This window comes from Methanobrevibacter sp. (assembly GCF_017410345.1).
Lineage (GTDB): Archaea > Methanobacteriota > Methanobacteria > Methanobacteriales > Methanobacteriaceae > Methanobrevibacter.
Genome location: NZ_JAFQQZ010000048.1, coordinates 1 through 53,135 on the forward strand (window position 1 = coordinate 1; position 53,135 = coordinate 53,135).

Genomic DNA, 53,135 nt, shown 5'->3' on the forward strand with positions numbered 1-53,135 from the left:
AAAAATAATTAAAAAAAATTAGTTAAGAGTGAAATCACTCCCCACTAGTGAAAAAGATTTTGGTCCAGGTTTTGCGAGCCGAAGGCGAGCAAAAGCTGGGTTAGTCAACAATACCATCGGTAGTGACTTTAAATACAGCTTCCCCTTCTGGCAAGTGAGGGCTGTCCACCAATCTGGCGATTCTTTTTCCAGCCAATCCTTTTTTCAGCCAGATTCTGTAAGTTGAAGCATGTCCTAAAACGTGTCCACCGATAGCCTTTGTCGGACTTCCGAAGAATGCGTCAGGTCTTGCCTGAACTTGGTTGGTAAGGAAAACAGCCACATTATAAGTGTTAGCCACTTGCTGCAATGCATGCAAGTGTTGGTTTAATTTCTGTTGCCTTGTTGCTAAGGATTCCCTTCCGACATATTCTGCTCTGAAGTGTGCCATAAGTGAGTCGACAATGACCAATCTTACATTAACACCGCTTTGAATCAATTCATTAATCTTTTCAGCCATTAATATTTGGTGAGAGGAGTTGAATGCCCTTGCAATGTGAATCTTTCTTAAAACTTCCTCACGGTCAAGGCCAAATGCGTCTGCAATCTGTTCAACCCTTTCAGGTCTGAAAGTGTTCTCTGTATCAATGAATACGCATTCACCATCTAAACCGCCTTTTTCCTTTGGCAATTGAACGGTGACAGCCAATTCATGGGAAATCTGACTTTTACCTGATCCGAATTCCCCGAACACTTCAGTGATTGCCTGAGTTTCGATTCCTCCTCCAATCAATTCATCGACGCCTTTGCTTCCAGTGGTTATGCGGCCAACATCACGTCTTCTTTCCATCACATCAAATGCTGTTTCAAAATCAATTTTTTCAGCTTTACGTGCTGCTTCAATAACCTTTTCTGCTACCCCTTCACCGATTTCAGCCTTTACAGCCAATTCCTTAGCGGTGGCGGTAGCCAATCTCATCATATCAGCAAACCCTGCTTCCCTTAATTTTTCAGCAGTTTTTTCTCCAACATTAGGTAAGTCTTCAAGTTCTACCATAATTATCAACCCATTAAATAAATTTATTAAAGTTCATCATGCAATAAAATAAAACTTATAGCTCTTTCTTAACGATCTTTTTAGGCCTAAGTCTTATCTCTTCATCATAATTATTGTAAGTCACATCAGCAATCAATTCCAAGGATTGTCCTTCAATATCCATTGCTTTGGTCTCTAGGAATCCGAAGTCACCTTCGTTTTCCTCATACATTTCGACTATTTCATCATGCTTCATGCCAAGCAATTCCTCTACCAATTCATTGAAGAATGTTACTTGGATTTCACCGGTTTCATCAGTGATCTTTGCAGGAAGCATTAAAAGATATTTCGGTTTGTCTATATAGTTTCCACAATGTGGGCACTCCTCTTCATCCTCATCTTCAAGAGTACGATTGCAGATCGGACATTTAGGAATTAGGATCCTTTCAATATAAGGTTCAGAGAATGTACCTGTAATTCTCACATTTCTATCTTCCAATTCAAGGTTTGCAATATCCTTTGAAGTGTATAGGATATTCTGCAATTCTTCAATATCCGGAAGACTGTTCAGTTCATTATAGGAAGGCTGCAATATGTTTGTTGAATTGCCTACAGACAATTCTTCACGATTGGACCTGTCATTATACCTTATGCGTGGATTTTGAATCTTGATTGCCTCATTGAGATCAAAAGGCAAATTGGTCTTGTCATCCCATAATGTAACGGCTATGAAACCTGAATCGTCACCGATGGTCATGTTTCTAACCAAACCTTTGGAACCGTCCGGTCTTTCAAATTCACGGGTATCTTCAATTTCCATGATTCTTCCTACAACCTTGACGTTCATGTCGTCCTCTTCCAAATCATAGATTTTCTTGGTTTGATAGATTTGCTCTTCCAAATCTTCAAATGAAGGCAAGTCAGCAGCTTCAGCATCTGTAAGTTCAATCACTCTGGTTGTCTTTCCAACATTGAGCTCAACTTCATACATGCCTAATCTGGTTCTGGCATTTTCAATTTGATATGCCTTGCCTATTCCATATGAAGCCTCTGCCTTCTCATCCCAGAATGAGATCCTGACTTTTCCGGTTGAATCTGCAATATCTCCGGAACGAACGAATCCGGTTGAACCGTCATCCCTTTGGAAAGAATGTGAATCGTAAATTGTAACCAATCTTCCGATGACATCCACTTCTTCACCATCTTCTTCATGATCCTGAACTTCACCAATGCTTATTGGACCTAATTTGCTTGAGATGTCATTCAATCCTTCAAGCAAGTCATCGTTGACATCAGGGTTTACCTTTAATTCAGTGTTCCAATTGGTGTTTACCCTATATCCGCTGGTAGCATAGTCATCATATTCAATGTTTCCGCCGATGACCTTAAGGATGTCCCCTTTGGAAACTTGCAATTTGGTATCGTCACCCCAAAGGGTAACTCTTATGGAACCGGTATCATCAGTGATTTCAATTGACTTCACAAATCCTTTGGTTCCATCCTGCCTATCAAATTCGATTGTATCCTGGATTTTAGTTACAATGCCTATCAAGCTAACATCCTTGACTTCCTGAGCATTGCCGATTTTAATGATGTTCTCTTCATATTCAGGAATGTCGAAATCCCCTTCAACCTTAAGGATTCTTCCATCCCAATGGGACAATGAGATTTCCCCGTTTCTTTCTCTGGATTGCTCATTAAGGAGCTTGACAATGTCCCCTTCTTTTAAGCCTAACCTATTAATCAGGTCTACATCCTTGTTCCATAAGGTGTAGGAAATTTTCCCGGTACTGTCTTGAATTTCAAGAGAAGTTACTTTTCCTTTCTTTCCATTGCTTTCATAAGTGTGAGGAGCAGGAACTCTGATCAATCTTCCTATGATGCTAACCTTTTCATCAGGAACAATGTCTGCAATTGAAATGAGGTTCTCTTCATAAACCGGAAATTCATCAATGTTTTTAGGGTAGTTCTCATTTGTCTCGTCGATTGCCCTTAGCAATGATCTAGGACGTAAGGAAAATTCCTTGCCTCCTCTAAATCCATCCTTGCAGTCAATTTCTGAAATTTCAACAATGTCTCCTTCAGAGATGTGCTTAAGATGCTTGATGTTTTCGCTCCAAAGAACAAGTCTTACTTCGCCGGTATTGTCTGCAATTTGCATATTTGCAAGACTTCCCTCTTCTCCTTTCCTTGAAATGAATGATTTTGGATTGGAAATAGACATTACCCTTGCAATGACACTGAAACCTTGGCGGCCAGGTTCAACCTCGGCGATTGTCTTCGGATTCTCAAGATCAAAATCAGTTTCAGTTTCTGTTGCGGTTTCCTTTCCGGTAAACGGATTTACAACCATGTCTATGAAATCCTTGTCACTGAAAAAAGAAGCGTCTTTGTATTCATCTTTAACTTTATTAAACTTATCTATGAATTCATCCTTTGATAATGTGTCTTGAACCTTTTCCCAACCATCCACAATGTATTGGAAATCTTCCTCACTAATATCTTCAGCTAAATTCATTCCATTGAAAAATTCTTTATCCATACCAAACCCTCGTTTTTTTTAAATTATAAATTTAGTAAAAATAATCAATAAAACAACAATCACTTAATTTGAATCGTCATATGATTTTCATGCTAAAGATCGATTGAAATTAAGTCTGACCATTTGTTTTATCACAATTTTTTCAAGTTAAATTATAATTTAATTTTCTCCATATATAATAATTAAGACAGAGCATTTGAAAACTAATAGTGGAGTTTCAAGTGAAAAAACATATTGGCCCCAAATGCCTAATTAAAAATGTAACCATACAAGATATTTAATAATGAAATAAGAGCAAATATCAAATAAAAATAAACGATAATAAAAAATAAATCATAAAATAAAAAATCTTATTTTCAATATCATCAATTCTATTTTTCATCATAAATTCATTATAATAATATATTTATAATCTATATTATTTTAATATTTTTAATATCCGAATTTTCATATGAATCCATATCAAAAAAATCATCAAATCATTTAGGTTTCTTGAAATCTCAAGGATTCGAGTATAAATATTAAAACATTGCAGCTTATAAAAGTTTAGGTTTTCATCTCATTTAATATTCAGTCAAATTTCAAAACTTAAATATCATAGGCTAATTTTTAAAAATTAAGTCTGTAATAATCAATTATATGACCAAATATATAAAATTATGCTTTTTTTCATTATAATAATTCATAATAACATCAATTTAGCAATTTTAAGGAAATTTAATAATCTATATGAAAAATAACGAATTTAAAATCATTTTAAAATTAGGATGAAAAAATAAGATAAGACTATAAATTTCAATTGAATTTGAAAATTGACTTGAAAATGAAAAAGTTTAAAAAAAGTGAAAAATCGAGAGTTCAAGCCAATCAGTAGGCATTCTCATCCCTTTTGAAGATGGTCTTCAACATGATTTGAATGTCCAGTACCAGACTCCAGTTCTCTACATAGCGGATGTCATATTCAATACGCTTTTCAATTGAAGTGTTTCCTCTATATCCGTTTACTTGAGCAAGCCCTGTAAGGCCTGGCCTTACCTGGTGCTTGACCATATATTTTGGAATTTCCTTCTTGAATTGCTCTACGAAATATGGCCTTTCCGGACGAGGCCCGACAACGCTCATCTCCCTTTTCAGGACATTGAAGAACTGAGGCAACTCATCAATGCTCATCTTTCTGATGAATGTTCCGACCCTTGTCTTTCTTGGATCGTCTTCTGTTGTCCATTGGGATTTCTCTTCCTCCTCATCCTGAACCTTCATGCTTCTGAACTTATACATCATGAATGGCTTTCCGCCATAGCCTATCCTTTCCTGCTTGAAGATGATAGGGCCAGGGGATTCCAATTTAATTGCAATGGCTGTCAAAATCATGATTGGAGAGGTGATGATAATAGCTACAATGGCTACAAAATAATCTTCAATGATCTTCTTGAACTTATTGAATGCATCATCCAAAGGAACATATCGTATATTGATGATTGGCAGGTCGTCCAGCATGTCAACGGAAGGCCTTGCAGGCAAATACTTATAATAGTCTGGAATGATTTCCGCCTTGATTCCTTCCTCTTCACATGCATCCACAATCTCATTCAAGTGATAATAGTACTGCAATGGAATGGCTATGACAACCCTGTCAAACTTATGGGTCTTCAGGACATCAGGCAAATCCTTGAAAGTGCCTATGAACTTGATTCCCTCAAATGTTTTTCCTAAATGCTCCTTCCTTCCCAAAAATCCGCCAATGTTATATCCCAAATAGGTTTTGGACTTGATCTTATGTGCAAAGGTAAAGGCCAACTCGTTATCCCCGATGATGAGCATATGCTTTAAGTTGCGGTTGTTCACCCTCATGAATCTCAATACCAAGATTACAAGAGCCCTTTCAATAATTGCAAATACCATACCGAACAAGCTTAACAGGAATAGCATGATTCTTGAGAAATCCGGCTGGTTGATGACGAAGAGAATTGCCACTAGAATAATGAAAGCCATTATGTCCGCTTTTATTATATCCTCTGCACCGGACAATATTGAAGACTTGTTCCTGAATGGCTTATACAGGCCAAAAAAGTAGTATAAAAGAAGATAGGTTGGGATAATGCATAAGACAGTGAATACCAAGTAATCAATAAAAGGCAATGATCCTCCCAAAGGACCGAATAGAGTGGTCTTGAATCTGACGTAATAGGCCAGAACCAATGAAAACAGAATTACAAGAACATCTATTACAACAAGCAATGAGTTCAATATTCTTTGATTTTCCTTAATCATCTTACCACTCTTAGTTTATTGATTTGATATTTGTTTAAAGTTGATTGATAATTGATAAAAAATTAAGCACTTATACATTTAATACTATATTCATATCAATATTAGATTTAAAATATATTATTTATAAAATTACCTATTATTTTATGACCTTAAAGCATTCCTAATCAGATTAAAGACCAATAGAACCCCTATTCCAATATAAACGGCAATGTTTACAAGAACATTGTACTTTTCGGTGTAATGCTTTCTATAGAAGACATACATTGCCCTGTAGAATTCATAAATAAGCTTTGGATTTCTCTTTTTGGTCTTCTTATCCTCACTGCTTGCTCCCTTATAATGGATGATTTCAGCCTCGCCGAAGTAGACGATTCTCCATCCTGCCTGCTTTATCCTATAGCACCAGTCAATGTCCTCGCCATACATGAAGAAGGCGTCATCCAGAAGGCCAACATCATCGATTGTGGTTCTTCGAACAAGCATGAATGCTCCGACCAGACAGTCTATCTCATAGACTCCGTCATCATCCAAGTCATCCAGATTGTAATCGTCCCTGTCGCTTGATGTCTTGATGTTGAACAGCTTATAGAATGCATTTACAGGATTTGGAAAGCTGCGCTTGCATGCCTTGTCAAGGGTGCCGTCTGCAAGGGAAACCTTACATCCCAAAGCGCCGACGTCGGCATTTGTAGCTTTGGTCATATAATCCATGCATTTATCAATTGTAGCTTCCTTTATAAGTGTATCTGAGTTTAAAAGAAGAATGTATTCCCCAAGGGCCTCTTCAATGGCTAAGTTGTTTGCCTTTGCAAACCCATCATTGCCGGAGTTGGCTATGACCTTGATGGTCCCTCTTGATATTTCATCCTTAAAGTAGTCTTCAAGCTTTTCCAAGCTGTCATCGGTTGACTTGTTGTCCACTAAAAAGATTTCATATGTATAATGGGTAGGTTCAGCCAAACAGGAATCGATTGTCTCCTTTGTTAATTTGAAGGTATTGTAATTGACAATGATAATGGACAAATCTAATTTTCTCATCTTTACACCTATAATAATGAATAAAAAACATCTATTTCAATTTTGTACAATCTCTATATTATATTAATTTAATCATTTCCTTAAATAAGCGAAAGTATTTTTTATAAGCTTCCATTCTATCTTAAAGTAGTTTTTCCAGTTTTTCCTTAAAAATGGAGTCTTATCTAATTTTTTTCTATCGTTCAGTCCTTCCTTGATTCCATCCAAATAAATGGATCCGTATCCCTTCCTAACAAAGAAAAGATATTTTATCAGGAATCCAAAGAAGAGGAATATGAAATTAATGACCTTTTGAATGATTGGGAAGTTCTTGTAAATCAGGAATACATTGTTTCTGGCTGCCAATCTGATCTTGAATTCGTTGTATCTGCTTCCGCTTGTTCCGCTTCCATAATGGTAGACTATTGAATTCGGGCAGAAATAATTCCTGTAGCCATATATCTGAGACCTGTAGGCAAGGTCTATGTCCTCAACATAGGCAAAGAAATTATCGTCAAACAATCCTATTTCCTCAAGAACTGATTTCCTATACAATGCCGCACCTGCACAAGAGGAGAATATCTCTCTCTTTTCATTGTATCTTTCCACAGGCTGGCCATCCCCTATCTTTTTGGTCCAGGCAAGTATGGTATACTCATCTCCCGCATCATCCATCAGTTCTCTATTGTAATGCTGAATCATCTTTGACTGGATTGAAAATGGATTTTCACCCAATTCAATGGATTCATCCATGGCCTTGATGATCTCCTCCAAGGCATTCCATTCCAATTCGACATCATTGTTCACTGAATAGACATATTCGCACTTTGCCTTTCTGATTCCCTGGTTGACTGCAGGGGCAAATCCTAAATTTTCTTGATTTTTAATTAGAACTATGTCAATCGGATAGTTGGAGCTATTGATGAACTCCTCAATGAATCCTATGCTTCCATCAGTAGATGCATTGTCAATTATAATGATTTCCTCAATGAATCTGCTTTGAATCAGCAAGGTTTCAAAATAGCTGTTCAGGAACTTCAATCCATTATAATTTGGAGTCACTACTGATACTTTCATAAAATCACTTTTTTGAATAATAAAAAAATTAAAAAACTAATAAAACATTAAAAATCATATAATTAATCTATTTTTTTGAATACATTTTCTCATAATATTCCTGGTACTCGCCGGATTTTACCTTTTCCATCCAATCCGGATTGTCCAAATACCAGTTAATGGTTTCTACAATGCCTGTTTCAAATGTGTATTTTGGCTTCCAACCCAATTCTTCTGTAATTTTAGTTGAATCAATTGCATAGCGCCTATCATGGCCCAATCTATCTTTAACAAACTTGATCAGGGATTCAGGTTTGTTTAACTCTTTTAATATGAGCTTTACGATTTCAATGTTTTCCTTTTCATTATGGCCCCCGATATTATAGACCTCTCCCAATTTACCCTTATGAAGGACTAGGTCGATTGCTGTGCAGTGGTCGTATACATGGAGCCAGTCCCTGATGTTCTTTCCATCACCGTAGACAGGCAATTCCTTATCTTCCAAGGCATTTGAAATCATGAGAGGGATTAGCTTTTCGGGAAATTGATAAGGGCCATAATTGTTTGAGCATCTTGTAATGTTGATAGGCAAACCGAATGTTTCACCATAAGCCCTGACCATCAAATCCGCACCGGCCTTTGAAGCGGAATATGGGCTGTTTGCTTGAAGGGGACTTTCTTCTGTAAAGTAACCTTCACTTCCAAGGCTTCCATAAACCTCATCAGTGGAGACCTGAAGAAACTTCCTGATATCATGTTTCTTAGCTGCATCCAAGAGCACTTGAGTTCCTATGATATTGGACTTTATGAATATCTGAGGGTCTTCGATGCTACGGTCCACATGGCTTTCAGCAGCAAAATGAACTATGTAATCCACATCCTTGACGATGAAATCGACCAATTCCGCATCTTGAATGTCTCCCTTTACAAAGGTGTAATTTGGATTGTCTTCAATATCCTCCAAGTTTTCAAGATTCCCGCAGTATGTTAGGGCATCCAGATTCACAATCTCATAATCCGGATACTTTTCAAGCATGTATTTTACAAAGTTGCTTCCTATGAATCCTGCTCCACCGGTTATTAAAACTTTAGTCATATAAATCACTTAAATCAATAAAACTTTTATCCTATCCTGAAATCATATAAATATTGTTAAAAGTCAGTTTCTGTCTCACTTAAGGGTTTCCATAATTTATCCTTATCAGATAAAAGAATGTTCTCTTCACCAATCTCATCCAATGGCCAGTCAATGGCTATCTCAGGATCATTCCAAATGATTCCTCCCTCATCATCGCCATTATAGAAATCTGTGCATTTGTAGACGAATTCAGCCTCATCGGATAAAACCAAAAATCCATGAGCAAATCCCTTTGGTACAAAAAGCTGCTTTTTATTCTCTTCTGAAAGAATCTCGCCAACCCATTTTCCATAGGTCTCTGATTTTTTTCTGAGGTCAACAGCCACATCAAAAACCTCACCCTTTATTACGCGAACCAATTTGCCTTGAGGCTGGGTGTATTGGAAATGAAGTCCTCTTAAAACTCCTTTTGATGATTTAGACTGATTATCCTGAACAAAGGTCAGGTCAATTCCTTCCTCCTTGAAGTCATTTTCATTATAGGTTTCCATGAAGTATCCTCTCTCATCACCAAAAACTGTTGGCTCCACAGTGAAGACACCTTCAATTTCGCTTCTTGTAATTTTGAATTTACCCATTAAAACACCTGATTGTAAAAATTCTTAATAATAATTTTAAATCATTGCTTAAATTAAAATTTTTAATTATAATTTTCTCTCTGCCAATTCAAGCAAATAATCACCATACTCTGTTTTTCTAAGAGGCTTGGCCAATCTCAACAGGTCTTCTTTAGTGATATAACCTTTCAAATAAGCTATCTCTTCCAGACAGGCAATGTATAGGCTTTGCCTTCTTTGCACGGTTTCAATGAAGTTACTTGCTTCAAGGAGACCGTCATGGGTTCCGGTATCCAGCCAAGCCATACCTCTACCAAGCAATTCTACCTTAAGCTTACCCATTTTGAGATACTCTTCATTTACAGAGGTGATTTCAAGCTCTCCTCTTTCAGATGGCTTTACCTTTTTAGCTATCTCAATGACATCATTGTCATAGAAATAAAGCCCCGGAACAATATAATTGGATTTCGGATGCTCTGGCTTCTCTTCAATGGAGAGTACATTCCACTCCTTGTCGAACTCCACAACGCCAAAGTCCTCAGGCCTGTTAGTATAGTATCCAAAGACAACTGCCCCTTCCTCAAGGTCACATGCCCTTTCCAATATCTCTGTGAATCTGTGTCCATGGAACACATTGTCTCCTAGAATGAGGGCAACATTGTCATCTCCGATGAAATCCTCCCCAATGATGAACGCTTCAGCCAATCCATTTGGATTTTCCTGTTCTGCATAGGAGAAGGATATTCCCAAATCAGACCCATCTCCCAAGAGCTCCTCATACAACGGCAAGTCTCTTGGTGTTGAAATGATCAGGATTTCCTTGATGTTTGCCAACATTAAAACAGATATCGGATAATAGATCATCGGTTTGTCATATAAAGGCAATAGCTGTTTAGATATAGCTTTTGTAATCGGATACAATCTTGTTCCAGCACCGCCAGCCAATACAATTCCTTTCATGTAATCACTTCTTTTATAAAAATTATTGTTGAATTAATTGTTTTTTAAACTAAATAGATTGTTAAATTAAATTATTATGATTTTTAATTGCTTTAAATATTGAATCAAATATTTTTTTATTAAATTTTCCTAAGTCTCTTGAAAAAATTATACAATGATAAGAATGCTCCTAAAGCCTCTTTATAATCTCTCATTGGAACAAATCCTGCTGCATTCCACTTCTTATTGTCTAGAACGGAATAATGAGGTCTTGGAGCAGGTCTTGGAAACTCTTCAGTTGTGACTGGAATGACATTTACATCAATGCCAGAGAGTTCAAATATGTCACAAGCAAAGTCATACCAGGAGCATTCCCCTTCATTTGTCACATGATAGATTCCATATTTGTCACTATGCAAAAGGTTGGTGATTGCCACAGCCAAATCCAGAGAATATGTGGGAGATCCTATCTGATCATTGACTACGGTTATCTCATCATGGCTTTCAGCCAAATCAAGCATAGTCTTTACAAAATTATTGCCATGAAGGCCATAGAGCCATGCGGTACGAAGGATGAAATACTTGTCAGTGTACTCTTGAATGAATTTCTCACCTTCAAGCTTTGTCTTTCCATAGGCACTTTGAGGACCTAATTTGTCAGCTTCCATAAGAGGGCTTATCTTGCTGCCGTCAAAGACATAATCTGTGCTGATATGGACTAAAGGAACATCAATCTTTTTGCAGGCAATGGCCAAATTTTTAGGGCCTATTGCATTTACTGCATATGCCTCATCATAATGGGTTTCACAATCATCTACGGCAGTATATGCTGCTGCATTAATGACCAAATCAGGCATATTTTCACTGATGAAATCGATTACCTTTTCCTCATCGGTGATATCCAAATCCTTTGAACCGGTGCATATCAATTCAAAGTTCTTAAGGACTTCCCTCAAATCTGAACCCAACATTCCATAAGCGCCAGTGATTAATATTTTCATTATTTCTCCTCAAAGTCAATTTCAAAAATTTTTATCATGATATAAGTTTATCCAACAAACATCATAATATAATTTTTTAGTTTTATAAAATATAAATATATTCTATTAGATTTTAAATTTAATATGTATAAAATATTTATATTAAATGACAATCATATATAAAATCGTATAAACTATTATCAGGGCGATATTTATGAAGATTTGTATTGTAGGACAAGGATATATTGGATTGCCGACAGCGGCACTCTTCGCTAAAAATGGCTGTGAAGTCCTTGGAGTGGATGTTAATGAGGAGATTGTTGAAAAATTGAACCAAGGAATAGCTCATATTGAAGAGCCTGGAATAACTGAAGCGATTAGTAATGCTGTGGAAAAAGGCCATTACAGAGCTTCCCTAAAGCCTGAAGAAGCTGATACCTTCATCATTACCGTTCCTACACCTTATGTAAGGGAAGACTTGAGCTGCGACTTAAGCTATGTAATATCCGCATGCCAATCAATTTTGCCTGTCTTGAAAAAAGGAAATGTGGTCATCATTGAATCCACAATAGCTCCTATGTCCACCGATGAAACTATCAAGCCAATATTTGAAAATGAAGGATTTGTGATTGGAGAAGATCTGTTCCTTGCTCATTGCCCTGAAAGAGTTCTCCCTGGACAGATTATGGAAGAATTGGTAAACAACAACAGAATCGTAGGTGGAATCACAGAAGAGTGCAGCCACAAAGCTGCAGATGTTTACAGAACCTTTGTGAAAGGGGAAATAATCGAAACAGAGGCAAAAACTGCAGAATTGTCAAAATGCATGGAAAACACCTTTAGGGATGTGAACATCGCACTTGCCAATGAACTTGCCAAAATATGTGCGGAAATTGGAGTCAATGCCCTTGACGTCATTGAAATGGCAAACAAGCACCCAAGAGTAAATATCCATAGCCCAGGTCCTGGAGTGGGAGGACACTGCCTGGCCATCGACCCTTATTTCATATATGCAAAGGCTCCTGACGTTGCAAAGATAATCAAGTTGGCAAGGGATACAAACAACAGCATGCCTGGATTCGTAATAGAGAATACAGGCAAGATATTGAGCAATCTCGACAAGGATGCTGAAAAGATCAGCGTATTTGGAGTTGCATATAAGGGAAATACCGATGATGCAAGGGAAAGCCCGGCATTTGAAATAATCACAGGATTGAAGGCAGCGGGATATGAAATAGCTATCCATGACCCTCACTTTGACAATCCTGATTATCTTGATTTCGATGAGGCGACTAAGGATTCCTCAATGGTCCTGATTCTAACTGACCACAATCAATTCAAGGACTTGGATTATGACGCTTTAAGAAAGAATATGAAATCAAAAATCATCTTCGATACAAAAAACATCATTAAAGATGTGCCTGAAGACATTACTTTAATAAATTATGGCAATTTGTATAAATACAATAAATAATCAATAAAAGAAATATTGTAAAAATCAAAATATTGAAAATAATCAAATAAATTATATTTAATCAAAAAATCATGCTAACTAACTATCATTAACTCTTTTTGATTGAGGTGAAAATATGTCAACAATTGCTGAAAAGATATTTGCAAGAGCTTCCGGAAAAGGAGAAGCGGAAGCTGGTGACATTGTCATGGCAGATATCGATATAGCCATGATGCATGATTTGACTGGACCTCTTGCAGTTGAATCATTCGAAAAAATAGGAACTGAAAAGGTATGGGATTCCTCTAAAATAGTGATTCCATTTGACCATCAGGTTCCGGCAGATTCACTTGACTCTGCAAACAACCATATCCTGATGAGAAAATTCGTAAAGGAACAAGAGATTGAGAACTTCTACGATGTTAAGGAAGGGGTCTGTCATCAGGTCCTTCCTGAAAAGGGCCATGTGATACCTGGAACAGTCATTGTAGGGGCAGACTCACATACATGTACCTATGGTGCCCTTGGAGCATTTGCAACTGGAATCGGCTCTACAGACATGGCGATGGTATTGTCCACCGGACAGTTATGGTTTAAGGTTCCTGAAACAATAAGATTCAATGTAAACGGTCAACTGAAAGAGAATACATCTGCAAAGGATGTGATCTTAAGCATCATAGGCCAGGTTGGAGCGGATGGCGCTACCTACAAATCCTGTGAATTTGCAGGAGAAACCATTTCAAGCATGAACGTTTCAGAGAGAATGGTGCTCTCAAATATGGCCATTGAAATGGGAGGAAAAACAGGACTTATAGAGCCTGACAGCAAGACATATGAATACCTCAAGGATAGAGTTAGTGGAGAGAATAAAAATAGATTGAAAGCTTTTATGGAAAAATCCAATCTTAAGACTGACTTGGATTCCAATAGCTTGGAGATTATTGACATTGATGTAAGCGAGCTTGAACCTCAAATAGCTTGCCCTCATAATGTTGACAATGTAAGGCCTGCAAGCGAGCTTGGTGACGTTGAACTTGACCAGGTCTTTATCGGTTCATGTACTAACGGCAGAATTGAAGATTTAAGGGATGCCGCAAGAATACTTAAAGGAAAGGAAATAGCTAATGGCCTAAGAATGCTGGTCATTCCAGCCTCTAAAGAGACTTATCTTAAGGCATTGGATGAAGGATTGATCAAGATATTCGTAGAAGCGGGAGCCCTTGTATCTGCACCATGCTGCGGACCATGCCTTGGAGGCCATACCGGTCTCATTGGCCCTGATGAAGTAAGTCTTTCAACCTCTAACAGAAACTTCAAGGGAAGACAGGGAAGTCCGGAAGGGAAGGTTTACCTATCTTCAGCGAAAGTGGCTGCCCAGTCAGCCATTGAAGGAAGAATTGCTGTGCCAGGGGAGGAATAATATGAAAGGAAAGGTTTGGAAATTTGGAAATGACATTGATACAGACATTATTCTTCCAGGAAGATACTTGATCTACACTGATGAGGAAAAGCTGTCAGAGCATTGCATGGAAGGATTGGTGGAAGATTTCAAATCAAAAGTTGATGCTGGAGACTTCATTCTTGGAGGAAGCAATTTCGGATGCGGGTCAAGCAGGGAACATGCCCCAATAGCCATCAAGGGATGTGGAATATCTGCAGTGATAGCCGAATCCTTTGCAAGAATCTTCTATAGAAATGCGACAAATGTGGGAGTTCCGCTTTTGGAGGCCCCAGGTATAAGTGAAATCATTGAAGATGGCGAGGAAATAGAAGTTGATATGGAGAATGGATTGATCATATCTGAAAGGGGAAAGGAAATCGAATTCAAAAAACTTCCTCCATTCATGATGGAAATTCTTGAATCCGGCGGACTGATCAATTATTTGAGAAATCAAAATGAATAAGTAAATTTTTAACGAATATATTATTATCTAATATTATCTTAATAAAAGAGGTTAAATGATGTATGATATTGCAGTGATTCCAGGAGATGGAATCGGTAGGGAAGTTATGGATGCGTGCATAAAGGTATTGGATTCATTGGACATTGACTTTAATTTTACATACGGTGAAGCTGGAGATGAATGCCTTGAGAAAAATGGTCAGGCTTTGCCTGATGAGACAATAGCGCTTGCAAAAAATGCAGATGCATGCCTCTTTGGAGCTGCCGGTGAAACCGCAGCGGATGTTATAGTAAGGCTTAGGCAGGAACTGAACTTATTTGCCAACCTAAGGCCCGTCAAGTCCTATCCGAACACAAATGCCCTTTTTGACAATCTTGACTTCATGATTGTAAGGGAAAACACCGAAGGAATGTATATTGCAAAGGAAGAGGAATATACAGAGGAAGGTGCAATAGCTAGAAGAATCATCACCAGGGAAGCGGAAAGAAGAATCATTGACTATGCATTCCAATACGCCAAAAGCAACAATAAAGGCAAAGTCACCGGTGTTCACAAAGCAAACGTATTGAAGGTGACTGATGGCCTGTTCAAGGAAATCTTTTATGAAGTGGCCAAGGAATATGAAGGTGAAATCGAAGCAGAGGATTTCTATGTGGATGCAACTGCAATGTATCTCATCACAAGGCCTGAAAGCTTTGAAGTGATCGTAACAACCAATCTCTTTGGAGACATACTATCTGACGAAGGAGCAGGTCTCGTAGGAGGTCTTGGAATGATTCCATCCGGTAACATAGGAGAGAATGGAGCATTGTTTGAGCCTGTCCATGGTTCCGCACCGGACATTGCAGGTCAGGGAATAGCAAATCCAATGGCCATGCTTCTTTCAGCCTGCATGATGTTGAACTATTTGGAAGAGTACGAAGCTGAGGATAAGTTGAATGATGCAATACTTGCAGTCTTGAATGAAGGAAAAGTCTTGACTCCAGACCTTGGCGGAAATGCAAGCACTACAGAAGTGGCTGAAGCCATCATTGATGCTTTGAATTAATAATTATAAATTTAATAATCATTTTAATAATTAATCTAAAAAAATTAAATAAAATTAATAAGGAATCGAAATGACCAATCCGAAAATATCCGTTATCCTATCTGCCTATAATGAAGAGAAATTCATTGAAAATGCCATTGAAAGCGTAGTTAATCAGACCCTTGAAGACATTGAAATCATCATAGTCAACGATGGGTCAACCGACAATACATTGAATATCATCAATGGCTATGCAAAGGAAGACTCTAGAATCATAGTGATTGACCAGGAGAACATTGGCCTTGGAGCAAGCAGAAACAAGGGAATGAAAATAGCCAGTGGGGAGTATGTAACTTTCCTTGACGGCGATGACTGGTTCACTGAAGATGCCTTTGAAATTGCTTATGGCGAAGCAAAGGCAAAGGATACAGACATTACCATGTATCAGATGATCAATTACGATGACGAAACAGGAAGAATATATGAAAACGATTGGTTTAACCTGAACAATCTTGATGAAATCTTTGATGATATAGTCTTCTCACCTGAAAAGACAAAGGATTTTCTCTTTGACCTGTCAGTGAGCAGCTGCCAGAAGATCTATAGAAACAGCTTTTTAAAATCAATTGACGCAAGCTTTCCGGAAGGAATATACTTCGAGGACATGCCTTTCTTCTTTTATGTCTATCTTAAGGCGGAAAGGATATCAATCATCCGAAAACATTTCTATTACAGACGAAAGCACAATGCCTCAATAACCCATGTGGTCGATGCAAACTACCTGGATACAGTTGAGGCCGGCTGCGAGCTCATGAGAAGGATGATAGACAATGGCTTCTATGAAGACTACAAGTTCGACCTTTTGGCCTACAAGGTCAACGGTCCGAGAATGGCGCTTATGGACATTACTGAAGATGCGAAGGAGCCATTATTCAATCTTATCAAGGAAGATTATGAAAAGATAAAAGAGACCGAATATTTCCAGGACTACTTGGATAATCTAGGCCCAAAAAAGAAGAAATTCTTCCTGGATGTTTTGAAATATGATAGTTACAGTGAATTCAAAAAGGAAAATCCTGAATACTGATTCATAATTCATTGAAAATGAAAATCCGGAATATTGATATGATTTTTTAAATTAAAAAAATTTTAAAAAATATTTAAATAATATAAAACATTTATAAGTAATTACAATAATATATAAAAATATTAAAAATAAAATTTATAAATTTCAATCTATAATAAAAGGAGATTTAAAATGGACGCAGTAAAAATTGCAGCATTGTTTATTATTTTCATTATGGTTTTCAGTGCAGTAGCTACTTTCATTACATACGTGATGTAAACAATTGAATCATCAAAATAATAAATGGTAAATGATAATAAAAAGTTTAAATCTAATTGAATTACAAAAGAAATTTTATGTGGAGAGATAAAAAATGGTAAAATATAATATTGGTGCAGTAGTTGCAGAATTTAATTATGACATTACTCATATGATGTTGGAACTTGCAAAAGCTGAAGCTAAAGTTCGTGACTGTGAAATTACAAAAATTGTAATGGTTCCTGGCGTATTCGATATGCCACTTGCAATCAAGAAATTAACTGAAGCAGACCAAGAAGGCAAAATTGACCTTGACTGCATAATCACTTTAGGTACTGTAATTGAAGGTGCAACCGATCACGACCAAATCGTAGCTCAACATGCATCCCGTAAAATTGCTGACTTGTCCTTGGAATGGGGCAAACCTATTTCCCTTGGAATCAGCGGTCCTGGAATGACCAGATTAGATGCACACAGAAGAGTTAGCTATGGTAAAAACGCTGTTGAAGCAGCTGTTAAAATGTGTGACAGATTACAAGACATTTAATTTTAAAAATTTATTTATTAAAAGAATTTGATTCAATCAATTCTTTTAAACTATTTTTAACTATTTTAAAAAAATTTAATTGATTTAATCATTATTGAAAAAATTTTGATTAAACTTTTTCTAAAAGTTTAGAGGATAATATGGCAATTTTAAAACCTGATGAGTTAAAGGAAAAATTTGATGACCCATGGATTGCTCCATATGAGAAAGTCATTACAATGGCTGATGGAGATATTGTAGAACTTATTGAATACCACCCATGCCCAAGCGGTTCCAACTGGTTGCTTTATCAATACCAACACAGCAGTGAACTTATCATTGATGCTAAAAGAGATGGAAACAAGCACACCTACCTTTGTAAAGTAGGTAAAAAGCCAATAGACCTTAAGGCAAGTATCAATGCTGCTGGAATTGAAGAAGTTGCAATTGATGAAGAGGCAAAAGAAGTTAAAGTCACTCACGGAGGTCTTGCTGGCGCTGGTGTAGGTGCTGGAATGTGCAGAGGAATGGGTGAAGGTGTCAAATATGTGGATGTCCTTGAAGTTGGTGGAGGCAGTAAGGAAGGAAAAGCTACTGTTGTAACTCCTAAATACGAGAAATTAGTCATTGGAATAGATGACACAGACGTTAAGGATGCAGGAGCAACTTGGACTATGGCTCATAACATTGGCCTTCAATTGAAAGAGGAAGGATTCGAATATCTTGACCATATTATCGTTCAGTTATTCCCACATAATCCTCACAAAACTCAAAACTGCGTTTCAATTGCACTTACCTTTGCTGTAATGGCTGAAGATAAGGAAAGATTGATCAACAGACTTATTGAAATCTTAGAGCATGACACATTATCCGATAAGACTGCAATAGCTATTCTCGAAGGAATAGGAATCCCACCTAAACTTAGAGAATATGCAATGGCTACAAAAACCGGCATGATGGATGTTGAAACTGCTGAAAAGCTTGCAGAAGAATTAGACATTCCACTCATTGCAGTTACTGGAGACCAAGGAAAAGTAGGTGCACTTGCAGCATTAGGTCTTCATGATGATGTTGATGAGGCAGTTAAAGTTTATTACTAGTTCAAACTTTTAAAAAGTTTGAACAAATTTTTTCTTTTTTTTTATTTCATTACTCTTTTTCCATAGAATTTACATAATCATCCAATAGATTAAACAGATCTTCTTTTGTATTCATTTTAAATATTTGCTGCTTTAATTCAATTGTTCTTGGCAATTTCTTAACGTAATAGGCAGCTTGAGTTCTCATTTTTGGAATTGCAAATTCCTCTCCCTTGACTTCAATGAGCATATCTATATGTTTTTTGAGTGTTTCCATTCTCTCTTCCATTGTAACTTCATATGGAAGTGTGCCGTCTTCAAGATAGTTTACGCAATCTCGGATAAGCCATGGATTTCCAAGTGATGCCCTTCCTATCATGACTGCATCACAATTTGTTTCATCAAGCATTCCTTTTGCATCAAAACAGGACTTGATGTCACCATTTCCAATAACTGGAATATTCACATTTTCCTTGACTTTACTTATAATGGACCAATCTGCCTTTCCGGAGTAGCCTTGATCTTTTGTTCTTGGGTGAACTGTAATCGCTGATGCCCCTGCATCATCAACGATTTGGGCAATTTCAACTGCATTTATGCTGTTTTTATCCCAACCACTTCTAATCTTTACAGTAACTGGAATCGGCACAATGTCTACAATAGATTCTAGAATAGATTTTACCTTATCCGGTTCTTTCATCAATGCACATCCTGCCTTTGACCTATTTGTCACTTTTGTTACAGGACATCCCATGTTAATGTCAATGATATCGACATCTGTATTTTCCCAGATGTACTTTGATGCAAATGTGAGAGATTCCAAATCAGAGCCGACAATCTGCTGTGAAATTGGATGTTCATAGTCAGTCATGTACAGCATTTCCTTGGTCTTCCAATTGCCATACATAATAGCCTTGTCTGAAACCATTTCTGTTTCAATGAGCCCACATCCCATTGACTTTACAATGGTTCTAAAGCTGAAGTCACATACTCCCGCCATAGGGGCCAAAGCTATCTGATTGTCTATTTCAACATTTCCAATTTTCCACTTCATATGAATCAGTTAAATCATTAATTTTTCTTAAAAAATTATATTTTCATAAAAAATATTATTTGATATCTTATATTTTATTATTTTCCTAAAAATATATAATCATTCCACAAACTCAAAATTTATTAGATTAAAAAAATAAATGAATTAGTGTAAAGTAAATTTCGGTGATATGATGGATACTAAACTATTTTTTCAAGCTTTAAGCAAATTCCTAATTGGTTTTATAATCATATGCATGCTTCTTTTCATTCCTGCTGGAACCTTAGATTATCCTAATGGATGGCTGTTTATGGCATTGCTATTTATTCCTATGTTTTTTGCAGGAATAATCATGCTTTTCAAGTCTCCAGATCTTTTAAGAAGGAGATTGAATGCAAAGGAAGAGGAAGATGAACAGAAAACAGTTATATTAGTTAGTGGAATAATATTTCTCGTTGCTTTCATTTTAGCTGGCCTTAACTTTAGATTCGGATGGTTCCATCTTCCAACTGTGGTTATTATAATCTCTTCAGTCATATTTTTGATAGCTTATATCATGTATGCTGAAGTGTTGAGAGAAAACGAATACCTTTCACGTACTGTTGAAGTGAGTGAAAATCAAAAAGTGGTTGATAGTGGCTTATATGGCCTTGTAAGGCATCCAATGTACACTTCCACAATATTCCTGTTCCTGTCAATGCCATTGGTATTGGATTCAATATTCTCATTTATTGTAATGCTAGTTTATCCAATAATCATAATATTTAGAATAAGAAATGAAGAAAAGGTATTGGAAAATGAGTTGATTGGATATAAGGAGTATAAGGAAAAGGTAAAATATAAACTAATTCCTTATTTATGGTAATAGCTATTAGATTTCAAAGCTTCCAGCGTAGAATAATCCTTTAAGCTCTTTAGGATTGTCTTTCATGTAGAATCTAAAGCTATCCTCATTCGCCACATAAAGATGTGCTAAAGCTATTCCTGTATCAATCTGATTCCACTTTTTATAGAATCTGTTTCTAAGTCTTCCAAGTTTCACTCTGTATATGTCATAGCTGCCATCATCCCTGTGAGTGAAATACCATGGTTGGGTATTGGAAGCGGAAGGTGCAAATTGTGCAGGAACTAGTTTTTCATCTGCCTTATCTGATATATCATCAAGACTTTTTCTTCTAAACTGGTCAATTTCCCTGTATAAATTACCATTTGGCTTTCCAATTGATATGATTATAATGAATTTTTGGTCCTTATCGGGATTTTCATAATTCTTAGGACTTCCCATTCCTATCCAGCATGTCCCAATTCCCTTGCTTTGCAAAAATAGGTCTACCTGCTGGAAGATGAATCCAATATTTTGATAGTAATTCTCCTTTTCCTCACTGAAAATAGCTATGTAATGAGGTGCTTTCCATCTCATCATTGTAGAGATATTCTCTGTTGGAAGGATTTCATAACTCCATTTTATGTTTGGATTCAATTCCTTTGCATTGTCAATGAAATCCCTTATCTCATCAAGTGTCTGATTGTCAAGGGGTGCATCATCGTAAGATCTAATAGATTGTCTTTTGTATATTGTATCCTCAAGGTTCATTTTATCACAATATCATTCGTTTTTGAAAATTATTTATTTGACAAATATAATTTTTGAATGAATATGATTTAAATCTATTGAATGCCGAAAAAACATAACATAGTTATAAAGAGTATTGATTAAAAAAGATTATAAAAATGATTTATATTAAAAAATATATAATAATATACATCCAAAAAAATTTAATAGGTAAAACGATGAGTAGAAAAGATCCTAAGATGATTGCAGAAATCATGAAGAAGAACTTCAAGGGAGCATTCTCTAATCCTATTGTAGTGATTGTTCTCATTGGAGTTATTATACTTCCTTCACTTTATGCGCTTTTGAACATACAGGCATGTTGGGATCCTTATGGAAACACTGGTGATGTTCCATTTGCAATAGCTAACCTCGATGAGGGAGCATCATTCAATGATAAGGACATAAATATTGGAAAGGAACTTGTAAAAGACTTAAAGAAAAATGATAAATTCAAATGGACATTCGTTTCAGAAGATGACTTGCGAAAGGGCGTGTATAACGGGACCTATTATGCGGGAATTGTCATACCCAAAAACCTGAGTGAAAACATTGTTTCAATCACTGGCGACAATCCCCAACAGGCAAAGCTTGAATACATTGTAAATATGAAAACAAACCCTGTAGCAACAAAATTGACTGATTCAGGTGCCAATGCGGTTTACACTTCACTTAATGCAAAAATAGTTGAAATCATAGATATTGCAGCTTACCAAAAGCTTGGTGAATTGCAGGAAGGTCTTGCTGAAGGAGCAAAAAAACTTGCAAACGGTGGAAAACAGCTTCAAGCAGGTAATGCAAAAGTTCAAGCAGGAGCAAGCCAAGTGAAAAACGGTGAAAGCCAAGTGAAAGATGGTGCGAATCAAGTTAAATCTGGAGCTTCTGCACTGAATGATGGTGCATCACAATTAAAGCAAGGCTCAGACCAATTAAGTGATGGTGCATCACAAGTGGAAAAAGGTTCAGAGGAATTGTCAGCAGCAGTTGACCCTTCATTAATACCTGATGGCCCAATAAAAGACTATGCCGAAGGAAACTCTAAGCTTGCTGATGGAAGCAGCCAAGTTGCTGAAGGTGGAAAGCAATTGGCAAACGGTGCAAATCAGTTAGCTGACGGAGGAAGCCAACTGGCAAACGGTACAGTTCAAGTGGCTGAAGGAAGCAGTAAATTGGCAGAAGGTTCAGTGAGTCTTGCATCTGGAGCATCCCTACTTTCCAATGGTGCAACAAATGCATTGTTTGCAGCATCCAGTTCATTAGGATCCACTGCAAACACTCTCGGTGGAATCACAGGCATAGATGAAGACACACTTGGGGATTATTTCCTTTCTCCTGTACAATTGGAAAGAAACGAGCTGTTCCCAGTGAATTCATACGGTTCTGATGTATCTCCATTTTACCTTGTATTATCCATGTGGGTAGGTGCTGTAATTACCTGTGTGATGTTAAAGCCAGGAACCAGCCAAGGAACAAAATATTCCCCATTTGAAATGTACTTCGGTAAATTGTTAACCTACATTATAATGAGCATACTTCAAGCATGCGTTACAATCGGGGGATGCTATCTTCTCGGCATTCAAATTGTAAATCCAATACTCTTTATAGCATCTTGCATACTGGTATCGATGATATTCATGATCTTAATCTACTCAATAATTTCTGCAATCGGTACAGTAGGAAAGGCTATTGGAGTTATCCTTTTGGTTCTTCAAATATCTGCAACTGGAGGAATCTATCCAATTCAAATCATGCACCCATTCTTCAGGGCATTGTATCCATACATGCCTATGACTTATGGAATCACATTGGTCCGTGAAGCGCAGCTTGGTGTTGTTTGGTCAAACTATATCCCAGCATTGATTATACTTTTAGCCATTGGATGTTTAACAATAACCGTCGCAGTGATCATTAAGGAAAAATTAGACAAGCCTTCCCATTACTTTGAAGAGAAACTAGAGGAAAGCGGATTGTTTTAGGGAAATATGAAAATTATATTTGCAAATAAAAGAAATGAGGAAAATTTATGAAATTCAAAAAAAGCCTTCTGATTATATGCATTTTCATTTGCCTATTCTCTATTGCAAGCGTTTCGGCAAATGAGATTGATGATGTAGCAATCACAATGGAGGACAGTGAAATTATTGCTGTTGATGACAGCAATTCAATTGAAAATCTAGAGGAAAGCCTAGCTGAATCTTCAAATGAAAACCTTATTGGAGACTCATCAGAGGATGATGGAACTTTTTCTGCATTGCAAAAGAAGATAGATGACGCAGAAGAGGGAGCTGTAATAACATTGGAAAAGGATTACGCTTATGATGAGGATTTTAGCAAAAGAGGTATCCGAATAAACAAGAACTTGACAATAAACGGTAATGGCCATACATTAGATGGTTTATCCCAGTCAAGAATATTATTAGTGAGATACGGCCTTATTGATAACAATTATGTTGTATTGAACAACATTAAATTCGCCAACGGAAACACCGACCTTTACGGTGGAGCAATATTCAATTATGGCAATTTGACCGTTAACAATTGCGTCTTTACAAATAACTACGCTAAATATTGTGGTGGAGCTATAAACTCTGTAGGGCACTTGAACTTAAAGAATTCAAATTTCACCAAGAACACTGCAGGAGGGGATGGTGGAGCTGTCTTGACATTTTCCATAGACAAAGCCGTTGACTTCTTCAAGAAGATTTATGTGGATAGAACTCCTGAAGGGGAAATGGAATTCGTTTTCAATGCTACATTGACCATTGATTTAAGCTATGGAACAAACTATGTATCCAAATGCATTTTCACCAACAATATTGCAAAAGGCCGTGGTGGAGGAGCAATTTACGGATTCACTCATCTAAACATCAATTCATGCACATTTAACTCAAACCAAGCTAATGAACATGGAGGAGCAGTGTTTGCAAATAAGAATCTAGTACTCAAGAACTCAAAATTCACAAATAATAAGGCGCCTAAAAATGGTGGAGCAGTTTACTTCAGATGCCATGAGCAAAGCGGCAGCTACGTAAACAAGACTTGGGTTCCAAAGATCAAATACTACTCTGGAAATATCACAAATTGCGCCTTCAGCAAAAACACTGCGAAAAAAGGAGGGGCAATATACGGATTCTTAAATGTTGCATCTGACAAGAAGCGTTTGAAAGTGAATAAATGCAATTTCACTGCCAATAAGGCAAGTTCATCTGGCAGGGATGTATTAGGTGGAACCTGTTCAAACTGCATTTACAATTACATTAAATTGACTTCAAAAAACAAAACAGTGGAAAAATCTGCTAAAAAACTCACTTTAACTGTAAAGCTTACTAAAGGAAAAGCATTGCTTAAAAACAAAAATATCAAATTCAGATTTAGAGGCAAAAATTATTATGCTAAAACCAACTCAAAAGGAATTGCAAAAGTCATAATCAAAAAAAGCGTGCTTAAAAAGCTTAAAGTAGGTAAAAAATACACTGTAAAAATGTCTTATCTTAAATACAGCATTAAAAGAACTGTAAAAGTCAAAAGATAATTTAAAATTAATTTTAAAATTAAAACAAGAGATGCCTTATTGAATTAAGGCATTTTAATTTCTTTTTTTCAAAATTTAATTTACATATTAAAAATAGCTATTTTTAAAAGATCAAAACTTATGAAAGGGCTTTGAAAATTAATTAAAAAAAGATTTAAAAATAAAAAATTAGTGAAAAAATTAATTGAAAAATATTAAAAAAATAATTAAAAAATAAAAAAAGAAAAAATAGAAGAAAAATAATTTAAAAATAAATTATTCTTCTGCTTCTGCTTCTTTTTCAGCTTCAATGATTTCAATTTGGTTTTCAAACCATGGAAGAATGTCTTCATCTTCAGCATGGTATTCAGCTTTAGCCTGTTCAAATTCTGCTTTAGCATCTTCAACATTGCCCTCTTGAGCCTTTACCAAAATTGAAGCCAAAATAGCAGTCTTGTCTTCTGGAGCTTCTGCTTTCCATTCTTCAATGATTTCTTTCAATTTAGCAATATCTGCTTCTAATGGCTCTTTATTAGCCTTTATCTCTTCAAAGAGTTTCATGAAGATTATTGCTTTTCCAACTTTTTTTGCTGCACTTTTAATGCCCATATTAAATCCTCCTTTAAAAAATTTTTTAATCAATTCTGAATAAATCTCTAAAATCTTTTTAAAAATCTATTTATCAAGTAAAATATATTTGAAAACTATATAAAATCCTAAAACTGCACTTAATAGGAATCCGAATAGACCTATTGCAGAAGTGTCCCACATTTTTGGTCCGCTGTTTGATAGGATAGCCAATGATGAACCTATGATAAGTGCAGATATTATGAGTGATGCTGAAAGCTGATTCTTAAGTTCAGTCAATCCTTTAAGTTCCAAATTGACTTTTATTTCTCCTTTTTCCACTTTTGTAAGGGTGGAATTTATCCTATCAGGCAAATCCTTCATTAAATGTTCAACATCCAATAGATAGTCATAGCTTCCTTTTGCTACCTTAACTGGATTGAACCTATCAACCGCTAATTTTTTAGAGAATCTTTGAAGCGCCTCTCCAATATTGAAGTCCTTATCCAGATTATATCCTATATCCTCAATAAGTGCAACTCCTCTTCCAATCATGACGAACTCTCTTGGAAGTGTTACTCCATGCTTGATCATTGTGTTGATTAATTTTTCCAAAACACCATCCATTTGGTCCAAATCAGCGCCAATATAACGATTTACCAAATCCTCGATATCCATTCTCAACTCTTCGGTATCCTGTTCAGGAGTGATGATTTTCATATAAATCAATTGCTTAACAAGGCTGTTTGCATTTCCGCCTAAAAGAAGCAATATCAATTGAGCCAAGTCACTACGGAAAGTTTCATTCAATATTCCCATCATACCTAAATCAAGGTAGCAGAGCTTTTTCTCTTCCGCATCTATAATCATGTTACCTGGGTGAGGGTCTGCATGGAAAAATCCATCAAGCATCAATTGCTTGAAATAGGATTCGACAATGTCATTTGCAATTTGTTTTCCAGATATTCCGTCAATCTCATTGTCATACAACTCAGTGACATTATACCCTTGAACAAGTTCCATATTGATAAGCCTATTGGTACATAACTTAGGATATACCTTAGGATATTTTACATAATCATGGCCTTCAAAGTTTTTGGTAATCTTTTGAATGTTCATGACCTCTTCCATATAGTCAAGTTCCTTGAAGATAGACCTTTCAAATTCCCTTACGATTGCAGGCAAATTGAATGTTCTTGTTTTTGTAATGTACTTGTCTGCCTTTTCAGCCAAGTTGACCATTATCCTTACATCAGCTGCGACAATCTCATATGAACCTGGCTTTTGAACCTTTACAGCTACCTTTTCACCACTTTCCTTCAATGTGGCTTTGTAAACCTGTCCGATTGATGCAGAACCGAGTGGTTCCTCTTCAAATTCAGAGTACACTTCATCCAATGGCTGGCCAAGTTCAGTTTCAATCACTTCCTTGATTTCCTCAAATGGGGTGACAGGAGTGTTGTCCCTAAGCTTTGTAAGTTCCTCTGCAATATCATTTCCGACAAGGTCCGGTCTTGTACATAAAAGCTGACCTAACTTGACATAAGCAGGACCTAACTCTTCCAAAGCAAGTCTGATACCAGAAGCATCCAATTCATCATCATATTCCCCTTGAGAAGGGTCTTTAGGTTTTCTTGATTCTGAAATCAGCTCGGACACATTATATTTCTTAGCAACCTCATAGATTTCCTTAATCCTTTGACGGTTTTCTTTTCTTTCTTCTCTTGATGCCATATTATCTTGACCTTATATTATTAAACAATTGTTATTAATTATATAATATTTTAATTGAATTAATAAAAATATTTTTTGTTTACTTGATTTTGTATTAAGTATATTAAGTAAATTATTATAATAGATTGTCTAATCAATACAGTAACTTGATTTTGTATTAAGTATATTAAGTAAATTATTATAATAGATTGTCTAATCAATACATTGCTTATTAATTATTAAATTATATATAAAAAAGTATTTTAATTACTTACAATATATTTTAATATACAATTCTCAGGGCGGAGTGAAATTCTCCACCGGTGGTGATTCATTAGTGCAAAAATTTATTTTAAGAATGATAAGTCCACGAGCACAATTGTGTTGATTTGGTGAAAGTCCAAAACCGACGGTGACAGTCCGGATGGAAGAGAATATGAGTTTAAAGTAAATAGGTCTAGATAACTCTATGTTTGATTAATAGAGAATAGCTAAAAATATAAAAAAAATCACCTTTACTTAAAAATAAATATCCTTTTTTTGCCCTGATTCTAGTAACTAGAATTAGAAAACTTTTAATTTAAACAACTAAGGAGCTTTACTATGAATCATGAAGAAAGTTTAAAAGGAAGTCCTCAAGAAAGAGTGGAAATAGCATTGGATGCAATAAGATCAGGAAATGGAGTCATTGTAACTGATGATGAGACACGTGAGAATGAAGGAGACATGATTTTCTCATCAGAACACTTGACTGAAGAGCAAATGGCACTTCTCATAAGAGAAGGAAGTGGAATCGTATGCTTATGCTTAACCCCTGACAAGGCCGATGAATTGGAACTTCCTTTAATGGTAGAAAACAATACAAGTACCTATGGTACTGGATTTACAATAACAATTGAAGCAGCAGAAGGAGTAACCACTGGTGTATCTGCAGCAGACAGAGTAAAAACCGTTAAGGCTGCATCAAATCCAGATGCAAAGCCAAGTGATTTAAACCACCCAGGTCACGTATTCCCACTTAGAGCTAAAGAGGGAGGAGTACTTGAAAGAGATGGGCACACTGAAGCAACCATCGACTTGATGAGACTTGCTGGCCTTAATCCTGCTGGCGTATTATGTGAAATCACATTGCCAAACGGAACTATGGCAAGAATGCCAGATGTTATTGAGTTCTCAAAAGAGCATGACATGCCTGTTGTAACAATTGAAGATATTATAACATATCGTAAAGAGAATAATGTTTAAGTATATTTAAAATTGATATAATAAAAAAACTAAAGAAGGGAAATTATGGAAATTAAAACTATCACAACTGATGTATTGATTATAGGTTCTGGTGGTGCTGGCTGTAGAGCAGCAATTGAAGTGTCCAATCAAGGAAAGGAAGCATTGATTGTTTCAAAAGGATTGTCATTCAGATCTGGTTGTACTGGAATGGCTGAAGGGGGATACAATGCTGCACTTGGACTTGTAGATCCAGAAGATAGTGTAGAAGCGCATATTAAAGACACCTTAAAGGGTGGAAGCTACCTTAATGACCCTAAATTAGTTGACATTCTAATCAATGAATCACCTGACAGGCTCCATGACTTGGAAGAGTATGGCGCTCTCTTTGACAGACAGGAATCAGGTGAATTGAATCAAAGACCATTTGGTGGTCAAACCTATAGAAGAACCTGTTTCCAAGGAGACAGAACTGGCCATGAAATCATGACTGCACTTAAGGAAGAAATACTCAAGCGTGACATCAAGACCATTGATGAAGTGATGATTACAGCACTTATCAAGGATGACTCAAACAACATCCTCTCAAAAGTGATTGGTGCAGTTGGACTTGACCTCAAGAACAATGACATCATCTATTTCCAAGCTAAGGCTGTTGTTCTTGCAACTGGAGGATCCGGCCAATTATTCCCTGTAACCTCAAACACTACCCAAAAGAATGGGGATGGATTTGCACTTGCATGGAATGTAGGGGCAGACCTGATTGATATGGAAGAGATACAGTTCCACCCAACAGGTATGGTCTATCCTGATTCAAGGAAGGGAGTTCTTGTAACTGAAGCTGTAAGGGCTGAAGGCGGAAGACTCATCAACAGCGAAGGTGAAAGGTTCATGGGCAGATACGATGACCGTATGGAACTTGCTACCCGTGACGTTGTTGCAAGGTCAATCTATAATGAAATCATGGAAGGAAGAGGAACCGAACATGGCGGCGTATATCTTGATGTAAGCCACCTCGACCCCGACTTGATTGATGAAAAGCTTGAAACCATGGTGCTTCAGTTTGAAGACATTGGCGTAGACATAAAGAAAGAGCCAATGGAAGTTGCACCTACCGCACACCATCATATGGGTGGTGTGAGAATCAATGAGGATGGCCAATCCACTGTTGAAAACCTATTCGCTTGCGGTGAAGTATGTGGAGGAGTTCACGGTGCTAACCGTCTTGGAGGTAACGCACTTGCGGACACTCAGGTATTCGGAAAAAGAGCAGGATTTGCTGCTGCCCTTGCATGTGACTTGACTGTCATGCAATACAATTTCACAGCTGTTGAAGAGGAAAAGGATAGAATCGAGTCATTGATGAAGGAAGGTTCCATAGATCCAATAGCTATGAAGAAGGAAATCCAGCAATTGATGTGGGAAAAAGTGTCAATTGTAAGAAATGAGCAAAACCTAAAGTCCGCTCTTGAAAGACTTCTTGAAATGAAAGAGGAATTGAATGACCTCAATGTAGATGACAGGACTCAATTCAATGAATCATTACTCACTGCTCTTGAAGTAATCAATATGGTTGAAATCTGTATCCTTATCGTAAAATCTGCAATACTCAGAAGAGAAAGTAGAGGAGCACACTTCAGAGAAGACTTCCCAGAAACAAATGATGAGCTTTGGAAAAAGAGCATTGTCATGGGACCAAATAAGATTAGATTTGCTAAACGTTAGTAAAATTGACTAATTTTTATCAATATATTTTATTCTAATTCTTGTGGAGTTTGACTCCACTTTTTTTATCTTGGAAAAAAGATAAAAATATTTAAATATTTAAAAAAACTATATTCAATTAAGTGTTTGTGTATCAATCTCATTATGAGATTGTTTTTTCCTGCTAGTGGAGATTTATCTCCACTTTTTTTATTTTTAAAAAAATAGTTCGTATAATCTAAAATTATTTATGAAAACTTGTTTTAAAAAAATAGAAAAGGAATTTTAAAGCTTTTGAGTGTTTAGAACCAACTTCAATAAGGATTTTTTCAAGACTTTTCTCTCATCCTCAACGATTCCATCCATTACTGTATCTTCCCAATAATCGATGTATTTCAATATCTTATCGGTTCTTTTAATGCCCTTATCAGTTAATTTCACTAATTTTCTACGTCTATTAGATGGATCTTCAATTCTTTGGATAAGACCGGCTACTTCAAAGCGCCTTAAAAGCTTTGCAGTATATCCATCACTTACCTTAAACAGATTTACCAATTCCTTTTGAGTTCCTTCAGTAGAAAACCTTATTCTAAGTAAAAAAGGAAGTTCAACTAAACTTATGTCTTCATCTACAAATTCCTCATCAATGTAATTTTTAAAGCTTCCTACCAATTCCTCTACAAAGTGATAAATTCTAATGTCCTCAGGATTTTCATTAATAAACTGATTAGGCAATTCCATATTTACACCAATTCTAAAACAATAAAGCTTATTCTCTTTATATAAACTATATTTTTCAATCTATTTAAATATTTTCATTAGATAACTGTTTCCTTAGGAAAGATTTATATATTATATCAAATATAATATTTTTAAAAATATATGAAAATTCAAGAGAATATTATAATCTAAATAAATAGGTGACAATTATGAGCGATGATGTTATGTTTGGATTTGGAGCTATGAGATTGGATTTGGAAGATGAAAACAATCCAAGTTCCATAAATTACGATGATGTTACAGAAATGATTGACTATTATATGGATCAAGGTTTCAACTACTTTGACACCTCTTATGCATACCACAATGGTGCTTCTGAAGCTGCCTTAAAGATTGGGCTTGTGGAAAGATATCCAAGAGAATCATTTAAGATAGCTGACAAGATACCTACATGGGCTTTAACTAGCGAAGAGGATAACCAAAAATTTGTAGATATCATGCTTGAAAGATTGGGAACAGATTTCTTTGATGTATTGCTAATCCACAATATCAATGAATCATTCCTCCAAATAGCCGAAAACTGCAACACCTTTGATTACATCAAAAGAATGAAAGAGGAAGGAACAGCAAAGAAAATAGGTATCAGTTACCATGACAGATCAGATCTACTTGAAGAGATCCTGGAAAAATATGGTGATGCAATAGATGTTGTACAGCTTCAATTGAACTACCTTGACTGGGAAAGCAAACTTACCGAATCCAGAAAGAATTATGAAATCTGTGAAAAATACGGCAAGGAAGTAATTGTAATGGAACCTATAAAAGGTGGAACATTATACAACCTTCCAGATACCATAAAAGAAAAGTTCCAAACTGAAGGAATGACCTTAGTTGAGGCTGCCTTAAGATTTGCAGGAAGCCATGAAAACGTAAAAGTGGTTTTAAGTGGTGTAGGAAACCTCGAGCAGATGAAAGAGAACTGTGAAGTATTCAAGCCATTTGAACCTATGAGCGAAGAGGAAAATGAATTCGTGCTTGAAATGGCAAACGAAATCAAGGAACTCATTGCAATAGACTGCAGTTACTGCGGATATTGCCTAAAGGAATGTCCAGCTGGAATCCCTATACCTGATTTCTTTGAATTGTACAACAGTGAAAAGATGTATTCACTTCCTTCATTGCATGCAATCTATGGAACAACTGCAGCTGCAAATGCGCCAGCATCCGCATGTACTGAATGTGAATCCTGCATGGCAATCTGTACTCAAAAACTAGACATTCCAACACTTCTAAAAGATGTTGTAAATACATTTGAATAATTCTAAATAAATAATAAATCAATATTTTGATGCGATTAAAAAAAAAAACTAAATGGTGATAAAATGAAAACTTTAGTAACTTATTTCTCAGCAAGCGGAGTAACCAAAAGAGTGGCAGAAAAAGTGGCAAATGCACTTGATGCAGACATCTTTGAGATTGCTCCTGAAACTCCATATACCGCAGCAGACTTGGATTATATGGACAAGGCAAGCAGATCAACTATTGAAATGAACGACAAATCTTTCAGACCTCCAATCAAGGAAACAATTGATGTCTCTGAATATGATACTATTCTCATCGGTTTTCCAGTATGGTGGTATACCGCTCCTACAATAATCAACACTTTCATTGAAAGCATTGACATTGCTGGAAAAACTGCAATAGCTTTCTGTACCTCTGGTGGAACTGGAATCAGCGGCTGTGAAAATGACTTGAAAAACGCTTATCCAGAAGCTAATTGGAAACCAGGAAAAAGATTATACGGTAGAGAAAGTGATGATGAAATCATCAATTGGGTAAATGAATAAATATTCTAAATGAAAATGAATAAAAAATTATTCATTTTCTTTTTTTATAAACCCAAAAATAGTTCGTAAAATATAAAATAAATTTAGGAATTAAAAAAATAATAGGAATAGAAAAATTGCCTATTCCTCAGCTTCAGCTTCCCTTAACTCTTTCATTTCAGCAATAGCTCTTTTTGCCTCACTTAAGATATGGCCTTCATCCACAGTGAGAAGCTTTCTGTTTTCCATCAATATTTTACCATTACAGATAGTGGTGTCAACATTGGATCCATTTGCTGAATATACAAGATTGGATGAAAGTGCATTGCTCATTGGAGTCATGTTAGGATGATTTGTGTCAACGAGAATAAGATCTGCCTTTTTGCCAACTTCAATTGAACCTGCATCAATGCCTAATGCATTTGCACCATTATAAGTTGCCATGTTGATGACTTCATCAGCAGTAGCAAGTTTAGGATTGAGTGTTGAAACCTTTTGAAGAAGTGCTGCAAACTTCATCTCATCGAACATGTCAAGATTGTTGTTGCTTGATGCACCATCGGTACCTAATCCAACACATACACCTTGACTCAATAGTTCACCTATAGGTGCTGCACCTGATGCAAGTTTCATGTTACTGCATGGGTTGTGTGAAACCTTGACATCATACTTTTTAATCAAATCTATCTCATTTTGGTCTAACCATACACAGTGAGCAGCTACAATATCACTATCCAACATACCAATACTATCTAATAGCTCGAAGGGTCTTTTATTTTGATGGTTCTCCTTACAGTCATTAATTTCCTTCATTGTCTCATTCATATGAATGTGGATGCCAACATCATACTTATTTGCCTCCTTTCTGACCCTCTCGAGAAGGTCAACTGAAGCTGTATAAATTGAGTGTGGACCGAACATTGTGGTGATTCTTCCATCAGCAGTATTGTTGTGATTCTTGATAAGTGAAATGTTTTCCTTGAACTCATTTTCACGTTTCTCTTCGATTCCGAAATCGATCATCCCATATGACAGTACTGCCCTCATACCGATTTCCTCAACTGCCTGTGCAACTCCATCCATATAGAAGTACATGTCTGAAAATGTTGTGGTTCCTGACTTGATCATTTCAGCTGCACCGAGAAGTGCACCTATGTAGCAATACTCTCTGTTAAGGTGAGCTTCCATAGGCCAGATGTGGTCATTGAGCCAAGTGTCCAATTCCATATCATCAGCTATTCCCCTTAGAAGGGACATTGAAATGTGAGTGTGAGTGTTGACAAGTCCTGGCATCAATATCTTATCGGTAGCATCAATTACCTTTTCGGCACTTGCCTCTTCTATTGTCTTGTTTATTTCTGCAATCCTATCTTCAACGATAAGCACATCTGCAGTTTTCTCTTCTGTTTTACCATTTCCCAACGGATTCAATATGGTAGCGTTCTTGATTAATATGTTTTGACTTTCCATTGAAACACCTGAAGTCTTTTATGATTATTTGTAATTTAAAGTTTTATTTAATCTGTATTAATCTGAATTAATCTGTTTAATATATTATATTATTGACTAAATTAAATTTAAATATTGTCATGAAAAAAGAGAATGAATTGAAAAAAGGCTTTAGCCAAGAAAGATGATAGAAAATATATGAATAAAAAATTAGATTATTTAGACATATATTTTGGAAAAATAATACTCTCTAAATAGTTAGTTTGATAGTTTTAATAAATTTTTAATTATATAGTTTTAGGGTAATTTTTAATTTTCATTCCTGGCTAAAGACCTATATAAAGTATAATTGAAAAAATATCCATTATACTTTATTTATATTATGTAACTAATATCATATAAATTTTTTTAATTGTTTTTTGATAAAAAAATCAAAATCATTATAAATATTGCAAAATTCTTTAAAAATTGAAAAAAATGATGAAGGAATCTGTAAATCCCAATTAAAAAAAAGCTGCTAGAGCAATATGGCAAAATGCCATACCGCCCTTAACATGATTTGATAACTAAAGTGATATGTATTCTAACTCAGATATTAGAAAACATCACAAAATATGATATATTGAAAGTGATTAAAATATTTTTTGATAATCTTTTGCAAATGAAAGATATTATTCACAGATATTGAAAATTAAAAAGATTAAAACTGTGAAAATCAAAAAAATTATAGAAAAGAATAAAAAGAGAATGAATGATAATATTAATTAACTAATCTATTCGGGGGGATAATATGAATTCAAGAGACACAATAATCATATGCGCTACAGTCATCATCCTTATTGCACTTGGAATATTCCTTATGGCAAATCCATTTGAGAGCGCTCAAACTTCAATACTGACCATGGAAAACAGTCCAGCCTTAAATGAGGGAGACAGCCTGGTATTGAAGCTCAATGATGAGAACGGTTCAGCAATCAAGGGACAAAGAATAGAAATCAACCTTACCCATGCAAGCAATGGAATCACTGAAAACTTCACATTGAAGACAAACGAGAATGGCCAGTGCAGGCTTGAGGATCTGATAGCGGACAACTTCACAGTAAGCGCAAAGTATTATGGAAACAAGGAGTACAAGCCAGCCACCTTAAGCGGAAACATATATGTGAAAAAGACATCTAAAAGCAATAGCGTTCTAAACAGCGACAAGTACAAGACAGACAATAAGGTGGATGATGTCATTGACGGCTGGGACCCATCAGAACATGAGGTTTCCCGTGAGGACCTTGGTGATGGAACATATAGAATAACCTACGATGATGGATACTTTAGAATCGTGGATGAAGATGGAAACATATTGACTTACGGGTACTGATGATATTATCAGTACTTGACTTTTTTTCTTTTTTTTCAATAGTGAAATAAAAACTAATAAAAATAGAATTAATCCTAATTTAGATTAATTTAATAAAAGATAACCAACCCCTACAATATCAGCATGGCTGACATTTTCTAATCAAAGAAAATTATCCTTATTTTAAATTCACCGATTCAAACCCCTTATATGATGATTTCTGCATCAATAAGTCATTGAAGAGGAACCTATGATCAAACCCCTTTAAGATAATCAATGTTCCAATCCAAGGTTATTGATAAATCGTCATATGTTCCTATAGAATCAGTCAAATTCAGTTCAAGGACAACTGTAACCAACCCTTTTATTAATACAATAGTATACTATTATATACAATAGTTATTTTGTAAAATTTAGTATATTAAGTTTTTTATTTCAGCTTAAAATGCTGATGGAGTTAAGAATTGATTTTAATGGCTTTTATTTAATTTCAGTAAATAATCACCTAAAATATAAAAAACCTGTAATCATTTCTGCGTGGAATGATATCGAGTATTTCGATTTGCCTTTTGCTATCATTGATGTAGAATATTATTCTATAATTGCCAACCCTGGCACGATGGCATTTTGGACACTTGATGGATTTCAGCTGTTTAAAATCAGCTGCATGGGGATTTATTGAAATTTCCCTATATTTTCTATTGATTCTCAATAACAATTCCCTGTCATTTTTATGCTTTTTAAAGAATCTTTTAACATTATCATGCTCAAAAAGTTCATAGCTCATTTTTTAATCTCATTTTCCAGTTTTCTTATTCTCTCTTCCAAGTCTTCCAAAGTCAGCTTGGTAAGATTTTCGAAATCACCATTTTCAAATTTTTCTATCTCATTGTTATAGAATTCGGCTTCCTCATCAGTAAATTCCTCATTGGATTTGTAATAGTTTATCAAGAACATGATCACATCATTGAATGTATCGTTTTTAGAGGCCAATTCAGATAAGGACTCATGGGTGCTTTCGGAAATTTTTATGGTTTTGGTCATCATAATATCACTAATTATAGTATACTCAGTATACTATAAATATTTTTCCAATATCTAAAATTAAATTAGTAAAAACTGGAATATAAGTTTTTTCTCAAAAATAACATCAATATTGACTTAAAATTGAAAAATAATGATAATTTATAAACTATTTATTATAAATAGTAAAATTAACAGTTTAATTATAATTTTACAGAATTAAATCAATTTTACAATTCATCAATATTGGATTTAAAATATCTAAAAATAATAAATGTGTTGATTGATTGAAAAAAACGTGTTTGTATACAGGAAAAACAATTGGGGATTTGTCTTTCCTGCATATATAAAATGAGGACAACTATGAAATAAAAAGAAATAGTACAATTGGATTTCAATCGTACCTACTATTATGTTTGTTATAATCGTTTATAAAGATTTCCGAGTGTAAGCGCTTGCTTGCATGCTCAAATAAGGATTTTAAGGATGGAGAGAGAGTTTTAGTTTTGTTTGTGATGTATAGAATAATTTTGATAGATATATGATAGATATTAGATAGATATTTAATAGCTATTTGATGGATAAGTGATAGATAAGTGATAGTTAGTTAATAGATATATTATTGATATTTAATATCTACTTGATAGATAAGTGATAGATATATGATTACTATTAGATAGATAACTTAATCTTCAAAGTGGTCATCAAGCAGATTGTTTATCTCTCTAAAATACTTGATTTTAATTTCAGCTGCAGTATTTCCGAATCTTTCAAAACCTACATCTGCATCTTTCAATTCATCTTTGGAAATAGGAGTGGTTAAAAGATTGATTGAACTTTTTTTAAATAGATAATATCCATTATACCCTTTTTCCATTGTATCTATTCTATCTTCCATTATTCCGCTTGCAACTATAGCATTATTGTACTGGAACAATATTAAAGTACCTTCAGGATCTGCTACATTGTTTTTATAGAAATGAAATTTGGCATCTGAAGGTAGCTTTTGTGTGAAAAAGTTTTTCATGGCTTCTTCATCTTCAAAATCATAATCAGACGAAGAAGTTGGTAATATTCTGATTTGTCTTACTCTTTTTTTAGGGTACATTTTAATCCCCATATAAATTTACTATCCATTTAATCCAAGATCTAACTGACATTGCTCTTCTTTTTAAAGTAACATCTGAAGAAACATTATAAATTTTATTCTTTTTTAAAATATCAAAAATTTCATCTGAAGTAGGTATTCTCTGGTAATCTAAATAAAATCGAAATACATCATGGAAAGGTTTATGTTGCAAAATCAATTTTACAATAGCTAAATTCCTTTCTTTAATATCTAATGAAAAGACCCCCAATCCAATTTGATTTAAACTTCTTTGCTTAGATTTTTCATGATTTATTAATCCCAAATACATTCCAGCAGAAATATAAAAACTATATTGTCGAGGATTAATATCAAACATTTTCATTATTTGTTCTCTACTTAAAGATTTATGTTGATACAATTTTTCACAAATTTCAATAAAAATTTCAAAAATATCTGCTTGTGGGAAAGGGATTTTTGGTTCTCTTATAATGGGAACTGATTTAAAAATAGCTAAAACTTCTTCAAAACTAAATAAAACTTTTTGATTTCTTTTTATAGAATAATATTCGCTTTTATTTAAAAAGATAGGAGTGCGATCAAAATAAATTATATTTCCTTCTGAATCAATTAATGACCCATTAAAAAAATATTCTTCTATATCTGCTGTTTTATCAGCATCTTTAATTTCTATTAAAGAATAAGATTTTTTATCCATTTTTACTCCAAAAAATAAAGAATAATAGTTTATAAAAAACTATTATACTTATAAATCCATTTCTTCAATTTTTTTAATGATTTTATCATCTTTATTCAACTTTAGAATATGTATCCTTAAAGTTTCGATAAAATCATCTTCACTACCTACATATGCTGAATTTAAAAAGTCTAATCCTCCATTAGCATACTGTTCGGCAACATCAAATATTTCAGAACTATCTTCTGCCAACACGTGTATCCCTTTCTCAGATTTAGTAATAGCTAATGCATTAATCAAAGAAGGTAAATTTTTCCCAAAGTTCTCTGCATTTAGGAAATTATCTTTAGTTTCAATCGGAAGCTTAATGTTCTTCATATATCCATAAGCTAAAGCTAAAGTAAAAATATCCCTAGCAAAATATTTATTTTTTTTATTTAAAGGACCAGAACGTTCTAATAAATTTTTATATGTGGTATTAGTACCTTTTTCACGGTTTAACCTATTTGAAACACTTAATTCAGATTTGGCCATGTTTAACAATCTCCGTTTTATCCTCTGAAGGTTTTAATTCGTATTCATCTACAATATTCTTTAACATATTAGCTCTCACATCATCAGTATATTGACTATCTGTAAATAAGAAAACAATTTGTTTATCTTTAGTGAAATTATGTAAATCTTTAATAAAATCAATTCTTTTACCTTTATCCAATTTTTCTAAAGGTGCATCAATAATTAAAGGAATTTCAAATCCGCTTAAACTATGTAATGCCATCATGAAAGATAAAGCTAACAAACTCTCTTCACCATCAGACAAATCTCCAGGATTAATATCCCTACCAGATGATTTGGTAATTTTAATTTTATAATTTTCTTCAATAGTTACATCAGTATACTTTCCATATTGCCAATCAATACCGATAAATTGGTCTCGAATCTTATCATTAACTTTTCCACGAATATGTGATTGAACATTATTTTTCAAGTCAGTGATAGTTCCCATAGCTTGCTCACAAAATTTGATTTTATTGCTTAAAACTTTTAATTCACCATCAAGAACTTCAGATCTATCACGTTCATCTTTTAATTTTTTGATTTCATTATCCAAACTAGAAACTTTAGAACTTAACTGAATATTCTCTTGTCTAAGCCTATCTCTCTCTTGTTTATTTTTTTGAAGATGTTTTTCATATTGTTCTACTTCTTCTAAATCAAAAGAAGCTAATTCTTTTGATATTGACTCTATTTGGGTATCTAAAGTAACTTTTCTGGCTTTAGCAGTTATAATATTCTCTCTAAGAGTTTCGATTTTTGGAAGGTCTTTTAATCTTTTAATAACATCTTTTATATCATAATAATCCTTATAGAATGTTTCTACCTTGACTCCGCTAGTGCCTCTTAACCTTTTTTTAAGTTCTTCAACACATTCAGGATGATCTGCAAGTTTAGTACCACAAATACAATATCCATCTTCTAAAATATCATTCAATAAGTCTCTTTCAATTTCAGGAGGGGCTGTTTTCTTCTCTCTAGCTTCATCAGCAATTTCTATAGATTTAGTTAATTCATCAAATAAAACAGTTAAAGGGAATAATTCTAAAATAAGAGATTCATACTCTTTTGTATCATTTTTAATATTGTTTTTAACTGTTTCTAATTCATTTTCTAAAGAATTTCTATTAGCATTTAATTCCTTTGCATAATCTGAATCTACTTTTTCGAGTAGATCACTATAATGTGTAATATTATTAACTGCAATATCAACTAAATCGTGATTATCAGAAATCTTTTTCTCTTTTTGAGCTTTTTCCTTAATTTTTTCCTCAATAAGTTTATTATAATTTTTTTGTCCTTTAGGTTTTTTATCTTTATATCGGTTATTAAGTGTAGTGTATGTTCCACTTAAATGATTAGAAACATCATTTATTAAATCTATTTGGGAAATTTCTTCAATGGAATTTTTTAAGCTTAAATCTGAATCATCTTCAAAATAATTAGCCAATGTTGCTCCATTAAAGAAGAAATATTGGAACATATCACGAGGGATCTTAGTTTCAATTTCATAAATAGCCAAATCATCTTCTTTAATTTCTTTATCAGTTTCTTCTACAATTAGATAACTTTCATAAGGTGATTGCCAATCCGCAGTACCCCATTTTTGGAAAGGTAATTCCCTACTTACAACAAAATATTTTTTAATTAAATCCCCATATTCATCTTCTTCAAAATAGTAAAATCGTATTTTAACACTAACTAAAACTTCAGCTACAGAACTATTTTCCTCTTCAACTTCACTAGCTGCTCTTAAATTATATAATGGTTCAGATTTATCTCTTACATCATGAAGTTCTTCACCATATAAACACCAAGTAAAAGCATTTACAAGAGAAGTTTTACCACTACCATTATTAGCCAAAATAATAGTCAAATTCTCTTCATCATTGTAGCCAAAATTTACCTTCTGAGTACCATAAAAAGGCCTAAAATTAGTTATTTCAATAAAATCTAAAAACATATTAGTCCTCCATAGAAGATTCTATCATATTTTCATATTGGGCCTTATAACGATAATTATCAGGATTTCTTAACTCATATATAATAGCTTTAATGAAAAAATTTTTCATCTTCTCATCATAATCCGAATTTTCAATATATTCAATTATTTCTAAACTATCATTTTTCATCTATTTTCCTCCCATTTCTTCATAAATAATTTACTACATTCTACATAATTATCAGCTAAATCTGCATATTCATCATATCGTTTTTGTTCATTTTTAATAATTCTCTTGATATAATCTGGCTCATTTTTAATATTTGGAAATACAACTAAATCAAAAATATTTGCCTTTTCTTTTCCAGGGCTCTTTCTTAAAACACGGCCTCTTCTTTGAACATGTTGACGTGAATTTAATGTGCTTGCCATTAAAATAGCTGTTTGAGTTGAAGGTACATCAACACCTTCATCTAAACATTTAATACCAACCAAAACCTGGAAATATCCGCTTGAAAACAATCTTAATATACGATCTCTCTCTGACTCTCCATGAACTTTCTTTGTGCTTTCTTCACCAGTAAACTGATGATTAGAAATACCTAATTCATTTAAATATTCTAAAATTTCCCTTTTTTGTTCACCAGTGCAGTAAATAATTAAATCTTTAATATCTTTATTATTTCTTAAGAAATCTCTTAAGAAAGCCATTTTTGCTTCAGCATTATTTATAATATTCCTACGTTTTCTTTGAAAACTTCTAAGAGCTTTTTCTTCTTTTTGAGTTAATTTTTCTTTACCTATAAATCGAGACATTTTATGAGTATAATACATATAATCTTCTAATTCGTTTTTATCCAGATCAATAAATTGAGGATAATAATTATAATGAGTTAAAAAACCATTTTGAATAGCTTTCTCTAAGTCATAAGTATATACTATTCCCCCAAAATAATCATAAACTAAATCAGTTCTTTCAAAATCATCTTCAATTTCAGGAGTTGCACTTAAACCTAAACGATAATCATATTTATCAGGAATGAGACCTTTTCTAAACTCAGTTGCACCAATACCATGAACTTCATCAACTATGAGTAATATTTCACCATCATATAAATTGATTTTATCCATAAATTTCTTTCTTGCAAATGTATTAAAAGTGGTAAAAATAACTAATTTTCTATTTAGTCCAGATTCTAAATCTCCAATTGAAGCTAATAACTCTGAAGTCCAATTAGGATTGTCTCCATCAACATTTAAAAAATCACCTTTATAATCAAATAATTCTAAATTTCTTTCCCATTGACTTATTAAGTGTTTTTGAGGACAAACAATTACCGTCATTAATTGACTTTTTTTACTAGATAACTCATCAAAACAAGATAATGCAGTAAATGTTTTACCAGTCCCAGTTGCCATGGCAAAAATACCCTTCATATCATTATCTAACCAAGATTTTAATGCATCATTCTGATATTCTCTTAGTTTAGGTTTATGATTCAATGGTAATTCTTCTAATTCTTTTCTGGATTTTGGTGCTATTTCAACTAATTTTTTCTTAGTGGCTTCAGGAACTTCAAAAATAGCTAATGAAGGATCTAATCCTTTCCAAAAATTTTCAAAATCTTTTTTATCATCTTCCATATATTCTGGATTTTTCCAACTGAAAAATACTTTTAAAGATTCTATATTATTTTTCCAACCATATGCAGTTTCATTAACAGATCCATTAAATAGCAACGAATCTCCCAATTCATCATACATAATACCTATTTTAGAATGTAACATTCCATTAGAATAAGATCCATCACTTTTTTTATTTATTCCTATTTTAACTTCTAAATACCCATTAGCAACCATCCATCCAAGGACTTTGACATGATTTCTAACTAATTCATCTTCAATAGAATTATAATCTCTTAAAAATTTCTCATCGATAATATTCTTTAAATCTTCAGAATTATTTATAGATTTTAAATCTTCTTCATCTAATTGAGCGCCACAAATTAATCTCATATGTCCATTATTTTTTATAAATTTATCAATACCACGAGCAGCCACTGCAAGACTTGTAGAACTGAAAAAACCAGAAATACGATCATATCTAATAGATTCTGATAAAACTTTATTATAAAAATCGTTAACGATATCTGAATTAGCGGAGTTATAACTAGGCTTGATTTCAGATTGAATTTCTTTAAATGACATAATTTAACCTTTTTATTCGTTAATTAAAAAATTACGAAACAATTACAATTTCCCCATTTGACATCAATATTAATATTATGTTGTAAAATAATATAAATCTTACTAAAAAGTTCTTAAATTGGATATTTAGAACATAAATCAAATATTTTCAAAAATATAGAAAAATTAGAAAAAATTAAATGATTTAAAAAGATTTAAATCGTTTTTAATAAAATATAAATTCTTTTTTAGATCTAAAACAAAAAGATCATAAAGATCAAATCGATTAAGTAATATATTGTAAACTATTTATGAATTAAAGATTAGATCTTTTAGAAAAATATTGATATGTTCAATATTAAAATTAATATACTAAAAATTATTTGAAAAAGATAGGAATTTTAAACAAAATATTAATAATTTAATAATTTATTTAAAATATGTTCAATTATAAAGTTTGATCCAAAAATCAACTGTTTTAAAATTCGATCGAAACTATTAAATAAGATCAAAACCTATATATTTTTGTAAAGTATAGGAGGTGATATTAATGTTCGAAGATTGGATAACAGATGATGTTAAATGTGTCTTACTAGTGGAACCTAATTTTCCAATTCCTGGAAAAAGTAGAAACCACTCTAATTTTTTACCTATTGGACTTTTAAAAATCGCTTCCTATTTAAGAGAAAAGGATATTAAAATCAAATTAATCCGTTTTGAAGAACCTAAATTGGATTATGCCCAAACCACTTTGGATTTTGGAGATACAAATGAAGTAGAAGATGGATTTAAACCCGATTTAATCTGTGTAACTTCTATTTTTACTTACTGGTCCAAATATGTTAAAAATGCTGTACAATACTACAAACATAAATTTAAGAATACTCCAATTATTGTAGGAGGTATTTATGCATCTTTAATGCCAGATCACTGTAAGGAATATACCGGCTGCGATGATGTAATTCTTGGAACAATACCAGAAGCTGAAAAACTAATCCCTGCATATGATTTAGTTGATGTGGATTATCAGATTCTACACACTACTAGAGGTTGTATACGTAAGTGTGGGTTCTGTGGAACTTACATTATAGAACCAGAATGGCTATGTAAAAAAAGCATTAAAGATGAAATTGTTAAGAAAAAGCTAATCTTTTATGATAACAATCTTTTAGCAAATTATTATATTGAAGATATTTTAGATGAGTTAATTGAACTTAAAAAAGAGAAAAAAATAACTTATGTAGAATCACAATCCGGATTTGATGGCCGTATAATGTTAAAAAATCCTCATTTAGCTAAAAAACTAAAAGACGCTGGATTTAAAAATCCAAAAATAGCTTGGGATCACAGTGCAAAACAAGCAAAATACATCAAAAAACAAGTTGATTTATTAGTAGACGCAGGATTTAAGGAAAAGGAAATCAGCATTTTCATGATTTACAATTACGACCTAGACTACAATGAAATGGAAGAAAAAAGAGTAAATTGTGCAAATTGGGGAGTGCAAATAACCGATTGTCGTTATAGGCCTTTGGATCAAACATTTGATGAATACAGTCCAAGTAAACACAAAGGCCAGACTGAAGAAGATTATCATATCAACGAAAATTGGACAGATCAAGAAATAAGAAAATTCAGGAGAAACATTAGAAGACATAATATTTGTATGAGACACGAGGTAGATTTCCACTCTACATTACTTGAAAGAAAAAAAGTTCCTCAAGAGGATGCTAAAAAGTACAGAGAAATGAATTATGAGGAAGTAAAAGATGATTTACCAGATGCATGGACTCCTTTTAAGTTCCATGAAGCAAATGAACAAGATTATTTTGAATTAAAAAATTAGAGGTTAATATGTGTTTTGAAATGTTTAATAACCCTATGGTTTTTGCTACAATAATTGCTGCAATCTTAGGTGCATTTATTGCATGGGTATTGGCTCTTTTTACAGAAAACTATAGATTTAATAAAAAAAAGAGAGGGGCATATGCTCTCTTAAAATCAGAAATATTTCTATATATCGACTCATTAAAAGACTATGAAGAAAACTACTTAAGAAATGATATAAACAATGCTAATGATGAAAAATATAAAAAAGAATTAGAAAATTTTTATAAAAATCTAAAATTTTTTCCAAAGTATGAAAATAAAAAATGGGATAAGTTAACTTCATTTATACCAAGTATCATGAATCAAAACCAAATAATACAAATTAGTAAATTTTATCAAAAATATGATAAAATATACATGGTTTCAATAAATCTTTCGAATAAAATTGCAAAACCTAAAATATATTTAGAATACCCTGATGAAACAAAAAAAGTTATGGGGTATGAAAAAGTTAAGTACAATGAAATAAATAATGAGAGAATATATTTCAAAAATGAAGTAAGACAATTAATTGAAGATGGAGAATCAATATTATCTTTTCTTGATAAAAATATTGAAAAAAATTTAAATAAAAAATTAACAGTTAAAAAGCTTCAATGATAATTTGGATTCAATTGAAACAAGCTACAATATGATAAAAGAAACTATTAAAAAAGAAGATATGACTTAATACCTTATCCTAATTCATTTGAAGACAAAATATTGGAAATAGGGCCTAAAGGACAGAAAAAGTGATGATGCTTATAATACATTCTTTAAAAGGATGTGCTAAAACATGTTTCTTTTTGAATAAGGGGATTGTTGGGATAGAAGAAAAAAGATAAAAAATTATAAAAATATTTATAATTTAAAATATTCATCGATGCTAGAAATAAAATTTAAAGTGTTAACAATATTTTTAAAAATTAATAAACTCTCTTCTTGATTTAAAACTGGATTATCATGTGCATAAGACATATTATTACGAACATGATTAAATTCTGAAAACAAAGATATGCTCTGTTTTAAAATAGATTTTGACATAGCAGAATCAAAATGATAAAATTCCTCAATGAAATTTAAATATTTTTTTAATAATTGATCAATATTATCCTTTTTTTCAAATTCAATACCATGAAAAGTACAAATCTCTCTAAGTTTATTTTGAACTAAAGTATGTAATCTATCCAAAGCAAAAATAGGTTTGCCTTCAGAAGAACTTTTATTAATTTCTCTTATTAAATCAATTATTCTATCTTCGGAAGAATCTTCGTCAATTAAAGTATTTGAATTATACTTTTTTAAAATATCTTTTGCTCTAAGTAATAAATGTTCATCACATCCATAAAAATAACTAAATTCATAATATTCTACTAAATCATTAATTAATTTTAAAACTAATTTTTCATCTTCATTCCTAAGAATATACCTTAAAATATTTGCTTTCGAAGAACTACCAAATTTATTCTCAACTTTATATTTATATTCATCAGAATAAATATCAATCCCAATAGAATCGGCTACAAAAGTACTGAATGTGCCGTTTGAAAAATCTAAAACAAAACCTTCACTCATTTCCATAAGTTTTTCAAAAAATCCTAATTCAGCTAATGAAAACATAATCTTCCTCCAATATACTTATATTCAAGAGATATTTTATACATTATTCTATCTATATTTAAGATAAAAATAAATCATTAATATGTATGTTCATAATATTTTTAAAAATTACTCTAATAACATGTTAAAATAGTAAAAATTAATTTTTTTAAATTTTATAATTAATTACAGGTTCAAACAATATATTAAGAAATTTTTATATATTAACAAAATATAATATATATTGTTCAAAACAACAAAAGATAAAACCAATTTTTACCAGATCATTTGTTTTTGGTGTTATTATGAGTAAAACAAAATATCCTAAAAATTTTCTAAATGAAGTAATTTTTAAAATAGAATTCCCTCCAATCTTAGAACTGTACAATACAAAAAAAGAATCCGCGGCTAAATTTCAAGAAATAATTTTTAAAGAATTTGGTGATGCTAAATTTAATACAAACAAACATATTAATGTAAAATTAGATAATGAGGGTATTCCTATTGGTAGTGATAGTGAAGAGAATTTGATTTGGAGTTTTTTTAATAAAGATGACAAGAGAGTTGAACTAAGTGCCACATCTCTCGCATTGATTTATAAAGGTTCTTATTATACTACTTTTGAAGATTTTTCAGAAGATGTTGATCTGATTTTAAAAGGATTGAAAAGTTATCCTATTACACAAATAAAATATATTGGACTTAGATATATTAATCAAATTGACATAAGAAATTATGAAAATTTAGACGATTATATTAATCCTAACTTACATCTGATTAACAAAGAATTTGATGAAAAATTACTTATTCAATCTTTAAGTAGAGTTGAATTAAGTATTGAAGATTATATCTTAGCTTTCCAATTTGGTCATTTTAACCCAGAATACCCAAATATTTCATCTAATAAAGATTTTATTTTAGATTATGACTGTTACCTTAAAGGTAATGAATCCTTTGAAAATATTAAAAGTGACTTGTTAGAAATGAATGAGATTATTTACAACCAATTTGAAAAAAGTTTAGAACAGGAATTAAGAAAAATTATGGGGAATTCTGATGACTACTAAATATTTTGCTAAAAATGTTGTGGATAAACCTATCAAAGAAAAAAATCCTAAAATTATTAAACAAAAATCCATTAAAGATATAAAATTTGATACTGGAAGATATAGGACTAATACTACTAGAATAAAAAAAAGCATTCCACTAGATATATAAGCGTTTGATATATATGAAATCAAATATTGTTTCTCAGTTTCGAATAAACGACACAAATCGTGTTTTGCAAGGAGATTTATTAAAAAATGTTGATATGCAAATATATAATATTAACTTAAAAAAATTAGAAATTATAGAATTTCCTTATATTGTAGTATTATCTCAAGATTGTGATTTAGAACAAGATTTCAATAAACATGAAAAATTAAAAGAGAGTGAAAACATATCTAAAGACCAGTTAAAACCTATCCATGATAAATTTTTACCATCGATTCTTGTTTCAGAATGTTTCCCCGCAGAACAAGTTAGATTAGGCGAACATCTAGAAAATAATGGATTTTTTATGAATAATTATGGTAAAAAAAGTAGTACTTCTTGGAAAAAGATTATGCAAAATGAAATTCCTCGTTACCATTTTTTAAAGGATTCTGAAGAATTTTCTCATGGAGATTTGGTTATTGATTTCAAAAGATATTATACTATCCCTAGAGATAATTTTTATAATATTCATAAAGAAAAATATTATTGCTCTTTGAATGAGTTACATAGAGAGAATTTATCTATTAGATTTTCACAATATATTTCTAGAATAGGTCTACCTTAGTTTGCTATTCTTGTTTAGTCCCAATTTTTTTTATTATTAAAGGTTATAATCAAATCATGAATAATACTAGGACTAACAAACTCCTTAAAAGTTCCAATAGCTATTTTCTTCCCATTAAATTTAGCAACAAAACAACTTCTAGGTAACAAACCATCCTCATTATTTCTAAACATTTCACTTTTTCTATATTGAACTTTACTGGTTTCCCAAAACTTATATTTTTGTTTTTTAGGTTTTTGTTTCTGTTTTTTATTAAATTCTAAAGTCTTTTTAGCCTTTTCCTCATCCACTACTAACCATAACAATCCTTTATCTTTAACTAATTTTTCAAGTTTTTCAATATCTACAGAGGAAATTTGTTTTTTATTATCTTCATCATCATAAAAAGTGTATCTGTAAATAAACCCTTGGTCAACTCCTTTTGCATTTTGTTTTGAAACATGGAAGAAACCTGTACTTGAACTTATTTTACTCATTTCTATAACTTTTTCAATACTTTCTTTCCTACCTTTTTGAGCATCCCCTATTTTCCTTTTATGCTCTTCTGAAAGATGTTTACCTAACCAATATCTAGCATTATTTTCACTCATCTTTTTAAGTGACTCCTCTGTATGTTTTTTACCATAAAAAGGATTGTTCTCTCCACTATTTTTAATCGAAACCTTTTTTCTGACTTCTGGCCTGCTCATTGGATTATTTTTTCCTTTTGAAAGTCCTTTTTCAATTCTAGTTTTACTAATTTTGGCTCTTTCTTCTTCAGTATGTTTTCTACCTAATATTGGGCTATTTTCTCCTCTACGACCATACATCGGATTCTTTGAACCAGCCATTTTTCCTTTCAAAGCCCTACTGATTTTTTCTGAATGTTCCTTACTTCTTATTTTACCATAATTGGGATTATTTGGACCACTCATTGAAGCATTTATTTTCCTTTTATGCTCTTCAGTATGTTTTGTACCAAAATTAGGATGATCTTCACCAGAACCTAATCCATCTCCACCTACTGTCATATTATAATGAAAATCATCTTCAAAAGCATTATAAATTTTAATATACAATTTTTCAAAACGGTTCAGATATCGTGGTTTGCAGCATTTGATGATTTTTAGTTCAAAATCATCTTCATCATATTTTAACATGGCATTGTCTATTTTAGACACTGGAGCATGCATCCCTCTTTTATGCTCTTCGAATCTTCTTTTAATATCAATGCTTTGACCAATATAGATTTGTCCTGTACTTTTTCTAGTAATGGAATAAATTCCACATATATTATTTTTCATAATAACCATTTAATTAAAAAAAAAATAGCTAATTTAAAGATTCATTTTCTAAAAACTCATCAAAGTTTGTACTAGGTATTATTTTATAAGAGTTTATAATATTTCCATCTTTTAATCTGTCAAAATGCCTTTCTAACCCTGTGCTCATACTTTCTAATCTTTCTTTTTGAGGATTATACTTTCCATCTTCAGTATAAGTACTTACAAAAACAATTAATTTTTTTTCAATGGTATTTAAATAGTCTTCTATTTCTTTTTCATCAATATCTGAATCATATTCTTTATATAATTTAGGAATAGCCACCCTTAATGATTCAATGGGTTTTAAAATTAAAGAATGTTTAACATTATCCCCATAATATTTCTTAATCTTATTTAAATCTCTTTTATATTTTGAAACACATTTAAATTTTTTAGGAAATGCATATATTTCATCCACAAAATTATATAATAAATCTTTAGGATCAGGATCATCTAAATTATGGAATTTAAATTCAATAATATATAAAGAAAGTTTTTCATCTTCTTCTTTAAAATAAAGGGCATCGGCGGTTTTTGGAAGATTATTATTTAAAGCACTACTACCTTTAGCAATATCATCTAAGGAATACATCTTCTTTTCGTTTTCAATTAGAGATTTTCTTTTTCCAGAATGTTTTCTAGATATTTCGGTAATAGTATCAAGATATTTATGATTATTGTTTTCACCATCGTCAAAACTTCTCAAAAATTTAATAAAATCTTGATTATTTAACTTAGACATTTAAAACTACCTCTCTAATCGTTTTTTCAATCTAAGCTGATCAACTAATTTATATGCATTACCAAGATTTTCATAAATCTTATATAATTCATTAGATTCAACTTTAATGAAATTATATTTATCTTCAATCTCTGATTCTTCAGTTAAATAATAATTTATATCATCAGCCATGTCATAATACTCTGTAAATGCGTCAATTGATTCAATAAACATTGGACTGTGAGAATTAATATAAAGAGTGATATCTAGTTCTTTAGCTAAAAGAACCAATATTTCAGCAAATCTAAATTGCCATTCCGGATGTAAATTAACTTCTGGTTCATCTATTATTAAAAAAGAACCAGGCTTTAGTTTCTCTTTCTTAAGTAATAATTGTAAAATACCGAGTTGTTTGATTCCTGAAGAGGTATTTACTGTAAAATATGTGGAGTTTTCTGTTTCTAATTTAAAGTCCCCTTGGTAAAATTGAGGTTGAAAATAACCTTTAAAAAGACTATTGATCTTATCTATAACATGATTAAATATCGAATCATATTCAATTGATTCCATATTTTCTCCCCCATATAAATCAGTTATCAAATGTGATACATGTTCCTTGAGACCAATATAATCATAGTCAGCATCATTAAATACTTCTGAATTCATAAAATTAAAAATATTTAAAATTGAAAATGAATCTATATAAAAAGCATTGCTTGAAACATTTAATGAACCATTTATGTCATTTAAACAAATTTCATTTAATTCATCAAAATTAATTTTGATGTTTGAAGCATTAAACAAATCACGAAGAGGAAGAAGAGTAGTATTGATTCCAAAACTTCCTTCCGCAAAATAAATCATGTCTTTTTTAGTTTCCAGTATTGATTCAAAAGTAGAGGAATAGATTTTTAATGTTCCTGGAAACCCTATTAATTTTTCATTATAAAGTAATTCTTTAAAAATACGAGAAAACATTGTATTTTCATCATAAAAATCAAATAATTCTAAAATAGCTCTTAATGATTCAATAAAATCAAATTTACCTCTTAAAGATATTTCATTTGTTTTTTTTAAATAATCCAATTCCTCATCTTCTACATAATATTGTTCTTTGTATTCCTCATATTCTTCGATAATTTCAGAAAAATCATCTTCTATTATGAAGTTTTTTTTAGGATTACTAATATTGCTTACATTAATTTTTAAAACACTATTTATCTCATCAATTAATAAATTTACAACATTTTCTTTTTTACTCAAATAACTTGATTTTAAAAAACAATATAATAATCTACTTACTGTAGATTTACCACTGGAATTGATTCCACCAACAACATTAATTTTATTTATATTAATGTTGGCTTTATTAATTGCACCAATATCTTCTATTTCCAAATTTAAATCATTAGACATCTTATTCCCCTATAAAAGTTAAAAAATAGTTATATAATAATATAAAGTTAATAATATAAAGGTTTTATTTAAAATTTTTCAAAATATTCAAGTGTATTAACGAACTACATTCCAATCTCATTTTACAATTTTTCATAAATCCAATCACTAAGCTATGAAAATTGAAACAGTTAAGTAATATTAATCACAAAAATAATATTACTTACTGGTGATGCAATGAAAGACTTCAAATATCTTGACTATTTGATCCATAGCGGATTGGCCGAAATCATGCTCAATTCAGACATAACACTCTCTGAAGGTGAGGAATCAATATATGGGGAAGGAATCAGATTGGATGGGGAAAACCTGACCATAGACGGTAACGGCCACACAATCGATGCCAAATCATTGGCAGGGATATTCTATTCAAACTCAAAGGGCATCACCCTTAAAAACATAACATTCAGGAACTCCTCATGCGCCATATACAATGATGAAGGTGAGATGAGCATAGAAAACTGCAGATTCATCAACAATGCATCAAGGTCAAACGGCGCAGCCATACACAACTACAAGGGCAGAATGGACATAAGCCATTGCAGATTCATCCAAAACAAAGCAAATATGGGTGGCGCAATATGCAACTACAGGGCCCAGATGACAATAAGAAAGTCAAGGTTCAGGAAAAACCATGCCAGATTCTTTGGCGGTGCAATATACAGCGCCGGCGATGATGTGAAGCTCATATCATCCCAACTGAGTGAAAACACTGCAGAGATAGGTGGAGGAATATTCTCTGGAAACGGCAATCTCATCATCAATGAATCATTGCTGAATCAGAACACCGCAAAGGTCGGCGGAGGAATTCACAATGAGAGAATCCTAAGCATATTTAAATCCAAACTGATCGAAAACCAGGCCTTGGAGCATGGAGGGGCAATACACAGCTTTGATGGAAGAGTGAACATAAGGGAATCCGAAATCATTGAAAACACAGCCCAAAAGCATGGAGATGGAATGTTTTCAAACAATCCGGACTGCGAATTCGAGAGCTGCATCATTGAAGATGGAATCCATGAAATAGCTAATTTCATTCAAAATGGAAATGATGCTCTTTAGGGCGAATAGGACATTTTATAGAATATTTACTTAAACTACTTTTACAAATTCCACCGAACCACTTTTAAAAATCTCTGAACAAAAATAGCATAAAAATCATAAAATATTTGCCTTTACAAGTTTACCATACAAAACTATACATAACTTTTCTCATCTAATTTTGCTTCTTTTTTACCATATCATCATAATTTTTCAATATTGCATCAATATTGACCTTAAATTTAAGAAAACATTTAAATAGAACCATATACAAAGTATTTTTAAAAATAAAGAA

At 33.0% G+C, this 53,135-nt stretch carries 48 protein-coding genes and 1 riboswitch; of the genes, 21 read left to right on the forward strand and 27 right to left on the reverse strand.

Annotated features, from left to right (window positions below; translation table 11 throughout):
• Window positions 1-100: 100 nt before the first annotated feature.
• The 9 genes from radA to rfbD all read right to left on the reverse strand — a co-directional run bounded on the left by radA (window position 101) and on the right by rfbD (window position 11,536).
• The gene (gene radA, locus IJE13_RS07055) at window positions 101-1,036 is read right to left on the reverse strand and encodes a DNA repair and recombination protein RadA (protein ID WP_292778683.1); all 936 of its coding nucleotides are present in this window, start codon (window positions 1,034-1,036) and stop codon (window positions 101-103) included.
• A 55-nt stretch (window positions 1,037-1,091) separates the two neighbouring features.
• Complete coding sequence (locus tag IJE13_RS07060) at window positions 1,092-3,557, reverse strand: OB-fold nucleic acid binding domain-containing protein (protein WP_292778685.1); 2,466 nt, start codon at window positions 3,555-3,557, stop codon at window positions 1,092-1,094.
• 867 nt (window positions 3,558-4,424) lie between these two features.
• Window positions 4,425-5,828 (reverse strand): undecaprenyl-phosphate glucose phosphotransferase, encoded by a 1,404-nt coding sequence (locus tag IJE13_RS07065; protein WP_292778687.1) that lies wholly within the window; start codon window positions 5,826-5,828, stop codon window positions 4,425-4,427.
• 141 nt (window positions 5,829-5,969) lie between these two features.
• Window positions 5,970-6,866: a glycosyltransferase family 2 protein gene (locus IJE13_RS07070; protein WP_292778690.1), complete on the reverse strand. Its 897-nt coding sequence runs from the start codon at window positions 6,864-6,866 to the stop codon at window positions 5,970-5,972.
• Between the two features lie 72 nt (window positions 6,867-6,938).
• Window positions 6,939-7,922 carry a glycosyltransferase family 2 protein gene (locus IJE13_RS07075; protein WP_292778692.1) on the reverse strand — a complete coding sequence of 328 codons (984 nt, stop codon included), beginning with the start codon at window positions 7,920-7,922 and terminating at the stop codon, window positions 6,939-6,941.
• Between the two features lie 67 nt (window positions 7,923-7,989).
• Window positions 7,990-8,997: a dTDP-glucose 4,6-dehydratase gene (gene rfbB, locus IJE13_RS07080; RefSeq protein ID WP_292778694.1), complete on the reverse strand. Its 1,008-nt coding sequence runs from the start codon at window positions 8,995-8,997 to the stop codon at window positions 7,990-7,992.
• Between the two features lie 56 nt (window positions 8,998-9,053).
• A complete protein-coding gene (rfbC, locus tag IJE13_RS07085) occupies window positions 9,054-9,617 on the reverse strand; it encodes a dTDP-4-dehydrorhamnose 3,5-epimerase (protein WP_292778696.1) in 564 nt (187 codons plus the stop codon).
• Between the two features lie 66 nt (window positions 9,618-9,683).
• Entirely contained in the window at window positions 9,684-10,556 is an 873-nt protein-coding gene (gene rfbA, locus IJE13_RS07090; RefSeq protein WP_292778698.1) for a glucose-1-phosphate thymidylyltransferase RfbA, read from the reverse strand.
• A gap of 119 nt (window positions 10,557-10,675) precedes the next feature.
• Window positions 10,676-11,536, reverse strand: coding sequence for a dTDP-4-dehydrorhamnose reductase (gene rfbD / locus IJE13_RS07095; protein ID WP_292778700.1), 861 nt, complete (start codon window positions 11,534-11,536; stop codon window positions 10,676-10,678).
• 193 nt (window positions 11,537-11,729) lie between these two features.
• Here rfbD and IJE13_RS07100 point away from each other — a divergent pair, with 193 nt between their 5' ends.
• The 7 genes from IJE13_RS07100 (at window position 11,730) to mmp11 (ending at window position 18,849) form a co-directional block, all read left to right on the forward strand.
• Entirely contained in the window at window positions 11,730-12,989 is a 1,260-nt protein-coding gene (locus tag IJE13_RS07100; RefSeq protein ID WP_292778702.1) for a nucleotide sugar dehydrogenase, read from the forward strand.
• A gap of 115 nt (window positions 12,990-13,104) precedes the next feature.
• Window positions 13,105-14,388: a homoaconitase large subunit gene (gene hacA, locus IJE13_RS07105; protein WP_292778704.1), complete on the forward strand. Its 1,284-nt coding sequence runs from the start codon at window positions 13,105-13,107 to the stop codon at window positions 14,386-14,388.
• 1 nt (window position 14,389) lies between these two features.
• The gene (locus IJE13_RS07110; RefSeq protein ID WP_292778706.1) at window positions 14,390-14,872 is read left to right on the forward strand and encodes a 3-isopropylmalate dehydratase small subunit; all 483 of its coding nucleotides are present in this window, start codon (window positions 14,390-14,392) and stop codon (window positions 14,870-14,872) included.
• Window positions 14,873-14,930: 58 nt separating this feature from the next.
• Window positions 14,931-15,920, forward strand: a complete 990-nt coding sequence (locus IJE13_RS07115; protein ID WP_292778709.1) for an isocitrate/isopropylmalate family dehydrogenase — start codon at window positions 14,931-14,933, stop codon at window positions 15,918-15,920.
• A 70-nt stretch (window positions 15,921-15,990) separates the two neighbouring features.
• Complete coding sequence (locus IJE13_RS07120) at window positions 15,991-16,986, forward strand: glycosyltransferase family 2 protein (RefSeq protein WP_292778711.1); 996 nt, start codon at window positions 15,991-15,993, stop codon at window positions 16,984-16,986.
• A 352-nt stretch (window positions 16,987-17,338) separates the two neighbouring features.
• Window positions 17,339-17,770, forward strand: coding sequence for a 6,7-dimethyl-8-ribityllumazine synthase (gene ribH / locus IJE13_RS07125; protein ID WP_292778713.1), 432 nt, complete (start codon window positions 17,339-17,341; stop codon window positions 17,768-17,770).
• A 140-nt stretch (window positions 17,771-17,910) separates the two neighbouring features.
• Window positions 17,911-18,849 (forward strand): methanogenesis marker protein 11, encoded by a 939-nt coding sequence (gene mmp11 / locus IJE13_RS07130; protein ID WP_292778715.1) that lies wholly within the window; start codon window positions 17,911-17,913, stop codon window positions 18,847-18,849.
• A gap of 49 nt (window positions 18,850-18,898) precedes the next feature.
• On the opposite strand, the gene dusB is transcribed toward mmp11, so the two are convergent.
• A complete protein-coding gene (gene dusB / locus IJE13_RS07135; protein ID WP_292778717.1) occupies window positions 18,899-19,882 on the reverse strand; it encodes a tRNA dihydrouridine synthase DusB in 984 nt (327 codons plus the stop codon).
• A gap of 172 nt (window positions 19,883-20,054) precedes the next feature.
• Between dusB and IJE13_RS07140 the strand changes: the two genes are divergently transcribed.
• The gene (locus IJE13_RS07140; protein WP_292778719.1) at window positions 20,055-20,726 is read left to right on the forward strand and encodes a methyltransferase; all 672 of its coding nucleotides are present in this window, start codon (window positions 20,055-20,057) and stop codon (window positions 20,724-20,726) included.
• Between the two features lie 6 nt (window positions 20,727-20,732).
• On the opposite strand, the gene IJE13_RS07145 is transcribed toward IJE13_RS07140, so the two are convergent.
• Window positions 20,733-21,455 (reverse strand): nitroreductase family protein, encoded by a 723-nt coding sequence (locus IJE13_RS07145; protein WP_292778721.1) that lies wholly within the window; start codon window positions 21,453-21,455, stop codon window positions 20,733-20,735.
• Window positions 21,456-21,652: 197 nt separating this feature from the next.
• Here IJE13_RS07145 and IJE13_RS07150 point away from each other — a divergent pair, with 197 nt between their 5' ends.
• Entirely contained in the window at window positions 21,653-23,449 is a 1,797-nt protein-coding gene (locus IJE13_RS07150; RefSeq protein WP_292778723.1) for a YhgE/Pip domain-containing protein, read from the forward strand.
• A gap of 47 nt (window positions 23,450-23,496) precedes the next feature.
• Entirely contained in the window at window positions 23,497-25,005 is a 1,509-nt protein-coding gene (locus tag IJE13_RS07155; protein ID WP_292778725.1) for a hypothetical protein, read from the forward strand.
• Between the two features lie 255 nt (window positions 25,006-25,260).
• Here the strand turns inward: IJE13_RS07155 and IJE13_RS07160 are convergent, their stop codons facing one another.
• Window positions 25,261-25,593, reverse strand: a complete 333-nt coding sequence (locus IJE13_RS07160; RefSeq protein ID WP_292778727.1) for a hypothetical protein — start codon at window positions 25,591-25,593, stop codon at window positions 25,261-25,263.
• Between the two features lie 66 nt (window positions 25,594-25,659).
• A complete protein-coding gene (locus IJE13_RS07165; protein WP_292778729.1) occupies window positions 25,660-27,285 on the reverse strand; it encodes an AarF/UbiB family protein in 1,626 nt (541 codons plus the stop codon).
• A 268-nt stretch (window positions 27,286-27,553) separates the two neighbouring features.
• A riboswitch (FMN riboswitch) is annotated at window positions 27,554-27,704 on the forward strand.
• 163 nt (window positions 27,705-27,867) lie between these two features.
• On the opposite strand from IJE13_RS07165, the gene ribB reads away from it, so the two are divergent.
• Together ribB and tfrA are read left to right on the forward strand one after the other, a co-directional pair.
• Window positions 27,868-28,509 (forward strand): 3,4-dihydroxy-2-butanone-4-phosphate synthase, encoded by a 642-nt coding sequence (gene ribB, locus IJE13_RS07170; RefSeq protein WP_292778731.1) that lies wholly within the window; start codon window positions 27,868-27,870, stop codon window positions 28,507-28,509.
• Between the two features lie 45 nt (window positions 28,510-28,554).
• Complete coding sequence (tfrA, locus tag IJE13_RS07175) at window positions 28,555-30,213, forward strand: fumarate reductase (CoM/CoB) subunit TfrA (RefSeq protein ID WP_292778733.1); 1,659 nt, start codon at window positions 28,555-28,557, stop codon at window positions 30,211-30,213.
• Between the two features lie 264 nt (window positions 30,214-30,477).
• Here the strand turns inward: tfrA and IJE13_RS07180 are convergent, their stop codons facing one another.
• Window positions 30,478-30,933 carry a winged helix DNA-binding protein gene (locus IJE13_RS07180; protein WP_292778735.1) on the reverse strand — a complete coding sequence of 152 codons (456 nt, stop codon included), beginning with the start codon at window positions 30,931-30,933 and terminating at the stop codon, window positions 30,478-30,480.
• 188 nt (window positions 30,934-31,121) lie between these two features.
• Here IJE13_RS07180 and IJE13_RS07185 point away from each other — a divergent pair, with 188 nt between their 5' ends.
• Window positions 31,122-32,231: an aldo/keto reductase gene (locus IJE13_RS07185; protein WP_292778737.1), complete on the forward strand. Its 1,110-nt coding sequence runs from the start codon at window positions 31,122-31,124 to the stop codon at window positions 32,229-32,231.
• 63 nt (window positions 32,232-32,294) lie between these two features.
• Entirely contained in the window at window positions 32,295-32,759 is a 465-nt protein-coding gene (locus tag IJE13_RS07190; RefSeq protein WP_292778739.1) for a flavodoxin, read from the forward strand.
• A 120-nt stretch (window positions 32,760-32,879) separates the two neighbouring features.
• Here IJE13_RS07190 and IJE13_RS07195 read toward each other — a convergent pair whose 3' ends face one another.
• Entirely contained in the window at window positions 32,880-34,208 is a 1,329-nt protein-coding gene (locus IJE13_RS07195; RefSeq protein WP_292778741.1) for an amidohydrolase family protein, read from the reverse strand.
• A gap of 769 nt (window positions 34,209-34,977) precedes the next feature.
• Here IJE13_RS07195 and IJE13_RS07200 point away from each other — a divergent pair.
• On the forward strand, window positions 34,978-35,559 hold the full coding sequence (locus tag IJE13_RS07200) for a carboxypeptidase-like regulatory domain-containing protein (protein WP_292778743.1): 582 nt from the start codon (window positions 34,978-34,980) through the stop codon (window positions 35,557-35,559).
• A gap of 484 nt (window positions 35,560-36,043) precedes the next feature.
• Here the strand turns inward: IJE13_RS07200 and IJE13_RS07205 are convergent, their stop codons facing one another.
• The 8 genes from IJE13_RS07205 to IJE13_RS07240 all read right to left on the reverse strand — a co-directional run bounded on the left by IJE13_RS07205 (window position 36,044) and on the right by IJE13_RS07240 (window position 43,050).
• On the reverse strand, window positions 36,044-36,325 hold the full coding sequence (locus IJE13_RS07205) for a hypothetical protein (protein WP_292778745.1): 282 nt from the start codon (window positions 36,323-36,325) through the stop codon (window positions 36,044-36,046).
• Window positions 36,322-36,585 carry a hypothetical protein gene (locus tag IJE13_RS07210; RefSeq protein ID WP_292778747.1) on the reverse strand — a complete coding sequence of 88 codons (264 nt, stop codon included), beginning with the start codon at window positions 36,583-36,585 and terminating at the stop codon, window positions 36,322-36,324. Before IJE13_RS07210 ends, IJE13_RS07205 begins: the two co-directional genes overlap by 4 nt.
• 661 nt (window positions 36,586-37,246) lie before the next feature.
• Window positions 37,247-37,669, reverse strand: coding sequence for a hypothetical protein (locus tag IJE13_RS07215; protein ID WP_292778749.1), 423 nt, complete (start codon window positions 37,667-37,669; stop codon window positions 37,247-37,249).
• Window position 37,670: 1 nt separating this feature from the next.
• Entirely contained in the window at window positions 37,671-38,366 is a 696-nt protein-coding gene (locus IJE13_RS07220; RefSeq protein ID WP_292778751.1) for a hypothetical protein, read from the reverse strand.
• A 48-nt stretch (window positions 38,367-38,414) separates the two neighbouring features.
• Window positions 38,415-38,879, reverse strand: coding sequence for a hypothetical protein (locus IJE13_RS07225; protein WP_292778752.1), 465 nt, complete (start codon window positions 38,877-38,879; stop codon window positions 38,415-38,417).
• Window positions 38,866-40,863 (reverse strand): AAA family ATPase, encoded by a 1,998-nt coding sequence (locus tag IJE13_RS07230; RefSeq protein ID WP_292778754.1) that lies wholly within the window; start codon window positions 40,861-40,863, stop codon window positions 38,866-38,868. The genes IJE13_RS07225 and IJE13_RS07230 overlap by 14 nt, the downstream gene beginning before the upstream one ends.
• A gap of 1 nt (window position 40,864) precedes the next feature.
• Entirely contained in the window at window positions 40,865-41,032 is a 168-nt protein-coding gene (locus tag IJE13_RS07235) for a hypothetical protein (RefSeq protein ID WP_292778756.1), read from the reverse strand.
• Window positions 41,029-43,050: a DEAD/DEAH box helicase family protein gene (locus tag IJE13_RS07240; RefSeq protein ID WP_292778758.1), complete on the reverse strand. Its 2,022-nt coding sequence runs from the start codon at window positions 43,048-43,050 to the stop codon at window positions 41,029-41,031. The genes IJE13_RS07235 and IJE13_RS07240 overlap by 4 nt, the downstream gene beginning before the upstream one ends.
• A 529-nt stretch (window positions 43,051-43,579) precedes the next feature.
• Here IJE13_RS07240 and IJE13_RS07245 point away from each other — a divergent pair.
• Window positions 43,580-44,875 (forward strand): cobalamin-dependent protein, encoded by a 1,296-nt coding sequence (locus IJE13_RS07245; RefSeq protein WP_292778760.1) that lies wholly within the window; start codon window positions 43,580-43,582, stop codon window positions 44,873-44,875.
• An 8-nt stretch (window positions 44,876-44,883) separates the two neighbouring features.
• On the forward strand, window positions 44,884-45,519 hold the full coding sequence (locus tag IJE13_RS07250; RefSeq protein ID WP_292778763.1) for a hypothetical protein: 636 nt from the start codon (window positions 44,884-44,886) through the stop codon (window positions 45,517-45,519).
• A 240-nt stretch (window positions 45,520-45,759) separates the two neighbouring features.
• On the opposite strand, the gene IJE13_RS07255 is transcribed toward IJE13_RS07250, so the two are convergent.
• A complete protein-coding gene (locus tag IJE13_RS07255) occupies window positions 45,760-46,518 on the reverse strand; it encodes an abortive infection family protein (RefSeq protein ID WP_292778765.1) in 759 nt (252 codons plus the stop codon).
• A 284-nt stretch (window positions 46,519-46,802) separates the two neighbouring features.
• Here IJE13_RS07255 and IJE13_RS07260 point away from each other — a divergent pair, with 284 nt between their 5' ends.
• The 3 genes from IJE13_RS07260 to IJE13_RS07270 are packed head-to-tail and all read left to right on the forward strand — an operon-like array spanning window position 46,803 to window position 48,319.
• Window positions 46,803-47,564: a TIGR04255 family protein gene (locus IJE13_RS07260; protein WP_292778768.1), complete on the forward strand. Its 762-nt coding sequence runs from the start codon at window positions 46,803-46,805 to the stop codon at window positions 47,562-47,564.
• Entirely contained in the window at window positions 47,554-47,715 is a 162-nt protein-coding gene (locus tag IJE13_RS07265) for a hypothetical protein (RefSeq protein ID WP_292778771.1), read from the forward strand. The genes IJE13_RS07260 and IJE13_RS07265 overlap by 11 nt, the downstream gene beginning before the upstream one ends.
• Window positions 47,716-47,728: 13 nt before the next feature.
• Window positions 47,729-48,319 carry a hypothetical protein gene (locus tag IJE13_RS07270; RefSeq protein WP_292778773.1) on the forward strand — a complete coding sequence of 197 codons (591 nt, stop codon included), beginning with the start codon at window positions 47,729-47,731 and terminating at the stop codon, window positions 48,317-48,319.
• A 14-nt stretch (window positions 48,320-48,333) separates the two neighbouring features.
• On the opposite strand, the gene IJE13_RS07275 is transcribed toward IJE13_RS07270, so the two are convergent.
• The 3 genes from IJE13_RS07275 to IJE13_RS07285 are packed head-to-tail and all read right to left on the reverse strand — an operon-like array spanning window position 48,334 to window position 51,760.
• Complete coding sequence (locus IJE13_RS07275) at window positions 48,334-49,602, reverse strand: NUMOD3 domain-containing DNA-binding protein (RefSeq protein WP_292778775.1); 1,269 nt, start codon at window positions 49,600-49,602, stop codon at window positions 48,334-48,336.
• 28 nt (window positions 49,603-49,630) lie between these two features.
• Complete coding sequence (locus IJE13_RS07280; protein WP_292778778.1) at window positions 49,631-50,365, reverse strand: hypothetical protein; 735 nt, start codon at window positions 50,363-50,365, stop codon at window positions 49,631-49,633.
• Between the two features lie 6 nt (window positions 50,366-50,371).
• The gene (locus IJE13_RS07285; RefSeq protein ID WP_292778780.1) at window positions 50,372-51,760 is read right to left on the reverse strand and encodes an AAA family ATPase; all 1,389 of its coding nucleotides are present in this window, start codon (window positions 51,758-51,760) and stop codon (window positions 50,372-50,374) included.
• Between the two features lie 216 nt (window positions 51,761-51,976).
• On the opposite strand from IJE13_RS07285, the gene IJE13_RS07290 reads away from it, so the two are divergent.
• Window positions 51,977-52,861: a pectate lyase-like adhesive domain-containing protein gene (locus IJE13_RS07290; protein ID WP_292778782.1), complete on the forward strand. Its 885-nt coding sequence runs from the start codon at window positions 51,977-51,979 to the stop codon at window positions 52,859-52,861.
• Window positions 52,862-53,135: the final 274 nt, after the last annotated feature.

Bases quoted from the DNA above. Each gene is read 5' to 3' on its own strand.
- hacA (WP_292778704.1), top strand. From the start codon at position 13,105: ATGTCAACAATTGCTGAAAAGATATTTGCAAGAGCTTCCGGAAAAGGA.
- IJE13_RS07145 (WP_292778721.1), bottom strand. From the start codon at position 21,455: ATGAACCTTGAGGATACAATATACAAAAGACAATCTATTAGATCTTAC.
- IJE13_RS07065 (WP_292778687.1), bottom strand. From the start codon at position 5,828: ATGATTAAGGAAAATCAAAGAATATTGAACTCATTGCTTGTTGTAATA.
- IJE13_RS07210 (WP_292778747.1), bottom strand. From the start codon at position 36,585: ATGATGACCAAAACCATAAAAATTTCCGAAAGCACCCATGAGTCCTTA.
- IJE13_RS07115 (WP_292778709.1), top strand. From the start codon at position 14,931: ATGTATGATATTGCAGTGATTCCAGGAGATGGAATCGGTAGGGAAGTT.
- tfrA (WP_292778733.1), top strand. From the start codon at position 28,555: ATGGAAATTAAAACTATCACAACTGATGTATTGATTATAGGTTCTGGT.
- rfbA (WP_292778698.1), bottom strand. From the start codon at position 10,556: ATGAAAGGAATTGTATTGGCTGGCGGTGCTGGAACAAGATTGTATCCG.
- IJE13_RS07230 (WP_292778754.1), bottom strand. From the start codon at position 40,863: ATGTTTTTAGATTTTATTGAAATAACTAATTTTAGGCCTTTTTATGGT.
- IJE13_RS07190 (WP_292778739.1), top strand. From the start codon at position 32,295: ATGAAAACTTTAGTAACTTATTTCTCAGCAAGCGGAGTAACCAAAAGA.
- IJE13_RS07245 (WP_292778760.1), top strand. From the start codon at position 43,580: ATGTTCGAAGATTGGATAACAGATGATGTTAAATGTGTCTTACTAGTG.
- ribH (WP_292778713.1), top strand. From the start codon at position 17,339: ATGGTAAAATATAATATTGGTGCAGTAGTTGCAGAATTTAATTATGAC.
- ribB (WP_292778731.1), top strand. From the start codon at position 27,868: ATGAATCATGAAGAAAGTTTAAAAGGAAGTCCTCAAGAAAGAGTGGAA.
- IJE13_RS07110 (WP_292778706.1), top strand. From the start codon at position 14,390: ATGAAAGGAAAGGTTTGGAAATTTGGAAATGACATTGATACAGACATT.
- radA (WP_292778683.1), bottom strand. From the start codon at position 1,036: ATGGTAGAACTTGAAGACTTACCTAATGTTGGAGAAAAAACTGCTGAA.
- IJE13_RS07275 (WP_292778775.1), bottom strand. From the start codon at position 49,602: ATGAAAAATAATATATGTGGAATTTATTCCATTACTAGAAAAAGTACA.
- IJE13_RS07185 (WP_292778737.1), top strand. From the start codon at position 31,122: ATGAGCGATGATGTTATGTTTGGATTTGGAGCTATGAGATTGGATTTG.
- IJE13_RS07150 (WP_292778723.1), top strand. From the start codon at position 21,653: ATGAGTAGAAAAGATCCTAAGATGATTGCAGAAATCATGAAGAAGAAC.
- IJE13_RS07155 (WP_292778725.1), top strand. From the start codon at position 23,497: ATGAAATTCAAAAAAAGCCTTCTGATTATATGCATTTTCATTTGCCTA.
- IJE13_RS07200 (WP_292778743.1), top strand. From the start codon at position 34,978: ATGAATTCAAGAGACACAATAATCATATGCGCTACAGTCATCATCCTT.
- IJE13_RS07270 (WP_292778773.1), top strand. From the start codon at position 47,729: ATGAAATCAAATATTGTTTCTCAGTTTCGAATAAACGACACAAATCGT.
- IJE13_RS07240 (WP_292778758.1), bottom strand. From the start codon at position 43,050: ATGTCATTTAAAGAAATTCAATCTGAAATCAAGCCTAGTTATAACTCC.
- IJE13_RS07070 (WP_292778690.1), bottom strand. From the start codon at position 6,866: ATGAGAAAATTAGATTTGTCCATTATCATTGTCAATTACAATACCTTC.
- IJE13_RS07250 (WP_292778763.1), top strand. From the start codon at position 44,884: ATGTGTTTTGAAATGTTTAATAACCCTATGGTTTTTGCTACAATAATT.
- IJE13_RS07280 (WP_292778778.1), bottom strand. From the start codon at position 50,365: ATGTCTAAGTTAAATAATCAAGATTTTATTAAATTTTTGAGAAGTTTT.
- IJE13_RS07120 (WP_292778711.1), top strand. From the start codon at position 15,991: ATGACCAATCCGAAAATATCCGTTATCCTATCTGCCTATAATGAAGAG.
- IJE13_RS07160 (WP_292778727.1), bottom strand. From the start codon at position 25,593: ATGGGCATTAAAAGTGCAGCAAAAAAAGTTGGAAAAGCAATAATCTTC.
- IJE13_RS07260 (WP_292778768.1), top strand. From the start codon at position 46,803: ATGAGTAAAACAAAATATCCTAAAAATTTTCTAAATGAAGTAATTTTT.
- IJE13_RS07100 (WP_292778702.1), top strand. From the start codon at position 11,730: ATGAAGATTTGTATTGTAGGACAAGGATATATTGGATTGCCGACAGCG.
- IJE13_RS07265 (WP_292778771.1), top strand. From the start codon at position 47,554: ATGACTACTAAATATTTTGCTAAAAATGTTGTGGATAAACCTATCAAA.
- IJE13_RS07140 (WP_292778719.1), top strand. From the start codon at position 20,055: ATGGATACTAAACTATTTTTTCAAGCTTTAAGCAAATTCCTAATTGGT.
- IJE13_RS07180 (WP_292778735.1), bottom strand. From the start codon at position 30,933: ATGGAATTGCCTAATCAGTTTATTAATGAAAATCCTGAGGACATTAGA.
- IJE13_RS07075 (WP_292778692.1), bottom strand. From the start codon at position 7,922: ATGAAAGTATCAGTAGTGACTCCAAATTATAATGGATTGAAGTTCCTG.
- IJE13_RS07285 (WP_292778780.1), bottom strand. From the start codon at position 51,760: ATGTCTAATGATTTAAATTTGGAAATAGAAGATATTGGTGCAATTAAT.
- mmp11 (WP_292778715.1), top strand. From the start codon at position 17,911: ATGGCAATTTTAAAACCTGATGAGTTAAAGGAAAAATTTGATGACCCA.
- IJE13_RS07215 (WP_292778749.1), bottom strand. From the start codon at position 37,669: ATGTACCCTAAAAAAAGAGTAAGACAAATCAGAATATTACCAACTTCT.
- rfbC (WP_292778696.1), bottom strand. From the start codon at position 9,617: ATGGGTAAATTCAAAATTACAAGAAGCGAAATTGAAGGTGTCTTCACT.
- IJE13_RS07255 (WP_292778765.1), bottom strand. From the start codon at position 46,518: ATGTTTTCATTAGCTGAATTAGGATTTTTTGAAAAACTTATGGAAATG.
- IJE13_RS07165 (WP_292778729.1), bottom strand. From the start codon at position 27,285: ATGGCATCAAGAGAAGAAAGAAAAGAAAACCGTCAAAGGATTAAGGAA.
- IJE13_RS07060 (WP_292778685.1), bottom strand. From the start codon at position 3,557: ATGGATAAAGAATTTTTCAATGGAATGAATTTAGCTGAAGATATTAGT.
- rfbB (WP_292778694.1), bottom strand. From the start codon at position 8,997: ATGACTAAAGTTTTAATAACCGGTGGAGCAGGATTCATAGGAAGCAAC.
- IJE13_RS07205 (WP_292778745.1), bottom strand. From the start codon at position 36,325: ATGAGCTATGAACTTTTTGAGCATGATAATGTTAAAAGATTCTTTAAA.
- dusB (WP_292778717.1), bottom strand. From the start codon at position 19,882: ATGAAGTGGAAAATTGGAAATGTTGAAATAGACAATCAGATAGCTTTG.
- IJE13_RS07195 (WP_292778741.1), bottom strand. From the start codon at position 34,208: ATGGAAAGTCAAAACATATTAATCAAGAACGCTACCATATTGAATCCG.
- IJE13_RS07290 (WP_292778782.1), top strand. From the start codon at position 51,977: ATGAAAGACTTCAAATATCTTGACTATTTGATCCATAGCGGATTGGCC.
- IJE13_RS07225 (WP_292778752.1), bottom strand. From the start codon at position 38,879: ATGGCCAAATCTGAATTAAGTGTTTCAAATAGGTTAAACCGTGAAAAA.
- IJE13_RS07220 (WP_292778751.1), bottom strand. From the start codon at position 38,366: ATGGATAAAAAATCTTATTCTTTAATAGAAATTAAAGATGCTGATAAA.
- rfbD (WP_292778700.1), bottom strand. From the start codon at position 11,536: ATGAAAATATTAATCACTGGCGCTTATGGAATGTTGGGTTCAGATTTG.
- IJE13_RS07235 (WP_292778756.1), bottom strand. From the start codon at position 41,032: ATGAAAAATGATAGTTTAGAAATAATTGAATATATTGAAAATTCGGAT.